General features: G+C 33.7%; 54 protein-coding genes (2 of these 54 running past the window's edge). 52 read left to right on the plus strand and 2 right to left on the minus strand.

Going from position 1 to position 57,671, the window contains the following annotated elements; translation table 11 throughout:
- From rpsD to RMR09_RS02780, 13 genes are all read left to right on the plus strand, one after another.
- Window positions 1–279: the end of a 30S ribosomal protein S4 gene (gene rpsD, locus RMR09_RS02720; protein WP_296686329.1), read on the plus strand. It extends 327 nt beyond the left edge of the window; 279 of the gene's 606 nt are visible here — the last part of the coding sequence; the start codon falls outside the window, past its left edge; it ends in the stop codon at window positions 277–279.
- Window positions 280–300: 21 nt separating this feature from the next.
- Entirely contained in the window at window positions 301–1,293 is a 993-nt protein-coding gene (locus RMR09_RS02725; RefSeq protein WP_310594287.1) for a DNA-directed RNA polymerase subunit alpha, read from the plus strand.
- A gap of 39 nt (window positions 1,294–1,332) precedes the next feature.
- On the plus strand, window positions 1,333–1,836 hold the full coding sequence (rplQ, locus tag RMR09_RS02730; RefSeq protein WP_310594288.1) for a 50S ribosomal protein L17: 504 nt from the start codon (window positions 1,333–1,335) through the stop codon (window positions 1,834–1,836).
- 155 nt (window positions 1,837–1,991) lie between these two features.
- The gene (carA, locus tag RMR09_RS02735) at window positions 1,992–3,092 is read left to right on the plus strand and encodes a glutamine-hydrolyzing carbamoyl-phosphate synthase small subunit (protein WP_310594289.1); all 1,101 of its coding nucleotides are present in this window, start codon (window positions 1,992–1,994) and stop codon (window positions 3,090–3,092) included.
- Window positions 3,093–3,332: 240 nt separating this feature from the next.
- The gene (gene eno / locus RMR09_RS02740; protein WP_229316097.1) at window positions 3,333–4,625 is read left to right on the plus strand and encodes a phosphopyruvate hydratase; all 1,293 of its coding nucleotides are present in this window, start codon (window positions 3,333–3,335) and stop codon (window positions 4,623–4,625) included.
- 157 nt (window positions 4,626–4,782) lie between these two features.
- Window positions 4,783–6,054 carry a citrate synthase gene (locus tag RMR09_RS02745; RefSeq protein ID WP_310594290.1) on the plus strand — a complete coding sequence of 424 codons (1,272 nt, stop codon included), beginning with the start codon at window positions 4,783–4,785 and terminating at the stop codon, window positions 6,052–6,054.
- 79 nt (window positions 6,055–6,133) lie between these two features.
- Entirely contained in the window at window positions 6,134–7,048 is a 915-nt protein-coding gene (locus RMR09_RS02750; RefSeq protein ID WP_310594291.1) for an arginine deiminase family protein, read from the plus strand.
- 78 nt (window positions 7,049–7,126) lie between these two features.
- Window positions 7,127–7,495 carry a four helix bundle protein gene (locus RMR09_RS02755; protein WP_310594292.1) on the plus strand — a complete coding sequence of 123 codons (369 nt, stop codon included), beginning with the start codon at window positions 7,127–7,129 and terminating at the stop codon, window positions 7,493–7,495.
- Window positions 7,496–7,640: 145 nt separating this feature from the next.
- Entirely contained in the window at window positions 7,641–8,582 is a 942-nt protein-coding gene (gene ctlX / locus RMR09_RS02760) for a citrulline utilization hydrolase CtlX (protein WP_310594293.1), read from the plus strand.
- A 60-nt stretch (window positions 8,583–8,642) separates the two neighbouring features.
- Entirely contained in the window at window positions 8,643–9,008 is a 366-nt protein-coding gene (locus tag RMR09_RS02765; protein ID WP_310594294.1) for a CoA-binding protein, read from the plus strand.
- Window positions 9,009–9,044: 36 nt separating this feature from the next.
- A complete protein-coding gene (gene recR, locus RMR09_RS02770; protein WP_310594295.1) occupies window positions 9,045–9,665 on the plus strand; it encodes a recombination mediator RecR in 621 nt (206 codons plus the stop codon).
- Between the two features lie 30 nt (window positions 9,666–9,695).
- The gene (locus RMR09_RS02775; protein ID WP_310594296.1) at window positions 9,696–11,087 is read left to right on the plus strand and encodes a UDP-glucose 6-dehydrogenase; all 1,392 of its coding nucleotides are present in this window, start codon (window positions 9,696–9,698) and stop codon (window positions 11,085–11,087) included.
- Window positions 11,088–11,167: 80 nt separating this feature from the next.
- Window positions 11,168–11,632, plus strand: coding sequence for a UpxY family transcription antiterminator (locus RMR09_RS02780; protein WP_310594297.1), 465 nt, complete (start codon window positions 11,168–11,170; stop codon window positions 11,630–11,632).
- A 292-nt stretch (window positions 11,633–11,924) separates the two neighbouring features.
- On the opposite strand, the gene RMR09_RS02785 is transcribed toward RMR09_RS02780, so the two are convergent.
- On the minus strand, window positions 11,925–12,308 hold the full coding sequence (locus RMR09_RS02785) for a DUF559 domain-containing protein (RefSeq protein ID WP_310594298.1): 384 nt from the start codon (window positions 12,306–12,308) through the stop codon (window positions 11,925–11,927).
- Between the two features lie 1,072 nt (window positions 12,309–13,380).
- On the opposite strand from RMR09_RS02785, the gene RMR09_RS02790 reads away from it, so the two are divergent.
- The 39 genes from RMR09_RS02790 to RMR09_RS02980 all read left to right on the plus strand — a co-directional run bounded on the left by RMR09_RS02790 (window position 13,381) and on the right by RMR09_RS02980 (window position 56,428).
- The gene (locus RMR09_RS02790) at window positions 13,381–13,812 is read left to right on the plus strand and encodes an adenylyltransferase/cytidyltransferase family protein (RefSeq protein ID WP_310594299.1); all 432 of its coding nucleotides are present in this window, start codon (window positions 13,381–13,383) and stop codon (window positions 13,810–13,812) included.
- Between the two features lie 148 nt (window positions 13,813–13,960).
- The gene (locus tag RMR09_RS02795; RefSeq protein WP_310594300.1) at window positions 13,961–14,962 is read left to right on the plus strand and encodes a mannose-1-phosphate guanylyltransferase; all 1,002 of its coding nucleotides are present in this window, start codon (window positions 13,961–13,963) and stop codon (window positions 14,960–14,962) included.
- Window positions 14,963–15,049: 87 nt separating this feature from the next.
- Window positions 15,050–17,491 (plus strand): SLBB domain-containing protein, encoded by a 2,442-nt coding sequence (locus RMR09_RS02800; RefSeq protein ID WP_310594301.1) that lies wholly within the window; start codon window positions 15,050–15,052, stop codon window positions 17,489–17,491.
- Window positions 17,492–18,179: 688 nt separating this feature from the next.
- The gene (locus RMR09_RS02805) at window positions 18,180–19,475 is read left to right on the plus strand and encodes a nucleotide sugar dehydrogenase (RefSeq protein WP_310594302.1); all 1,296 of its coding nucleotides are present in this window, start codon (window positions 18,180–18,182) and stop codon (window positions 19,473–19,475) included.
- Between the two features lie 330 nt (window positions 19,476–19,805).
- Window positions 19,806–20,204: an ORF6N domain-containing protein gene (locus RMR09_RS02810; protein ID WP_409070952.1), complete on the plus strand. Its 399-nt coding sequence runs from the start codon at window positions 19,806–19,808 to the stop codon at window positions 20,202–20,204.
- Between the two features lie 440 nt (window positions 20,205–20,644).
- Window positions 20,645–21,709 carry a Wzz/FepE/Etk N-terminal domain-containing protein gene (locus tag RMR09_RS02815; protein WP_310594303.1) on the plus strand — a complete coding sequence of 355 codons (1,065 nt, stop codon included), beginning with the start codon at window positions 20,645–20,647 and terminating at the stop codon, window positions 21,707–21,709.
- Between the two features lie 6 nt (window positions 21,710–21,715).
- Window positions 21,716–22,903: a UDP-N-acetylglucosamine 4,6-dehydratase gene (locus RMR09_RS02820; RefSeq protein WP_310594304.1), complete on the plus strand. Its 1,188-nt coding sequence runs from the start codon at window positions 21,716–21,718 to the stop codon at window positions 22,901–22,903.
- A gap of 2 nt (window positions 22,904–22,905) precedes the next feature.
- Window positions 22,906–24,048 carry a LegC family aminotransferase gene (locus RMR09_RS02825; RefSeq protein WP_310594305.1) on the plus strand — a complete coding sequence of 381 codons (1,143 nt, stop codon included), beginning with the start codon at window positions 22,906–22,908 and terminating at the stop codon, window positions 24,046–24,048.
- Complete coding sequence (locus tag RMR09_RS02830; RefSeq protein ID WP_310594306.1) at window positions 24,038–24,661, plus strand: acetyltransferase; 624 nt, start codon at window positions 24,038–24,040, stop codon at window positions 24,659–24,661. Before RMR09_RS02825 ends, RMR09_RS02830 begins: the two co-directional genes overlap by 11 nt.
- A gap of 2 nt (window positions 24,662–24,663) precedes the next feature.
- Entirely contained in the window at window positions 24,664–25,680 is a 1,017-nt protein-coding gene (neuB, locus tag RMR09_RS02835; RefSeq protein ID WP_310594307.1) for an N-acetylneuraminate synthase, read from the plus strand.
- Window positions 25,677–26,789, plus strand: coding sequence for a UDP-N-acetylglucosamine 2-epimerase (gene neuC, locus RMR09_RS02840; protein ID WP_310594308.1), 1,113 nt, complete (start codon window positions 25,677–25,679; stop codon window positions 26,787–26,789). Before neuB ends, neuC begins: the two co-directional genes overlap by 4 nt.
- Entirely contained in the window at window positions 26,776–27,825 is a 1,050-nt protein-coding gene (locus RMR09_RS02845) for a nucleotidyltransferase family protein (RefSeq protein WP_310594309.1), read from the plus strand. Before neuC ends, RMR09_RS02845 begins: the two co-directional genes overlap by 14 nt.
- Complete coding sequence (locus tag RMR09_RS02850) at window positions 27,822–28,508, plus strand: acylneuraminate cytidylyltransferase family protein (protein WP_310594310.1); 687 nt, start codon at window positions 27,822–27,824, stop codon at window positions 28,506–28,508. Before RMR09_RS02845 ends, RMR09_RS02850 begins: the two co-directional genes overlap by 4 nt.
- Entirely contained in the window at window positions 28,508–29,524 is a 1,017-nt protein-coding gene (locus RMR09_RS02855) for a Gfo/Idh/MocA family oxidoreductase (RefSeq protein ID WP_310594311.1), read from the plus strand. The genes RMR09_RS02850 and RMR09_RS02855 overlap by 1 nt, the downstream gene beginning before the upstream one ends.
- Window positions 29,524–30,270, plus strand: a complete 747-nt coding sequence (locus RMR09_RS02860; protein WP_310594312.1) for a cytidylyltransferase domain-containing protein — start codon at window positions 29,524–29,526, stop codon at window positions 30,268–30,270. Before RMR09_RS02855 ends, RMR09_RS02860 begins: the two co-directional genes overlap by 1 nt.
- Before the next feature lie 5 nt (window positions 30,271–30,275).
- A complete protein-coding gene (locus RMR09_RS02865; RefSeq protein ID WP_310594313.1) occupies window positions 30,276–31,625 on the plus strand; it encodes a glutamate-1-semialdehyde 2,1-aminomutase in 1,350 nt (449 codons plus the stop codon).
- The gene (locus RMR09_RS02870) at window positions 31,625–32,407 is read left to right on the plus strand and encodes a nitrilase-related carbon-nitrogen hydrolase (RefSeq protein ID WP_310594314.1); all 783 of its coding nucleotides are present in this window, start codon (window positions 31,625–31,627) and stop codon (window positions 32,405–32,407) included. Before RMR09_RS02865 ends, RMR09_RS02870 begins: the two co-directional genes overlap by 1 nt.
- 20 nt (window positions 32,408–32,427) lie before the next feature.
- A complete protein-coding gene (locus tag RMR09_RS02875; RefSeq protein ID WP_310594315.1) occupies window positions 32,428–33,165 on the plus strand; it encodes an oxidoreductase in 738 nt (245 codons plus the stop codon).
- A gap of 55 nt (window positions 33,166–33,220) precedes the next feature.
- Window positions 33,221–34,501 (plus strand): hypothetical protein, encoded by a 1,281-nt coding sequence (locus tag RMR09_RS02880; RefSeq protein WP_310594316.1) that lies wholly within the window; start codon window positions 33,221–33,223, stop codon window positions 34,499–34,501.
- The gene (locus tag RMR09_RS02885) at window positions 34,498–35,457 is read left to right on the plus strand and encodes a hypothetical protein (RefSeq protein ID WP_310594317.1); all 960 of its coding nucleotides are present in this window, start codon (window positions 34,498–34,500) and stop codon (window positions 35,455–35,457) included. The genes RMR09_RS02880 and RMR09_RS02885 overlap by 4 nt, the downstream gene beginning before the upstream one ends.
- A complete protein-coding gene (locus tag RMR09_RS02890) occupies window positions 35,444–36,688 on the plus strand; it encodes an O-antigen ligase family protein (protein ID WP_310594318.1) in 1,245 nt (414 codons plus the stop codon). The genes RMR09_RS02885 and RMR09_RS02890 overlap by 14 nt, the downstream gene beginning before the upstream one ends.
- Window positions 36,689–36,694: 6 nt before the next feature.
- On the plus strand, window positions 36,695–37,693 hold the full coding sequence (locus tag RMR09_RS02895; protein WP_310594319.1) for a glycosyltransferase: 999 nt from the start codon (window positions 36,695–36,697) through the stop codon (window positions 37,691–37,693).
- Window positions 37,690–38,562, plus strand: coding sequence for a glycosyltransferase (locus RMR09_RS02900; protein WP_310594320.1), 873 nt, complete (start codon window positions 37,690–37,692; stop codon window positions 38,560–38,562). The genes RMR09_RS02895 and RMR09_RS02900 overlap by 4 nt, the downstream gene beginning before the upstream one ends.
- A 54-nt stretch (window positions 38,563–38,616) precedes the next feature.
- On the plus strand, window positions 38,617–39,738 hold the full coding sequence (locus RMR09_RS02905) for an aminotransferase class I/II-fold pyridoxal phosphate-dependent enzyme (RefSeq protein ID WP_310594321.1): 1,122 nt from the start codon (window positions 38,617–38,619) through the stop codon (window positions 39,736–39,738).
- A 95-nt stretch (window positions 39,739–39,833) separates the two neighbouring features.
- Window positions 39,834–40,481 (plus strand): hypothetical protein, encoded by a 648-nt coding sequence (locus RMR09_RS02910; RefSeq protein WP_310594322.1) that lies wholly within the window; start codon window positions 39,834–39,836, stop codon window positions 40,479–40,481.
- Between the two features lie 20 nt (window positions 40,482–40,501).
- Window positions 40,502–41,680 carry a glycosyltransferase family 4 protein gene (locus tag RMR09_RS02915; RefSeq protein WP_310594323.1) on the plus strand — a complete coding sequence of 393 codons (1,179 nt, stop codon included), beginning with the start codon at window positions 40,502–40,504 and terminating at the stop codon, window positions 41,678–41,680.
- Window positions 41,677–42,555, plus strand: a complete 879-nt coding sequence (locus RMR09_RS02920; protein WP_310594324.1) for an NAD-dependent epimerase/dehydratase family protein — start codon at window positions 41,677–41,679, stop codon at window positions 42,553–42,555. Before RMR09_RS02915 ends, RMR09_RS02920 begins: the two co-directional genes overlap by 4 nt.
- 39 nt (window positions 42,556–42,594) lie before the next feature.
- Window positions 42,595–43,707 carry a GDP-mannose 4,6-dehydratase gene (gene gmd, locus RMR09_RS02925; RefSeq protein ID WP_310594325.1) on the plus strand — a complete coding sequence of 371 codons (1,113 nt, stop codon included), beginning with the start codon at window positions 42,595–42,597 and terminating at the stop codon, window positions 43,705–43,707.
- 9 nt (window positions 43,708–43,716) lie between these two features.
- Complete coding sequence (locus RMR09_RS02930) at window positions 43,717–44,652, plus strand: GDP-L-fucose synthase (RefSeq protein WP_310594326.1); 936 nt, start codon at window positions 43,717–43,719, stop codon at window positions 44,650–44,652.
- Window positions 44,640–45,143, plus strand: a complete 504-nt coding sequence (locus RMR09_RS02935) for a phosphoheptose isomerase (protein ID WP_310594327.1) — start codon at window positions 44,640–44,642, stop codon at window positions 45,141–45,143. The genes RMR09_RS02930 and RMR09_RS02935 overlap by 13 nt, the downstream gene beginning before the upstream one ends.
- Window positions 45,144–45,296: 153 nt before the next feature.
- Window positions 45,297–45,851 (plus strand): sugar transferase, encoded by a 555-nt coding sequence (locus RMR09_RS02940; protein WP_310594328.1) that lies wholly within the window; start codon window positions 45,297–45,299, stop codon window positions 45,849–45,851.
- A 126-nt stretch (window positions 45,852–45,977) separates the two neighbouring features.
- Window positions 45,978–46,526 carry a dTDP-4-dehydrorhamnose 3,5-epimerase gene (gene rfbC / locus RMR09_RS02945; protein WP_310594347.1) on the plus strand — a complete coding sequence of 183 codons (549 nt, stop codon included), beginning with the start codon at window positions 45,978–45,980 and terminating at the stop codon, window positions 46,524–46,526.
- A 1,241-nt stretch (window positions 46,527–47,767) separates the two neighbouring features.
- Window positions 47,768–48,637 (plus strand): dTDP-4-dehydrorhamnose reductase, encoded by an 870-nt coding sequence (rfbD, locus tag RMR09_RS02950; RefSeq protein ID WP_310594329.1) that lies wholly within the window; start codon window positions 47,768–47,770, stop codon window positions 48,635–48,637.
- Window positions 48,638–48,655: 18 nt separating this feature from the next.
- Window positions 48,656–49,705 carry a dTDP-glucose 4,6-dehydratase gene (gene rfbB, locus RMR09_RS02955; protein WP_310594330.1) on the plus strand — a complete coding sequence of 350 codons (1,050 nt, stop codon included), beginning with the start codon at window positions 48,656–48,658 and terminating at the stop codon, window positions 49,703–49,705.
- Between the two features lie 62 nt (window positions 49,706–49,767).
- On the plus strand, window positions 49,768–50,160 hold the full coding sequence (locus RMR09_RS02960) for a GxxExxY protein (protein WP_310594331.1): 393 nt from the start codon (window positions 49,768–49,770) through the stop codon (window positions 50,158–50,160).
- A gap of 60 nt (window positions 50,161–50,220) precedes the next feature.
- The gene (gene rfbA, locus RMR09_RS02965; RefSeq protein WP_310594332.1) at window positions 50,221–51,090 is read left to right on the plus strand and encodes a glucose-1-phosphate thymidylyltransferase RfbA; all 870 of its coding nucleotides are present in this window, start codon (window positions 50,221–50,223) and stop codon (window positions 51,088–51,090) included.
- 123 nt (window positions 51,091–51,213) lie between these two features.
- Entirely contained in the window at window positions 51,214–53,166 is a 1,953-nt protein-coding gene (locus RMR09_RS02970) for a nucleoside-diphosphate sugar epimerase/dehydratase (protein WP_310594333.1), read from the plus strand.
- A gap of 950 nt (window positions 53,167–54,116) precedes the next feature.
- Window positions 54,117–55,550: an MBOAT family O-acyltransferase gene (locus tag RMR09_RS02975; RefSeq protein ID WP_310594334.1), complete on the plus strand. Its 1,434-nt coding sequence runs from the start codon at window positions 54,117–54,119 to the stop codon at window positions 55,548–55,550.
- Window positions 55,550–56,428 carry a hypothetical protein gene (locus tag RMR09_RS02980; protein WP_310594335.1) on the plus strand — a complete coding sequence of 293 codons (879 nt, stop codon included), beginning with the start codon at window positions 55,550–55,552 and terminating at the stop codon, window positions 56,426–56,428. The genes RMR09_RS02975 and RMR09_RS02980 overlap by 1 nt, the downstream gene beginning before the upstream one ends.
- Window positions 56,429–56,995: 567 nt before the next feature.
- Here the strand turns inward: RMR09_RS02980 and RMR09_RS02985 are convergent.
- Window positions 56,996–57,671, minus strand: partial view of a DUF4105 domain-containing protein gene (locus RMR09_RS02985; RefSeq protein ID WP_310594336.1) — the 3' portion only. The gene runs 458 nt beyond the window's last position; 676 of the gene's 1,134 nt are visible here — the last part of the coding sequence; its start codon lies beyond the right edge, outside the window; its stop codon occupies window positions 56,996–56,998.

A 57,671-nucleotide genomic window follows, 5' to 3' on the forward strand; every position in this document is an offset into this window, starting at 1 on the left:
GGTGCTCGTCAAATCGTTTCTCACAGACACATCACTGTAAATGGTGAAGTAGTTAATATTCCTTCTTACCACCTTAAACCTGGTGATAAAGTTGCGGTTCGTGAAAAATCTAAATCAATAGAGGCTATCGAACGTTCTTTATCTAATTCAAGTCATGTTTATGAATGGATTACATGGAACAACGATCTTAAAGAAGGAACTTTTGTTTCTGTACCTGCAAGATTGCAAATTCCAGAAAACATTAAAGAACAATTAATCGTAGAGTTGTACAACAAATAATAATTGACTTAGTCGAAATTTATGGCAATATTTAATTTTCAGAAGCCCGATAAAGTTATCATGATCGATTCAACCGATTTTGAAGGTAAATTTGAATTTAGACCTTTAGAACCTGGTTACGGATTGACCGTTGGTAATGCACTTAGAAGAGTTTTGCTTTCAGCATTGGAAGGTTATGCAATTACATCTGTTCGTATAGAAGGTGTAGATCATGAGTTTTCTACTATTTCAGGAGTTGTTGAAGACGTTACCGAAATTATCCTTAATCTTAAACAAGTACGTTTCAAACGTCAAATAGAAGATGTAGATAATGAATCAGTTACTATTTCAGTTTCTGGTAAAGACCAATTAACAGCTGGTGATTTTCAAAAATTCATTTCAGGTTTCCAAGTTTTGAATCCAGAACTTGTTATCTGTAATTTAGATAGTAAAATCAAACTGAATTTCGATTTAACTATCGAAAAAGGTAGAGGATATGTTCCTGCTGAAGAGAACAAAAAACAAAATGCTGCAATTGGAACCATTTTTACAGACTCTATTTTTACTCCGGTAAAAAATGTAAAATATGCTATTGAAAACTTCCGTGTAGAGCAAAAAACAGATTATGAAAAATTAGTTTTTGAAATCAAAACTGATGGTTCAATCAATCCTAAAGATGCTCTTACTGAAGCTGCTAAAGTTTTAATTCACCATTTCATGTTGTTCTCAGACGAAAGAATCACTCTTGAGGCTGACGAAATTGCACAAACAGAATCATACGATGAGGAATCATTACACATGAGACAATTGCTTAAAACTAAGCTTGTTGATATGGATCTTTCTGTTAGAGCTTTAAACTGCTTGAAAGCGGCTGAAGTTGATACACTTGGTGATTTAGTATCGTTCAATAAAAATGACCTAATGAAATTCCGTAATTTCGGTAAAAAATCGTTGACTGAACTTGATGAGTTAGTAGCGGTTAAAAACTTGACCTTCGGAATGGACTTGGCAAAATACAAACTAGATAAAGAATAATCTAATCTCCCACTAGGGTAGGTTACATTTCATAAAGCAATGAGACACGGAAAAAAATTCAATCACTTAAGCAGACAGACTGCACATAGAAAATCTATGTTAGCTAATATGGCTTGTTCTCTAATTGAGCACAAACGTATTAACACTACTGTTGCTAAAGCAAAAGCGCTTAAACAATTCGTTGAGCCATTAATAACAAAATCAAAAGCTGATACGACTCACAATCGTCGTATTGTTTTTTCTTACCTACGTAGCAAATATGCAGTTACTGACTTGTTCAGAGATGTTGCGGCTAAAGTAGGTGATCGTCCAGGAGGATACACACGTATCATTAAAGTTGGAAATCGTTTAGGAGATAATGCTGATATGGCAATGATCGAATTAGTAGATTTTAACGAACTTTACAACGGAGGTAAAAAAGAAGTTAAAAAAGCAAAAAGCCGTCGTGGTGGAAAAGCTAAAAAAGCAGACGAAGTAGAAGCAACTCCTGTTGCAGAAGCTCCAGCTGCTGATGCTGAACCAACAACAGAAGCTGCTGAATAATTATGATTATAATCATTCAATAATAGAAAAGGATAAGCTAATTTTTAGTTTATCCTTTTTTTTTTGAAATTTTTATAACGCACTGAAAAAATCTTCAATCAATTTATTGCATTCGCTGCTTTTATGAATTAAATTTGCAGCATATTAAACTACAAATGAAATACACAACTAGACAAAGCGCCATTCTTTTACTAAGTGATGGGACTATTTTTCACGGAAAATCAATTGGAATTAGCGGAACTACTTTTGGAGAAGTATGTTTTAATACCGGAATGACAGGATATCAAGAAATCTTTACTGATCCTTCTTATTTTGGACAAATTATGGTAGCTACTAATGCTCATATTGGTAACTATGGTGTTAATGATAAAGAAATAGAATCTCAAGGCATTAAGATCTCTGGTTTGGTTTGTAAAAATTTCAGCTTTAATTATTCTCGTCCGGATGCTTCAGAGAGTTTGGAAGCGTATTTTACCAAACAAAATTTGATTTGTATTTCGGATGTAGATACACGTGCCTTAGTAAGTTATATTCGTGACCACGGTGCTATGAACTCGGTTATCTGTACTGATGGTACTCCAATTGAGGAATTAAAAGCTGCTTTGGCCCAAGTCCCAGATATGAAAGGATTAGAGTTGGCTTCTAAAGTGTCTACTAAAGCTCCTTATTTCTTTGGAGAGGAGAATGCTACCTATAAAATTGCTGCTTTGGATTTAGGTATTAAAACGAATATTCTTCGCAACTTTGCGAAAAGAGATTGTTACATCAAGGTGTTTCCTTATGATTCCTCTTATGCTGATTTAGCATCATTTAATCCAGATGGTTTTTTCTTGTCTAATGGGCCTGGGGATCCAGATCCTTTAACAAGTGCTATCGGTGTGGCTAAAGAAATTATAGCCAATAATCAACCTTTATTCGGAATTTGTTTAGGACATCAGGTGATTGCTTTGGCTAATGGTGTTTCTACTTATAAAATGTTTAACGGACACCGTGGTATCAACCATCCTGTTAAAAATGTGATTACGGGTAAAGGGGAAATTACTTCTCAAAATCACGGGTTTGCTGTAAATAAAGAAGAGTTGGAACAACATCCTGATTTAGAAATCACTCATTTACATTTGAATGATGAGACCGTTGCGGGAATGCGTATGAAAAATAAAAATTGTTTTTCAGTACAATACCACCCAGAAGCTAGTCCAGGACCACACGATTCTTCGTATTTGTTTGATCAATTTATTGACAACATGAAAAAATAATTACATCCTTTGAAGATGTTATTAGAGCGGAGTAGTAGTACTCCGCTTTTTTATTTAACATTTTGCCGTATTTGAGTGTTATTTCTTTTAAAACTTTGATAATCACAATTTGACTGTAATTATTACTTAAAAATTACAACGTTTTCGTTAATAAGATTGATTTTTTTTGTGTTTTGATTACGAAAGATGTAATATATTTGCGTTTAAATTATAGAGTTCAACATTATAAAATAAATGATTATGAGTATTATCGTTAAAATTCACGCAAGACAAATTTTTGATTCTAGAGGGAATCCTACTATTGAAGTTGATGTTATCACAGAAAACGGTGTTCTAGGAAGAGCAGCAGTTCCATCTGGAGCTTCTACTGGAGAACACGAAGCTGTTGAGTTACGTGACGGAGGAAAAGCGTTCTTAGGAAAAGGAGTTTTGAATGCAGTGAACAATGTAAATACTCTTATCGCTGATGAGTTAGTAGGTACTTCTGTTTTCGAACAAAATGTATTGGATCAAATGATGATTGATTTAGATGGTACGCCTAATAAATCAAAATTAGGAGCTAATGCTATTTTAGGAGTTTCTTTGGCTGCTGCTAAAGCTGCTGCTAATGAATTAGGTTTGCCATTATACAGATACGTAGGTGGTGTTTCAGCTAACACTTTGCCAGTACCTATGATGAACATCATCAACGGAGGTTCTCACTCAGATGCACCTATCGCATTCCAAGAGTTTATGATTTTCCCTGTAAAGGCGACTTCATTTTCTCATTCTATGCAAATGGGAACTGAAATTTTTCATAGCTTGAAAAAAGTATTACACGATAGAGGTCTTTCTACTGCTGTAGGTGACGAAGGTGGTTTTGCACCTAATTTAGCTGGTGGTACTGAAGATGCTTTGGATACAATCAAAAAAGCAGTTGAGAATGCAGGATATACTTTTGGAGACGAAATTATGATTGCTTTAGACTGTGCTGCTTCAGAGTTTTATGTAAACGGGAAATACGATTACACTAAATTTGAAGGTGAAACAGGAAAAATTAGAACTTCAGAAGAACAAGCTTCTTACTTAGCAGAATTAGCTGCTAAATATCCAATTATTTCTATCGAAGACGGTATGTATGAAAACGACTGGGATGGATGGAAATTATTGACCGAAAAAATTGGTGATAAAGTACAATTAGTTGGAGACGATTTGTTTGTAACTAATGTAGAGCGTTTGTCAACTGGTATTGAAAAAGGAATTGCTAATTCTATTTTAGTAAAAGTAAACCAAATTGGTACTTTGACAGAAACTATTGCTGCTGTAAACATGGCTAAAAATGCGGGTTATACTTCAGTGATGTCTCACCGTTCAGGAGAAACAGAAGATAATACTATTGCTGACTTAGCAGTAGCTTTGAACTGTGGTCAAATTAAAACAGGTTCGGCTTCACGTTCTGATCGTATGGCTAAATACAATCAGTTGATTCGTATTGAAGAAGAGCTTGGCAACACGGCTTATTTCCCTGGAAAAAATGCATTCAAGATAAAATAATTAAACATATCTTATTATTTTAAAGCCATTCACGCTTCGTGAATGGCTTTTTTTTTGAATTTTAACATTTTCACCTCAAATTTCGCTTTCAAATTAATATGAAATTCCCTAAATTTGAGGAATAATTATTTAATTAAGTTTATTTCCTTTTTATATTATGTCAAAAATAGCAACATTAGAAATCGATGGAAATCAATTTGAACTTCCCGTTATTGTAGGAAGTGAAAATGAAGGCGCTGTCGATATTAGTAAATTACGTGACGCTTCAGGTTTAATCACACTTGATCCAGGTTACAAAAATTCAGGTTCTTGCAAAAGTGAAATTACATTCCTTGACGGTGAGTTAGGTATTTTGCGTTACAGAGGATATTCTATCGAAGATTTGGCCGAAAAGTCGAATTTCTTAGAGGTTTCTTATTTGGTTATTTTTGGCGAATTGCCAACTACCGAGCAATTGCATCAGTTTGAAGAGGATATTAGAAAATATACTTTGGTGAACGAAGAAATGAAGAATATCATTGACGGTTTCCCAAAGACTGCGCATCCAATGGGTGTGTTGTCTGCTTTGACAAGTGCTTTGACTGCATTTAATCCAAAATCAGTTAATGTAGAGAACAGCAAAGAAATGTATGAGGCGGTATGTAAGACTATGGGTAAATTCTTAGTGATTGCTACTTGGACGTATAGAAAAAGTATGGGCTTCCCATTGAACTACTATGACAATACAAAAGGATATGTAGAAAACTTCATGCGTTTGATGTTTGAATTGCCTACAGGTCCTTACGCAGCCGATCCAGTTGTTATTAATGCTTTAGATAAATTATTTATACTTCATGCTGATCACGAGCAAAACTGTTCTACTTCTACAGTGCGTATGGTAGGTTCTTCTCATGCTGGTTTGTTTGCTTCTATTTCTGCTGGAGTTTCAGCGCTATGGGGTCCACTTCATGGTGGTGCAAATCAAGCGGTACTTGAAATGCTAGAAGAAATTTATAAAACAGGTGGTGATGCGGATAAATATTTGGCAAAAGCCAAAGACAAAAACGATCTATTCCGTTTGATGGGATTTGGACACCGTGTGTATAAAAACTTTGATCCGAGAGCTAAAATTATTAAAAAAGCAGCTGACGAAGTATTAGGTACCCTAGGCGTTGAAGATCCAATTTTAGCCATTGCTAAAAAATTGGAAGCTGCGGCTTTGGAAGACGAATACTTCAAATCAAGAAATTTATATCCTAATGTTGATTTCTATTCTGGAATCATTTACAGAGCGTTAGGAATTCCAACGGATATGTTTACCGTAATGTTTGCTATTGGAAGATTACCAGGTTGGATAGCACAATGGAAAGAAATGCGCGAAAATAAAGAGCCTATTGGAAGACCAAGACAAATATATATCGGTCATCCCTTGAGAGAATTTAAACGATAATTTCTACTTCAATAAATCTAAAGCTTCACTTTCCAGTGAAGCTTTTTTTGTTATCTTAGCTCACTTAAATCCCGAATTTATGTTACAATTACATGTACAAGACGAAACATCACGCTTACGGGCAGTGGTTTTAGGAACTGCTGTGAGCAATGGACCAACTCCCAAACCTGAAGAGGCATACGACCCTAAATCATTAGAGCATATCAAAGCAGGGACTTATCCCGTTGAACAAGATATGGTGCTTGAAATGGATGCTTTTGAGTCGGTGTTGAGAAAATATGATGTAACCGTTTTTCGTCCGCAATTGATTCCTAACTACAATCAGATTTTTACGCGTGACATTGGGTTTGTGATTGATGATGTATTTGTTAAGTCGAATATTTTGCCTGATAGAGAACGAGAATTGGATGCGATACAGTATATTATTGATCAAATCAATCCTAGCAAAGTGGTTCGTCCACCCTCAGCAGTACATATTGAAGGAGGTGATGTGATGTTGTGGAATAATTATATCTTCGTTGGTACCTATAAAGGAAGTGATTACAAAGATTATATCACTGCTAGAACGAATGTACAAGGAGTAGAGTACCTTAGAAAGTTGTTTCCAAATAAAATAGTAAAGGAATTCGATTTGGTTAAATCCAAAATAGAAGCCCGCGATAATGCACTGCATTTGGATTGTTGTTTTCAGCCTGTTGGCAAAGACAAGGGAATCATCTATAAAAGAGGTTTTCGGGAAGAAGCCGATTATCTGTTTTTAGTGGACTTGTTTGGAAAAGACAATCTCTTTCATATTAAACGCAAAGAAATGTATCATATGAATTCCAATGTGTTTTCTATTGCTCCTGATGTTGTGGTATCCGAACGAAAATTTCATAGATTGAATAATTGGCTTCGTAACAATGGATTTACCGTTGAAGAAATTCCGTATGCTGAAATAGCCAAACAAGAAGGCTTATTGCGATGCTCGACTTTGCCTTTGATTAGGGAGTGATCGGTTTTCTGTTGTTGGTTTTCTGTTATCAGTTATCGGTTGTGAGTTGACTGCTGTGTAATTTAGAATTGTATTAAAATGAAAAGTCATGAAGATTTAGACATATACAAGATTAGTTTAGTCCTATTTTATAAAATTCATAAAGCTTCATTGCAATTGCCAAAGTATGAGTTGTATGAATTGGGTAGCCAAATTAGACGATCTGCCGATTCGGTAAATTCAAATATAGTAGAAGGGTATGGAAGAAAGCGATATAAAGCCGATTTTATTAAATTTTTGGTTTATTCTCATTCTAGCTGTTTAGAAACCAAAGCACATTTATTGAAAATAAAACATATATACATTGGTTTACTCCCAGATGTAGATCAATTTATTGCCGACTATGATGTTTTAGGGGCAAAAATCTATACATTTATACAATATGTTGAATCCAACTGGAAAACGTGATTCCTACAGATAACTGAAAACAGAAACAATAGATAAAACTTTGTGCCTTTGCGACTTCGTGGCAAATTTGAGATTGCCTGACTGCCGCAGGCAGGCTTCACTACGTTCGCAAAGACAGACAACCAATAACCGAAAACAAAAAAATATGAACCAAACTACTAACGCTATTCTAATGATTCGCCCAGTGGCGTTTCGAATGAACGAACAAACTGCTGTTAATAATTATTATCAAAAAGTATTAGATGGATTGTTACCAGCAACGGTTAATGCTAAAGCACAGCAGGAATTTGATGCTTTTGTAGCTCAATTAAGAGCGGTAGGCGTGCAGGTGATTGTAGTGGATGATCGTCCCGAATTGGATACTCCTGATAGTATTTTTCCAAACAATTGGATTTCTTTTCATGAAAATGGTGATGTGGTGTTGTATCCCATGTTTGCTGAAAACAGACGTTTAGAGCGCCGAGAAGATATTTTAGATATCTTGGAAGAAGAGGGTTTTGAAATCAATGAAATTATGGACTATACTTCAGCTGAAGCGGAGGGTTTTTTCCTCGAAGGAACAGGAAGTATCGTTTTGGATAGAGAAAATGGGAAGGCGTATTGTGCTTTGTCTCCGCGTGCTGATGAAGAATTGTTTATTGAATTTTGTGAGGATTTTGAATATACTCCCGTTATTTTCGAGGCGTTTCAAACGGTTGAGGATGAACGTAAGTTAATTTATCATACTAATGTAATGATGTGTATTGGAGATACGTTCGCTGTAATTTGTGCTGATTGTATTGATGATAAAAAAGAGCGCAAAATGGTCTTAGATAGTTTGCGTGGCGATGAAAAAGAAATCATCTTGATTACTGAAGCGCAATTGAACAATTTTGCAGGCAATATGTTGGAAGTAGTAGGAGCTAATGAACGCAGGTATTTAGTTATGAGTGAGTCGGCTCGTCAAAGTTTGACTAAAAAGCAAATCGCCCAACTGGAAGAACATCTTACAATTTTGAGTGCTAATTTAGATACTATTGAAGCTTGTGGGGGTGGAAGTGCGCGATGTATGATGGCAGAAATTTTCTTACCCAAAGCTACGGTTTAGTTAGAATAATTTAATACAACCGTTTCTTTTTGATTACTTTTGTGTTCACAATTCAAATAGATGAAAAATAAAAAAACATTGGTGCTGGGAGCTACAACTAAACCAGAGCGTTACGCCTTTAAAGCGATTACGAATTTGGTTGCTAAAGGGCATTCGGTTTTAGCGATAGGGCAAAATGCAGGAGAAGTGGCTGGGATTAAAATTCAGACGAAAGCCTTGCCGATTAAAAGTATTGATACGGTTACTTTGTATCTGAATCCAGTGCGCCAAAGAGATTATTATAATTATATTATTGAGGCACATCCTAAGCGTGTCATCTTTAATCCGGGAACTGAAAATCCTGAATTTTACCAGTTATTAGCCTTGAACGATATCCAAGTAGAGGTAGCTTGTACCTTGGTGTTATTGGCTACCAATCAATATTAAGACGATACGTTTGTCCAATTCACTATTTTTGTATCCATGGAATTTTCTTCAAAGTTATTAGAAAAAGCAGTCAATGAGATGTCGCAATTGCCAGGAATTGGCAAACGTACGGCTTTGCGATTGGTTTTGCATTTGTTGAAACAACCTCAGGAGCAAACACAGTATTTGTCACAAGCTTTAGTTACTATGCGTGAGGAAATCAAACATTGCACTAGTTGTAATAATATTTCGGACAGTGCGATTTGCGAAATTTGTGCCAATGCGAGTCGGAACCATCAGCTTATTTGTGTAGTGGAAGATATTCGCGACGTGATGGCGATTGAGAACACCGGACAATTTAGAGGAATTTACCATGTGCTAGGAGGGAAGATTTCGCCTATTGATGGCGTAGGGCCGAGTCAGTTGCATATTAGTCCTTTGGTGGAAAAAGTGAAGCAAGGTGGTGTGAGTGAAATTATTTTTGCGTTAAGCTCTACTATGGAAGGCGACACAACCAATTTTTATATTTACAAACAAATTATGAACTATCCAGTGGAATTGTCTACTATCGCTAGAGGAATTTCAGTGGGTGATGAACTGGAATATGCGGATGAAGTAACTTTGGGGCGTAGTATTTTACAACGCGTTCCTTTTGAAAAATCCATTAAGAACAATTAAAATAAAGTTGAATTATTAATAATAGAATAGATGAAGATTACAAAAATTTGTTGCATTGGAGCAGGTTATGTGGGAGGACCCACTATGGCAGTGATTGCTCAAAAATGTCCGCATATTCAGGTTACTGTGGTGGACTTAAATGCCGAACGTATTGCCGCTTGGAATGACGAGAATGTGGATCATATTCCCATTTACGAACCGGGTTTGAGCGCAGTGGTTGGCGAGGCAAGAGGAAGAAATTTATTTTTTTCTACGGATGTGGAAAAAGCCATTGATGAGGCGCAATTGATTTTTATTTCGGTGAATACACCAACCAAAACCTACGGAAAAGGAAAAGGTATGGCGGCCGACTTGAAATACATTGAATTGTGTGCGCGTCAAATTGCTCAAGTTGCCAAAGACAACAAAATAGTAGTGGAGAAATCGACTTTGCCTGTGCGTACTGCCGAGGCGATTAAAAACATATTAGATCATACTGGAAATGGGGTGCAATTTCAAATTTTGTCCAATCCGGAGTTTTTAGCAGAAGGAACTGCAGTTCAAGATTTATTGCAACCAGATCGTATTTTAATTGGAGGCGATACTACTCCCGAAGGGCAAGAAGCGATTCAGTCCTTGGTGGAAGTGTATGCCAATTGGGTGCCAACCGACAAAATCTTAACGACTAATGTTTGGTCTTCGGAATTGTCGAAATTAACGGCGAATGCTTTTTTAGCTCAGCGCATTTCGTCTATCAATGCGATGTCGGAATTGTGTGAAAAGACTGGGGCTGATGTCAATGAAGTAGCACGTGCTATTGGAATGGATAGCCGTATTGGTTCTAAATTTTTGAAATCGTCGGTGGGTTTTGGAGGTTCTTGTTTTCAAAAAGACATTCTGAATTTGGTGTATATCGCTAAGTCGTACGGATTGAATGAAGTGGCTGATTATTGGGAACAAGTAATCATTATGAATGACCATCAAAAAAGACGTTTTTCAACTAAAATAGTACAGACTTTATACAATACCGTAGCGGCTAAAAAGATTGCTTTTTTAGGTTGGGCGTTTAAGAAAGATACGAATGACACTCGAGAATCGGCTGCGATCTACGTAGCAGATGATTTGATTAACGAACAAGCTCAGATTGCGGTCTATGATCCCAAAGTTTCGCCTACTAAAGTATTGGCAGATTTGGATTATCTGGAAACGCGTTCGCATGATGCGAATGTGGCTCAAGTACAATCGTATGCAAGTCCGTATGACGCTTGTCAAGGCGCTCACGCCATTGCAGTGCTCACCGAATGGGATGAGTTTACTACTTACGATTGGCAACAAATTTACAATGGAATGCAAAAACCAGCCTTCTTGTTTGATGGACGTAATTTGTTGAATCGTGCCGAGTTGGAAACCATTGGCTTTGTGTACCAAGGTATTGGAGCTTAATTTTTTTTGATTTTTAAATAATTACTAACCTTGGCGTCCCTGCCTGCGGCAGGCAGGCTAGCGTCTTTGCAGTAAAAAATATGAATTGGTACGTACTCTATACAAAGCCCAAATGGGAGAAAAAAGTAGCCGAGCAATTACAAGCTATCGGTATCGATTGCTATTGTCCTTTGGTTATTAAAGAGCGGCAGTGGACGGATCGTAAAAAGAAGGTAGAAGTGCCTTTATTTAATTCGTATGTTTTTGTTCATTTGGATGAGAAAGACCGTTCATTGGTTTTTGATTCACCAGGAGCTGTGCGCTATTTGTTTTGGTTACAAAAACCGGCTATTGTTCGCGAGGAAGAAATTGCCACCATCAAAAAATGGTTGAACGCTCCAGATGTAGCCGAAATTGAAGTGAGTTCTTACAAAGTAGGAGATACTATTGAAGTCGATTCAGGTCCATTTGTGAACCAACAAGCGATAGTGAAGGAAGTAACTGCTTCTCACTATGTTTTAGTCTTGGAGTCGATGGGTTGTGTATTGAAGATGAAGCATAAATAACTTTTGTCAGTTGTTGGTTGTTGGGAATTGTAATAAATTGGTTATCTCTAATTTACTACTTTTCTATTCCCCTCTTGAGAGGGGCTAGGGGTGTGTTTTTCCATTTAAAGTACTTTTTTTGATTTTGTATTTTGGACTAGTCACAATTTGTGACCAGTTTTTTCAAATAGTATTGTAGGGTAACGAACAGATTTGATAGATACTTTATTATTTTAGGTATGTTTGTTTATTCAGAACTATTCCTCTGTCGAGAGGGGTTAGGGGTGTGTCTTTCGTGCGGAACTACTTATCTTTAAGGTTTCTTTTCAAATTCTAGAATATAAAATTCAATTGCCCGAATTACATTTTCCATATCCCTCAAAACTTCAAAGTCACTGAAACGTAAAATAGTTATTCCTAATTCATTCATTCTTTTTTCTTTAACTATGTCTTTGTTGTATACTTCTAAAATTTCATGTGAGTAGCCATCTACTTCAATTCCTAACATTAGATCGTAACAGAAAAAATCTAAAATGTAATTGTCAATTGGTTTTTGTCTGTGAAAGTCGTAACCGTACATTTGTTTTCCTTTTAGTTTTAACCAAAGGTAGATTTCGGTTTCTGTAGATTCGTTACGGAGTTTTTTTGCTAATGCAGTTAGCTTTGGGTTGTAGGGGATGATTTTTCGTTTTGTCATTTGAGTTGGGATTTGGAATTATAAAGGTAATTTATTTTATACAATTACACACCCCTAGCCCCTCTCAAGAGGGGAATGGTTTAGAGTAAATAGATATTCTGCATATAGTGAGATTATATATCCAATATTATTATAGTTTATACAATTACACACCCCTAGCCCTTATTACTAGCTTTAAAATTGTTTTTTTGGAATTGTTGAATCTTTGATTTCAAGAGGGGAACGTCTATTAGCATTAACACTTTTTGTTTTATTTTCTAATTATTACATTCACAAATTGCTACATATTTAGTGAGACTTTGAGCCTTCTTTGTGCTTAATTATAACCCTATAAGTCATATAAGGAAATATAAGAAAGTCGCTTTGCTCCATTCAAGTTCAGATAAGTTAATTGAACCATTAAGAATTTAAGTTGCATTAAGAATATTCACTTTGTGAACCTCTGCGTCTTTCTTTGTGGACTTTGTGTTTAAATTTTTAACCATATAAGTCATTTAAGAAAAATATAAGAAGTTGCTCCGCTTTTTTCAAGAACAGATAAATTAGAATATACTAATCCCTAAAAACCGAGAACCAACAACTGATAACAGACAACCGAATACACATTTTCAAATCCTAAATCGCACTTCGTATATCGTATATTTCTAAACCCTATAAGTCATATAAGAAAACATAAGAAGTCGCTTCGCTCTTTGAAGAGCATTTAACTAGTATACCCTGAACATTTATAACTGAACACTGTTCACTATATCGAAAATCGTATATCGTATATCGTAAATCGTCCCTCGTCCCTCGTAAATCTAAAATTCCCTCTCACTAGATTTAGTGATATTGTAATTTATTTTTTGTTGGAATAGGTAGGAATTTGCTTGATTATTAGTATTTTATAAGCGTGTTAGGTATGTGGATAATTTATAATGTCCTGATGGGTTAAAAAAACGAGCCAATTTCAGCATATTTTTACTACTTTTGCGTTGCTTAAAATAGGTGTTTTTCAGTTCTAGTTATGGGACTGGGAAAGGCGAAGCCGTGGAATAAAGTAAGGAGTTTTAATTCAAATTATAGTGTAATTATGAGTGCCAAACAAAGAATAGGGATCACCTTTAGTGCTTTTGATTTACTTCATGCAGGTCATATTACCATGTTAGAAGAGGCTAAAAGGCAATGTGATTATTTAATTTGTGGATTACAAACGGATCCTACCATAGATCGTCCTGAAAAAAACCGTCCTGTGCAATCTGTGGTGGAGCGTTATATCCAGCTAAAGGGATGTAAGTTTGTAGATGAAATTGTTCCTTATGCTACAGAACAAGATTTAGAAGATATTTTACGTGCTTTCAAAATTGATGTGCGTATCATTGGTGACGAATACCAACATAAAAATTTTACTGGCAGAACCTATTGCGAGGAAAAAGGAATCGAATTGTGTTTTAATATTCGCGAACACCGTTTTTCCAGTAGTAGTTTGCGTCAAGAAGTAGCGGATAAACAGCCGAAGAAATAGTTATCGGTTGTCCGTCATTGCGAACGTAGTAAAGCAATCTCAAATGAATACGATTATAAATAGTTTGAGGTGTTATCGGTTGTCTGTTATCGGTTGTCGGTTGTCAGTTGTCTGTAAAAAGTGCGACTGAAACAATTACATTGAAATTATGAGTGCATCTATTATACATGTTATATTAACTGGTGGAGTAGGAAGTCGTTTGTGGCCGCTGTCTCGCAAAAGCCAACCCAAACAATATTTAGAATTGTTTGAAGGGAAGTCATTGTTTGAAATGACCGTGGCTCGTAATAGTCATTTGGTCAACCAAGTAATTGTAGTGGGTAATGTGGATAATTGTCATTTGAGTCGTAAGGTGTTGGGAAAAACACAAACTTCGTATGTTGACATTGTAGAAGCTACCCCTAGAAACACGGCTGCGGCGATTGCTTTTGCTGCCTTTGCAGCCGCTCCCGACGATATCCTAATTGTAACGCCTTCTGATCATATCATTGACGAAATGGAAGCCTACAATGGTGCTATTACGGCTGCTATTGCTAAAGCACAAGACGATTATATAGTCACTTTTGGGATTGTTCCAACGAAACCAGAAACGGGTTTTGGATATATTGAATACAAAGGAGATGATGTTCTCTCCTTTCGTGAAAAACCGAACAAGGCAACTGCTATTGATTTTATAACAAGAGACAATTTTTTGTGGAATAGCGGCATGTTTTGTTTTAAAGCTAGTGTGCTTTTGGATGAATTGAAAGCGTTTGAACCGGAAGTGTATGCCAAAGCCAATGCCGCTTGGGAAGCCAATCAAGAGGGGCAATTAGACTTGAATTTATCTATGGCTATTCCGTCTATTAGTATTGATTATGCGGTGATGGAACGTTCTAAAAAAATCAAAGTAGTCGCTTCGCAATTTGTGTGGTCTGACTTAGGTTCTTTTGAATCAGTTTATGATTATTTGGCTGCTCAAGGTCATCCCGTGGATGCTAATGGTAATATGGTGATTGGCACGGATGTTTTTTCGACTTTTATTGGGTTGAAAAACACCATTTTTGTGAGTACACCTGATGCCAATTTGATTTTGCAAAAAGAACAATCTCAGGATGTGAAGTACATCTACAATGAGCTGGAAAGACAAGGTTCGGACTTATTAAATTAGAGAGATTAATACAATAGATTTACGATATACGATTTACGATCCCGACGCTTAGGAACGATTTACGATTTATGAAATACTAATAAAAATATGAAAAAATTACTTTTTATCGCCTTTTTGTTTTTAGCCTTGACGCAAACGGCTACAGTAAAAGCTCAGGATTTATTGAAGGGGCAAAACTTAAGCACACTGAAAGTGGATAATTTATCCGATGCCGATTTGGTAAAATTACGTTCGCAATTGCAAAGTAATAGCATGACGATTGATCAAGCGGAACCGATGGCTTTGGCTAAGGGAATGCCCGCTAGCGAGTTTGCTAAATTGAAGGCGCGTCTGGGTACTCCTATGGCAGCCACTATTAAAAAAGGGAATGCGACTGAAAGCATAGAAAGTTTGGGTAGAACCCAAGAGCCTGTTGTCAATACGAAGACTAAAGACGAAGCCAATGCTTTGGTTTTTGGATCGGAATTGTTTGATACGCCTACCTTGAATTTTGAACCTAATTTGAAATTGGCTACTCCAGTGAATTATGTGTTAGGTCCTGGAGACGAATTGCAAATTAGTGTGTATGGTATTCAAGAATATAGTGATGCCGTACCAGTTTCAGTAGAGGGTAAAGTCAATATTCAATATGTAGGACAAATTGCAGTCTCTGGAATGACCATAGAGGCCGCTAGTGTAAAAATTAAAAATGCTATCGCTAAAGTATACAGTACCGTTCGTTCTGGACAATCTCAGGTGGGAATTAGCTTGAGTCGTATTCGCACCATAAAAGTAACCTTAATTGGTAGTCAACAACCTGGCAATTATTCGGTTTCTTCTTTGGCGACGGTGTACAATGCCTTGTTTTTAGGAGGCGGACCTGCTAAGAACGGAAGCTACCGAAACATTGAGTTGATTCGTAACAACAAAGTGTACCGCACGATTGATTTGTACCGTTTTTTGGTACAGGGCAATCAATCGGATAATATTGGATTGAAAGACAATGACGTCATTCGTATTCCGGCCTACACCCAACGTGTGACATTAGAAGGGCAGTTGAAACGTCCAGGAATTTTTGAGATGAAAAAAGGCGAAAGCTTCACTGACTTATTGTCTTTTGCTTCAGGATTCACAGATGTAGCCTATACAGCTTCGGTGAATGTGTTGCAAAAAACAGCCAAGGAATTCAAGGTGCGTGACATCAAAGCCACCGAATTTGCAAGCTACAAACCACAGGCAGGAGATGTGTTTACGGTGAATCGAATTTTGAACCGTTTTGAAAACCGCATTAGTATTCAAGGAGCGGTATTCCGTCCGAATACCTATTCGTATTATCCAGGGATGCGTATCACTGATTTGGTAGCCAAAGCGGATGGTTTGAAAGAAGATGCCTATCGTACTCGAGCTACCATAGTACGTGTGAAAGACGATTTGACCAAAGAAACCGTATCTGTTAATTTAGCGAAAGCACTATCAGGGGATGCACAAGCCAATATCAGTTTGGATAAAGAAGATGTGGTGACGGTTTATTCTATCTTGGATTTCAAAGAAGATTTCAAAGTGACTATCGATGGCGAAATCAAAAAACCAGGAGAATACGATTTTCACCCGGCGCTTACCTTGAATGATTTATTGGTACAGGCAGGAGGATTGATTGGTTCGGCTTCGAAGCGTGTGGAAGTAGCTCGAATGATTCAGTCGGAAGAGATAGATGCTACCAATTCGGCTAGAGCAGAATTATTCAATATTGAAATTACGCCTGAGAATAACGAACAAGCCCAAAATTTTGTATTGGCCCCTTACGATGTGGTGAACATACGCAAAATGGCGGTCTATGAAAAACCAGAAATGGTTACTTTGACAGGAGCGGTACATTATGGAGGTAAATATGTGTTGGCAGATAAGAAAGAAAAAATTTATACCCTAATTCAACGAGCAGGAGGATTAACGCCTTTGGCAAATGTGAAAGGAGTAAAAATTAAGCGTCCTATTTCTGTTAAGCAAATTGAAGATTTAGAAAATGTGAATGTGGATTTGACCAAAAATGTAGTTGATACTGGTGTAACCAAAAAAGATACGGTTAAAAATAAAGCAATTAAAAAATTAAAAACCGAATTGAAATATGCTACTATTCCGGTGGATTGGGATCGCATTGTGCGCAACCCAAAAAGCAGAACGAACATCACCTTACAACCTGGAGACGAAATTGAAGTAGCAGCTTTTTCAGAAAGTGTGAAGGTAACCGGGAATGTGTTATTGACCTCGGAGATTCCGTACAATTCAGGTAGAGGAATTAATTACTATCTGAATGCGGTAGGTGGCACTGATGCGAAAGCGTGGAGAAAAAGAGCTTATGTCATCTACCCTAACGGACAAGCAGCAGTAACCAGTTCGTTTTTGTTTTTCAAATCCTATCCTAAGGTAACACCTGGATCTCAAATCATTGTTCCTGAAAAACCAGAAACTAAGAAAATGAGTACTGGCGAATGGGTAAGTATCGGAAGTGTGATGACGAGCTTGGCGTTGTTGATTGTGACGGCGTTTAAGTAAGATATACGATTTGCGATTTACGAGGTACGATACTAGATATATGATTTATGAAGTACTGTAGAGGAACGCGGACAAGAAAAATTAGAGAAATTTATAAAATTTTAATTTAGTTTACTAATTTAGGATTCAGACATTTCGAGATGATTTATAAAATACTATAGAGGGAACGCGGATTTGATAAATTAAGGAAATTTTATTTAGTTAGATAATTTACAATTCTTAATTGTAAGAACGAATTACTCAGTTTTATTTAACCACAAAGCGCACAAAGTCCTTCGGCAAGCTCAGAATAAGAGCACGGAAGCTCACTAAAAAAAATATCAATTGAGCAATTTGAAAATGTCCAATACGGTTATATAAAATGGAATAGAAGTGTTCAGGAAGTACTACTTAAATGTTCTTAATTAGAGCGAAGCGACTTCCTTAAGTTTTCTTATATGACTTATATGGTTAATTAATTTTAGCTTCGCTCCGTTCGGCTTCGCCTCGGGTCGAAGTACGATATTAGATTTACATAGTGCAAATTTTAATATTCAACGTTCCGTATTGAATATTCAAAATTTTAACAAAGAACATTAGAACAACGAATGTTGAATAATGAAGTTTGACATAAATAAAGATTGCCTGCCTGCGGTAGGCAGGCTTCACTGCGTTCGCAATGACAGAAAACGGATAACCGACAACCAATATGCCTTATAGCTTACAACCCTTTATTGACAAAAAAAAATGCATTTCCGTGACCGGTTTGGGTTATGTGGGATTGCCTTTGGCATTGGAGTTGGCGAAGCATTTCAAAGTGATTGGTTTTGATATTAATCAAGAGCGCATTGCTTTGATGCAACAAGGGATTGATCCTTCTAAAGAATTGGACTCTGAGGCGTTTGTAGGTTGTGATATAACGTTTACATCAGATGTTGCCGATTTACAACAGGCGCATTTTCACATCATTGGTGTACCCACGGATATTGATTCTAATAAAGTGCCGAATTTAAATCCGTTATTAGGCGCTACAAAAAGTGTAGCATCGGCCTTGAAAAAAGGAGATGTAGTGGTGTATGAATCTACCGTTTATCCAGGATGTACAGAAGATGATTGTTTACCAATTTTAGAAGCTGTTTCAGGATTGCATGGCGGTGTTGATTTTAAATACGGCTATAGCCCAGAGCGCATTGTTCCTGGAGATAAGGTGAGAACCTTGACTACCATATTAAAAATTGTTTCGGGTAATGATGCTGAAGCCTTGGAATTGATTGCTGGGGTATACGGAAGTATCATCAAAGCAGGATTGCATCGTGCCGAATCCATCAAAGTAGCCGAAGCGGCTAAGGTGATTGAAAATACCCAACGCGATATTAATATTTCGTTAATGAACGAACTAGCGATTATCTTTGATAAAATGGGCATTGATACCCAAGCGGTGATCGCTGCTGCAGGAACCAAATGGAATTTTCATCAATACCAACCTGGTTTGGTGGGAGGTCATTGCATTAGTGTGGATCCGTTTTATTTGATGCACAAAGCCAAAATGATCGGTATTGAGCCACAGGTGATTGCGGCCGGTAGACGTGTGAATGATTTCATACCGTCTTTTATCGCTAAACGCATTGTACAATCCTTGATTGAACAAGATAAAAATCCAGGTAAATCTCGTGTTTTGGTCATGGGAATTACCTTCAAAGAAGAGGTGTCCGACATTCGCAATTCGAAAGTGGTCGATTTAATTAAAGAATTAGAAGACTATTCGATTACAGTGGATGTAATTGACCCTTTTGGAAGCCCAGCCGAATTAGCACACGAATACAATATTCATTTGAAAGCAGCACCCGAAGGCAAATACGATAGTATCGTTTTAGCAGTTGGACATCAAGCCTACAGAAATATGCAGCCATCAGATTTTGAAAGCTTGTCCAACGGACCGGTCTATCTTTTTGATATTAAAGGGGTTTTGAATAAAGATGATTATGCTAATTATTGGAGACTGTAAGATATACGATTTACGAAGTACGATTTATGATATTTGATTTTAGCTTCGCTCCGTTCGGCTTCGCCTCGGGTCGATTTAGGAAGGTACCAATTTGAAAATTTGAAAATGTATTAAGTAATCCTTCAATAACTGAATATAATCAAATAATACTGAATTAATATCCCCCATTATACAGTTTATGAATACTATAAATCCCAAATTGTGAAAACACATGCTTTTCAAACTAAAATTCATGAAATTCGAGGTGTAAAAGTCATGCTCGATTTTGATCTGGCCACACTATAAGAAGTTGAAACTAAAGTTTTAAATCAGGCAGTAAAAAGAAATATAATTCGATTTCCAGAAGATTTTATGTTTCAAATTACTTTACCCGAGTGGGATAGGAACTCGTCACAATTTGTGACCAGTTCCACAAAACATCGAGGTGCTACTTATTTACCTTATGCATTTACAGAACAAGGAATAGCGATGCTAAGTTCTGTATTGCGTTCTGAAAAAGCAGCACTAGTTAATATCGCTATTATGCGAACTTTTGTTGAAATACGTAAAACAATTGCTTTAGAAAGTTCATTATCACAGCAAATTATGGAATTAAAAAGTAATTTAGAAGAACGACTCAGCGAACATGATGTGCAATTGATGGAAATTTATACTGTTATGGAACAGTTTTTAGATGAAAAACAAGAACGGACGAATTGGGAAAACAGAAAGCGATTAGGGTATAAATAAAAAATTGATTTTAGCTTCGCTCCGTAAGGTTTCGCCTCGAGTCGATTTACGAAGTACGATATACGAGGTACGAAGTATAATATTCAACATTAGAATAACGAACAACGAATGTTGAACAACGAAGTTTGACATAATAAAGATTGCCTGCCTGCGGTAGCCAGGCTTCACTGTGTTCGCAATGACAGACAACCGATAACAAATAACAATAAATTAATATGCGTCCCGACGCTTCGGGAGCGGTGAATTAAAGATTGCTTCACTGCGTTCGCAATGACTAACCTTGGCGCTCTAGCGTCTCTGCCTGCGGTAAGCAGGTTTGTAACAGAAAGCTCACAAGCAGCAAAAAAAACATCAATTTTGAATGTTGAATAACAAATATTCAATTTTGAACTTTAACAAATAAAAACCTTGGCGCCCTAGCGTCTTAGCGGCAAAAATATATGGAAACACAAAACGACGAAATCACCCTTAAAGAACTACTCGAAAAAGCCAAAGAATGGTACTCGTATTTGTTATCGCAATGGAAAATCATTGTGTTAGCAGGAGTAATAGGTGCAGCTTTAGGATTGACTTATTCTATTTTTAAGAAACCAGTGTACACTGCTACTTTATCTTTTGCCTTAGAAGATGAGAAATCAGGTGGAAGTGGTTTAGGGGGTGCTTTAGGATTGGCAAGCTCATTAGGTTTTGATTTAGGTGGTAGTGGAGGAGGAGCCTTCTCAAGTGCTAACTTGACGGAACTATTCAAATCCCGAACTATGGTTGAAGAAACGTTGATGCAACCTGTAATGGCAGTAACGGATACGATTTCCTTAGCGGAACTATATATTCAAACCAAAGATTGGCGAGAAGAATGGCAGGAAAAACCGAAATTGAAAACCATACAATTCCCTCCCTTGACCAAACGGAAGTACTTTACTCGTGAACACGATAGTATTATGGGTGTCATATATGAAGATTTGTCAAAAACTAGTTTGACCGTAGCCCAAAAAGACAAAAAAATAGCCATCATTAGTATTGATGTAAAATCAGAGAATGAGGCCTTTGCCAAAACTTTCTCTGAAACCTTAGCCAAGAATGTGTCCGATTTTTATGTAAATACCAAAAGCAAAAAAGCGCGCATGAATATGGCCATATTGCAACATCAAACCGATTCCATTCGTGCGGAATTGAACGGTGCGATTACTGGGGTTGCAGTAGCCAATGACAATACCTTTATGTTGAATCCCGCTCTAAACGTCAATCGTACGCCATCTGCTAAACGCCAAGTCGACGTACAAGCCAATACGGCTATCTTAACTGAATTAGTCAAACAAACCGAACTAGCGAAGGTAACCCTACGTAAAGAAACCCCTTTAATTCAAGTAATCGACAGACCTATTTTACCCTTGCCGAAAGAACGATTAGGAAAAGCCAAGGGGCTTTTAACGGGAGGAATTTTATCTGGTTTTTTGATAGTTATGGCTTTGATAGTAAGAAGACTAATTAAAACAATAGTTGAATAAATAAGAATGAATATTTTAAAATTAATTGGAAGAGCCTCTGAAATTTTTAATAAGGATATATCTGATAATGAGCAAGATCTCAAAAGAATTGTTTCTGAGTCTTCTTTCTTGGTAATTGGAGGTGCTGGATCAATTGGACAAGCTGTTACCAAAGAAATTTTTAAACGAAACCCACTCAAACTTCATGTTGTAGACATCAGTGAAAACAATATGGTGGAATTGGTTCGTGATTTGAGAAGTTCATTTGGTTATATTAATGGTGATTTTCAGACTTTTGCGTTAGATATTGGTTCGGTTGAATACGATGCGTTTATTGACTCAGACGGAAAATATGATTATGTATTAAATCTTTCAGCTTTAAAACATGTTCGTTCAGAAAAAGATCCATTTACATTGATGCGAATGATTGATGTAAATGTTTTTAATACAGAGAAAACGGTTTTACAAGCTATTGAAAAAGGCACTAAAAAATATTTTTGCGTTTCTACAGATAAAGCAGCCAATCCTGTCAATATGATGGGAGCTTCAAAAAGAATTATGGAGATGTATCTGATGAGTCTAAGCCGTAATATCAACATTTCAACAGCACGTTTTGCCAATGTAGCTTTTTCTGATGGATCATTATTGCATGGTTTTAACCAACGGATTCAAAAACAGCAACCTATTGTGGCGCCAAATGATATTAAACGCTATTTTGTAACACCAAAAGAATCAGGTGAGTTGTGTTTAATGTCGTGCATATTTGGTAAAAATAGAGATGTATTTTTTCCTAAGTTAAATCAAGATTTACATTTAATTACTTTCGCAGATATAGCAGTAAAATATTTAGCAGAATTAGGATACGAACCTTATTTGTGTAAAACAGAGGAGGAAGCAAGAGACTTGATGGCTTCTTTACCTCAGCAAAAAAAATGGCCTTGTTTATTCACAAGCAGTGATACAACGGGAGAAAAAGATTTTGAAGAATTTTTTACTGATTCAGAAGTATTGGATATGCATAGTTTTGAAAATTTTGGAATTATTAAAAACGAAGGAAATTTTTCAAATGAAAAAATAGATTTTTTTACTACTTCAATTAAAGAAATGAAACAAGCTAAAAAATGGAATAAGGAACAATTAGTTGATTTGTTCTTTAAAATGATTCCTGATTTTGGTCACAAAGAAACTGGGAAATATTTGGATTCAAAAATGTAATTATGCAGCATATTAAAGATACTATTACATTTATTCAAGATATTTATAAAACAAATGAGTTTATTCCTTTACACGCGCCTACATTTAATGGTAATGAAAAGAAGTATTTGCTCGAAACTATAGATTCTACTTTTGTTTCTTCGGTGGGATCTTATGTTGACCAATTTGAAGAAATGATGACTGCAATTACCAAAACAAAAAAATCGGTTGCGGTAGTCAACGGAACTGCTGGAATACAAGTTGCGTTACGATTAGTTGGTGTGAGTGCTGGTGACGAGGTTATTACACAAGCGCTAACATTTGTAGCCACAGCTAATGCAATAGCATACAATAGAGCATCTCCCATTTTTTTAGATGTTGATTTAGATACGATGGGTTTGTCTCCAGAAGCAGTTTCCCAATTTTTAGAAGAATTTGGTGATTTACGCGAAGAAGGCTGTTTTAATAAAAAAACCGGAAAAAAAATCAGTGCATGTTTGCCCATGCATACGTTTGGATTTCCTGTTCATTTGGACGAACTAAAAACAATATGTGATGCTTGGAAAATTCCAATTGTAGAAGATGCTGCGGAATCATTAGGCAGTGAATACAAAAACAAACCTACAGGAAGCATTGGTGAGCTGGGCGTTTTTTCCTTCAATGGAAACAAAATTGTTACTTGTGGCGGTGGAGGTGCAATTGTTACCAATAATGAAAATTTAGGGGTCAAAGGAAAGTATTTAACAACTACAGCAAAAGTACCACATGCATATGAATTTTACCACGACGAATTAGGATATAATTTTAGAATGCCTAATTTGAATGCAGCACTGGCTTGCGCCCAATTGGAACAACTAAATTCATTTCTTATTGACAAAAGAGCATTAGCTGAAGATTACAAATCTTTTTTTGCAACATCAGGAATAAAATTTAGAAATGAATCTCCTCATACCAAAGCCAATTATTGGTTGATGTGCGTGGAATTAGAAAATTTAAAAGAAAGAGATTTGTTTTTGTCAGAAACAAATAATGCAAAAGTAATGACAAGACCGATTTGGCAATTGATGTACCGTTTACCGATGTACCAACATTGCCAAAGAGATGAACAATTAAATGCACAGTTTCTTGAAGAACGCATCGTAAATATACCAAGTAGTGTTAGATAAAAAAACAATTTTAATTGGTTACTCTGGACATGGATTTGTCGTTGCAGATACTGCAATTGAAAATCAATTAGAATTAATTGGATATACTGATATGGAAATAGTTCAAAACAATCCTTTTGGGTTGGACTACCTTGGAAATGAAAGAGAAATTGATTTTTTCGATAATTATAAAGGGGTGAAATTTGTAATAGGAATTGGAGATAATACAATTCGTGAAAAAATATACAACCTTATAGTTGAAAATAAAAGAGAAATTAATACTTTAATATGTAAATCAGCCTTCATTTCAAAAACCGCAAGTATTGGAATTGGCACTTTTGTCAATAAAAATGTTTCTATTAATGCTTTTGCTAAAATTGGAAATAATGTCATTTTAAATACAGCTTGCGTTATCGAGCATGATTGTACAATTGGAGATAGTGCGCATATTGCCCCAGGGGCCGTACTAGCTGGTAATGTAAATATTGGAGACCGTACATTTATTGGAGCAAATGCAGTTGTAAAACAAGGAGTAGTTATTGGCAAAGACGTTGTTGTTGGTGCAGGTTCTGTAGTAATTAATGACATACCTGATGGAAAAAAAATTATTGGAAATCCTAGTCGATTTATTTAATAATGGAAAAAGTTATAATCATAGCCGAAGCGGGTGTAAATCATAATGGCGATATTAATTTAGCGAAACAGCTGATTGATGTAGCTGTGGATGCAGGTGTTGATTATGTGAAATTTCAAACATTTAAGTCAGAAAGCTTGGTTTCAAAATCGGCTAAAAAGGCAGCTTATCAAATAGAAAACACGAAAGACGCAACCGAAAATCAGTTGCAAATGTTGAAGAAACTAGAATTATCCCATCAACAACATATCGAGCTCATTTCGTATTGTAAGCAAAAAAATATTTCCTTTTTTTCCACTGCTTTTGATTTGGAATCATTAGACTATTTAAAAACCTTAGGTCTGTCAATGGTGAAAATACCATCTGGCGAAATCACTAATTTACCTTATTTAAGAAAGGCTGCTACTTTATTTTCTGAAGTAATCATATCTTCGGGAATGTCAACTATAAAAGATATAAATAACGCATTAAATGTGTTTATTGCTGAAGGTATCCCAAAAAATAAAATTTCAATATTACATTGTAATACGGAATACCCTACTCCAATGAAAGATGTTAATTTGCATGCGATGTTAACCATTCAGAAAGAATTTGAAGTGACTATTGGCTATTCAGATCACACCCTTGGAATTGAGGTGCCAATTGCTGCAGTTGCTCTTGGTGCAAAAGTCATAGAGAAACATTATACATTAGACAGAAACTTACCAGGTCCAGATCAATTAGCTTCGTTAGAGCCTAATGAATTGAAAGCAATGGTACAAGCAATACGAAATATTGAGTTAGCTATTTCTGGAAATGGAATTAAGGAACCGAGTGAATCAGAAATGAAGAATATTCAGATTGCTCGAAAAAGCATTGTGGCCAAAACAACTATTTTAAAAGGAGAAGTTTTTTCAGAAATGAATATTACAACAAAAAGACCTGGAAATGGAATTTCTCCTATGCTTTGGGATGAGGTTGTTGGACAGGTTGCGAATAAAGATTTTAATGAAGATGACTTAATTGATTTAGATAAATGAAAATAGGTATCTTAACTAGTTCAAGAGCAGATTTTGGTATTTATTTACCTCTACTAAAAAAGTTAAAGGATGATGTCTTTTTCAACTTGGAAATCATAGCATTTGGAACTCATTTATCAAAAAGTCATGGATATACCTTAACTGAAATTGAAAATAAGGGTTTTAATTGTATCCATACTATTTCATCTTTAATTGCAAATGATGACGAGCAAGCAATAGCTACTTCCTATGCATTAACTGCATTAAAATTTGCAGATTTTTGGCAACACAATAAATTTGATTTAGTTTTCTGTCTGGGAGACCGTTTTGAAATGAGTGCAGCAGTACAATCGGGTATTCCTTTTAATGTGAAATTTGCACATTTACATGGCGGAGAAACAACACTCGGTGCAATTGATAACATATATAGACATCAAATCACTTTGGCATCAAATTTACATTTTACAGCAGGTGACCTATTTTCAGATCGTGTAATCGAGTTAATAGGACATAATAAAAATGTTTATACTGTTGGTTCTTTAAGTTTAAATGAAATAGAAAATTTTCAACCCATTAATAAAACGGAATTTTACAAAAAATTTAATATACCAAATGAGGATTTTGCTTTAGTTACGTTTCATCCTGAAACAGTAAATACAGAAATGAATCAAATATTTGCAAGTGAAATGAGAAAAGCTCTTTCTCAGGTTGCTACAAAATTGTTTTTAGTGATTACAATGCCCAATGCTGATACTATGGGATCCGTTTTTAGAATGGAAATTGAGCAATTAAAAAATGAGTTTTCAACACAAGTTATTTGTATCGAAAATTTTGGAAAAGAAAACTATTTTAGTGCCATGTATTATGCTAAAGTATTAATTGGAAATACATCGAGTGGAATCATCGAGGCCGCCTCATTTGGTAAATATGTTGTCAATGTAGGTGACAGACAAAAAGGACGTATGCAAAGTAACAATGTCATTAACGCGCCTTTTGGTAAACAAGAAATAATAGAAGCGGTTGATAAAACCCTAGTTAACCTAAATTATACTGGAATAAATAATTATTACAATCAGAATTCAGCAGATTTAATTATTAGACATATTAAACAATTCCATGAGGTCATATAGAGAACATTTAATTTTAAGCGGTAGTTCGGTTAAACAAGCACTTGGGGTACTCAATGAATTGTCTCAAGATGCAATATTATTCGTTATTGATGGTAGCGAAAAGTTGATAGGTTCATTAACAGATGGTGATGTACGACGTGGTTTATTGAATGATTTTACTTTAGAAAGTAAAATAGATGAGATAATACAACCAAATCCAAGATTTATTAGAAAAGGGGAATATAATATTCAAAAAATAATTGAATACCGAGAAGAAGATTACAGGGTAATCCCTGTTCTAGATGATAGTAATGTTGTAGTTAATATAATTAATTTTAGACACATCAAGTCCTATTTGCCAATTGATGCTGTAATTATGGCCGGTGGTCGTGGACAACGCTTACAGCCTTTAACAGACACTACACCGAAACCATTATTAAATGTAGGTGATAAACCCATTATGGAACACAATCTTGACAGGTTGGCGATGTATGGCATTGATGATTTTTGGGTTTCAGTTAAATACCTAGGTGATCAAATAAAAAAATATTTTGGCAATGGAAAACATAAGAATATTAGTATAGAATATGTTTGGGAAAACGAACCTTTAGGTACAATAGGGGCAGTAGCTCAGATTAATAATTTCAAACACGATTATGTTTTAGTAACAAATTCGGATCTGTTGACAAATATTGATTATGAACAATTTTTTTTAGAATTTATTAAGCACGATGCAGATTTGGCTGTGTTGACTATTCCTTATCAGGTAGCCATACCTTATGCAGTACTAGAAACTGAAAAAGGAGAAGTGAAAAGTTTCAAAGAAAAGCCTACCTATACTTATTATTCAAACGGTGGTATTTATTTAATGAAAAGAGAAATGTTAGCATATATTCCGAAAAATAACTTTTTTAACGCTACGGATTTAATGCAAGAATTGATTCAAATAAATAAAAAAATTATTTCGTATCCATTTTCAGGCTATTGGTTGGATGTGGGAAAACACGAAGACTTTGAAAAAGCACAAACAGATATTAATAACATTAAATTTAAATGAGAATTTTATATCTCATACCTGCTAGAAAAGGGTCAAAAGGATTACCAGGTAAAAATACCAAGAAACTTGGCGGCAAACCCTTAATTGAGTATACGATTGATTTTGCATTAAATAATATAACGGTAGATGATGAATTGTGTATATCAACTGATGATCTAGAAGTGATTCATATTGCCAAATCTAAAGGTATACCCATTCCATTTATTCGACCTGAGGAGTTGGCAACTGATAACGCATCTAGTCATGATGTAATTATTCATGCAATAAATCATTATGAAAAGTTAAATCAGAATTTTGATGCAGTATTACTATTGCAGCCGACATCACCTTTTAGAATTCAAGATGATTTAGTTCAGTTGAAAAATGCGTTTCAAAATTATACTGATATGGTTGTTAGTGTTAAAATCGCGAAGGATAACCCTTACTATACACTTTTTGAAGAAAATAATAATGGATTTCTTGTTAAATGTAAAGTTGAAAATTTTGACAGTAGACAGGAATGTCCTAAATCGTATTTGATTAATGGCTCAATGTATTTAATTAACATTGAGTCAATTAAAAATTCAAAAATTGTAGATTTCAAAAGAATAAAAAAAATAGTAATGAGTGATCATTTAAGTATAGATATAGACACAGCTTTTGATTTTGATTTTGCAGAGTATTTACTAAAAAAAAATAAATAATGAAAGATTTTATATTAGTTATTGGATTAGGTTCAATGGGCAAAAGAAGAGTTAGAAATTTGCAAGCATTAGGAATTACTAAAATTGTAGGTTTTGATAATAGAAATGACCGTAGAGAAGATGCGAAAAATAAATATCTAATAGATATTGTAGGTAATTTTGATGAAGCTATTGCAAATTATAAATTTGATGCAATTATAATATCATTACCACCTGGAATTCATCATATTTACATGAAAAAGGCAATAGAATTAGGAATTCCTGCTTTTATTGAAGCTAGTGTAGTAGATACTGATTTTGATCAAATGATACAACAAACCAAAGAAAAAAATGTTTTTTTAGCACCTTCATGTACTTTGTTTTTTCACCCAGCAATAAAAAAAATTGCTGAAATTTTGAAAAATAATGAACTTGGTAAGATATCAAATTTTTTATATCATTCTGGACAATATCTTCCTGATTGGCATACTTATGAGGATGTAAGTGAATATTATGTTTCGAACAAAGAGACAGGAGGTGGTCGAGAGATTGTTCCTTTTGAGTTAACATGGATTACTTTAGTATTAGGATTTCCTCAGAGAGTAGTAGGTTTATACAAAAACACAATTCAAATTAAAGGAGCCGATGATATAGATGATACTTATAATTTATTAATGGATTACGGTAAGTCAATATTTAATTTATCAGTTGATGTAGTTTCACGATATGCAACTCGAAGGTTGGTAATCAATGGAGATCAAAAACAATTATACTGGAATTGGGATGACAACATGATTAAAATTTATGATCCAGAGTCAAATTACTGGCAAGAAATAAAATACGAGACAATTTCGGCTCAAAATGGTTATAACAAAAACATAACTGAACAAATGTATATAGATGAAATGTCTACATTTTTAAAAGCAGCTAAAAAAGAAGGTACTTTTCCAAATACTTTAGAACATGATCATCAAGTTTTAAAGGTTTTATATGCTGTTGAAAGTTCGGATAATAATAATGTTATTGAGATAATGTAATGATTGGAGTTTTTATTACTGCGAGATTAGGCTCAACTAGATTGATCGAGAAGCACTTGATACAAGTAAATGGGAAACCTTTTATTAAATGGCTTGTGGAACGTTTTTTAAATGTATTCAAAGAAAATATTGAAAAAAATGAGCTAAAAATATTTATTACGACTTCTGTAAAATCTGAAAACAAAAAATTTGAACTAATTCTTGATACTAATGTGGTAGAAGTTTTTTATGGTTCTGATGAAAACATCCCTTTACGTCATTTAGAATGTGCAATTGAAAATAATATTGATTATATAATTTCTATAGATGGGGATGATATTTTAAGTTCTACAGAAGCTACTAAGTTAGTTATACAAAAACTATTGAACGGTTCTAAAATGGTTCAAACTTCCGGGTTGCCTTTGGGAATGAATGTGACTGGTTATAGTAAAGATTTTTTAAAACAATCATTATTAGGAATTGAAAATGCTAAACTTGAGACAGGTTGGGGTAAGATTTTCGATAATAATGAGATTGATACGATTCAATTAAGAAAAGTTACTAATATTGATAAAATAAGAATGACTTTGGATTATGAACCAGATGCAGATTTTTTTAAAACAGTAATTTCAAAAATAGATGTGAAAAATGTATCGGATGATTATTTAATTGAAAGTATTATAAAAAATAATTGGAATGAAATTAATATACATTTAGATGATATTTATTGGTCAAATTTTTATAAACAAAAACTAGAAGAAAATTGATTGAAATGAGAGAGACTTATTCACACAAGCTACATAAGTTAATACCAGGTGGAGCACATACTTATTCAAGAGGAGATGATCAATTTCCTTATAACGCTCCTTCAATTTTAGAAAAGGGTGAAGGAGCCTATGTTTTCGATCCACAAGGGAATAAGTATTTAGATTATGGCATGGGATTACGCTCTGTAAATATTGGTTATGGGAATAAAGAAATTGCCGATGCCTGTTATGATGAAATTGTAAAAGGAAATAATTTAACAAGAGCATCCTTAACAGAATTAAAGGCAGCAGAGTTATTAGTGGATTTAATACCTTCTGTTGAAATGGTTAAATTTGCTAAGCATGGATCTACAGTAACTACTGCTGCTGTGAAGTTAGCTAGAGCATATACCAACAGAAAATATATTGCAGTTCCTTATGAACAACCATTTTTTTCATTTGATGATTGGTTTATTGGTTCTACTGTGCTAACTAAAGGCACCTTAGAAGAAACAAGTAATTTCACTTTGAAGTTTCATTATAATGATATTAATTCTTTAAATGAATTGTTTGATCAATACAAAGGACAAATTGCAGGGGTTATTTTAGAAGCTGCAACCACCTTAAAACCTTGTGATAATTCATGTAATACTGATATGATTTGCAGTGATTGCCCTAATAATAAAAACAATTTTCTTCAACAAGTTCAAAATAGTTGTAAGAATAATGAAGCTGTATTTATTTTGGATGAAATGATTACAGGTTTTAGATGGGATTTACAAGGAGCACAAACTTTTTTTAATATTCAACCTGATTTATGCACATTTGGAAAAGCAATGGCAAACGGGCAAGCTGTTGCGGCACTTGGTGGTAAATCAGAAATTATGAAATTGGGAGGTATATTGGAAGAGGGTACAGAACGTGTATTTTTAACATCTACTACCCATGGAGCTGAGATGAGTGCACTAGGGGCATTTATGAAGACTATTGAAATAATGAAAAGAGAGAATGTGGTAAATCATTATTGGAATTATGGTAAAAAATTAATTTCAGGAATGAATCAAATTGCAATTGATTTAGATATTCAAGAATTTTTTTGCGTTGAAGGTTATCCATGTTCCCCAAATTATATTACAAAGGATAAAGAAGGTGCTATTTCATTAGCATTTAGAACTTTGTTTGCACAATCAATGCTAGATAAAAATGTATTAATGCCATATATAGCGGTATCATACGCACATCAAGAGGAAGAATTAAAGGTTACATTAGATGCTGTAGAATATGCTTTAGGAATATACAAATTGGCATTAGAAAATGGTTATGAAAATTATTTAAAATCGAATATTATTAAGCCAGTTTTTAGAAAGTATAATTAATGAAAATCGCAACTGTTTCGTTTAACTCTGTTTGGGAAAATAAAAAAGCTAATTTGATACACTTAGAAAGAATTGTCAAATCATTAAAATATAAAGCGGACTTTGTTGTTTTTCCAGAAATGACATTAACTGGTTTTTCAGTATCTAATTTGGATTTTGCGGAAGATTTTACAAATTCTGATTCAATTAGAATAATCAAAAATATAGCTAAAGAAAATCAAATTAATATTGTATTTGGAATGATGATTTCTAAAGGAGTTAATAGATATAACAGCTGTATTGCAGTAAATAGAAACGGAGAAATAGATGGTAATTATGAAAAAATGCATCTTTTCTCATATAGTGGAGAAGATAAATTAATCTCTTGTGGTAATGAAGTTAAAAGTATTCCCTGGAGAGGCGGATGGGGGTTAAGTATCTGTTTTGACCTAAGATTTCCAGAACTTTATCAGAAATTATCGAAAGAGAATTTAATTTTGGTCAATATAGCTAATTGGCCAAAATCAAGAGTTAGTCATTGGAGAACGTTGCTTAATGCTAGAGCTATTGAAAATCAAAGTTTCATGATTGGGGTAAATCGAATAGGAACAGATGGGAATGAATTAGCATATGAAGAAAGTTCTTGTATTTTTTCACCTACCGGTGATAAAATAGAACCTGTTGAAATTGCAGATGAAATTCAATTATTTGATTTGAATTTAGATGAAGCAATAGAATGGCGAAAAAAATTTCCAATTGAAAACGACAGAAGAAACAATATTTATAAAAAATTTTATAATTAAAATATTAATAATACTTAAGAATGTTTTCAATAAAAAATAAAGTAATTGTTATTACTGGAGGGAATGGGTTATTAGGAAAGCAGATGGTTTCTACATTACGAGATCAAGGAGCTGTCGTTATAGCAGCTGATATTTATTTTGAAGAAAAAAATGAAGATGATTTTATATTAGATATTACGGATGAAAATTCAGTAAAAAATGGAGTTGAAGCTATATTTAATAAATACAAAAGATTAGACGGCTGGGTCAATAATGCTTATCCTAGAACTTCTGATTGGGGTAACAAATTTGAAAACATACCTCTTGATTCATGGCGCAAGAATGTTGATATGCATTTGAACGGATATTTTTTATGTTGTCAGGTGGTTTTAGAACAAATGAGAGAGCAGGGGTTTGGATCCCTTATTAATATGTCATCCATTTACGGTTTGGTTGGACCTGATTTTACAGTTTATGAAGGAACTGAAATGACAATGCCAGCTGCTTATGCAGCTATTAAAGGAGGATTAAATAACCTTACCCGCTATTTAGCATCTTATTACGGATCCAGTCAAATTCGTGTAAATACAGTATCGCCAGGAGGTATTTATGATAATCAAGAGGATTCATTTGTAAATAATTATAATAAAAAAGTTCCATTGAAACGGATGGGAAGTCCGAAAGACATTGTTTCGGCAGTTTTTTATTTACTTACTGATGAAGCAAGTTATGTTACAGGTCATAATTTGGTTGTTGATGGCGGTTGGAGTATTATATAAGTAAAAAGAGTTGGGTTAGTTTCCACTTAATATTCCGATTAATTCATAAATTTTAATGAAAAATAATTTAATTAAAATAATTACTTATATTTTTGGAGGTTTTTTTAGTCAATTTTCATTTTTAATTTTTTGGTTTTTTGTAAAAAAAAGAGTCAGCTTAAATGAAATTGGTAAATACCAATTGTGGTTATTTATAATTGATCTACTTGTAATAATTTCTATGCTTGGTATAGATAGTGGTTATGCAAAGTTGTTTTATAATAGTAAAAATAAGGCCCTCGATATATTGTCACTCAAACTAATTAATAGTGCTGCTTTTATATCTGTTTTTTTATTTGGGATTATTTATTTGTTAAATATTATTACAATTCCAGTTGTAAATATTTTTGGTTTATTTATTATATTATTTAGTGTTTTTGTTCAAGTAAATTTTAATTTTTTAATGAATAAACTAGTAGTTATTGGCAGATCAAAAGATTATGTATTGTTTCAAATAAGTCGCTCTCTTTTGATTGTTTTAATTTCAATAATATTAGTTATATTTTTTGAGCAGAGCAGTATTGCCTTGTTTTTAGGACAATTAATTGGACTAGCTCTATTGTTATTATTTTTGGAACGCTCTACAAAAATTGAATTTAATAACACCAAAAGTTATATTGTTGACTCAAAAGAAATTTTACAATATACTCTTCCATTAATGTTAAGTGGAATTATAGGTGTTATTACAGTTTATAGTTCACGATTAATTCTCAGTACTACAGTAACAATTGACCAAGTAGGAGCACTTGGTGTCTATATGGGTTTTTCTTCTCCAATAATTGCAGTAATTGCAGTTATTAATAAATTTTATTATCCTTTTTCAATAAAAAAGTTGTCAAATGACGAGGGTATGAGTAAGCTATATCCCTATTTTTTGTATATCGTTTTAGGTTACATTTTTGTGTTTTATTTAGGTGTTTTGGTTTACTATTTATTTTTACGAGATATCATATTTACAGATAAATTAATAGATAATAGTTTTGTTTTTTTACATATTGCATCCTCAAGTATAATAATTGTATTGTATACTCTTTATTCCCCAATTTTTATTTTTAAAAACAGCAATAAATTATTAATTGTGAATGTAATATCATTAATTATAGGGTCTTTAATTCAATATTTTTTGTTATTGCATTACGGTTTTAAAGTGGTAGGAATTGGAAAAATTTTCATGGATATATTAATTTTAATATTCTCGATGTTATTTTTTAAAAACGAGCATAATTTTAATCGTTACGACTTTATGTTGTTGTTAATTGTACTAATAGCAATTGTACCAATTTTATTTCTTAGATGATGAAAAAAATATTAATAGTTGAAACTGTAGATCGTTTAATGCCTATGTTCATTAAGCTGACAAATGAGTATTTCGGTAGTTGTAATATATATGTTTTACATATTTCAAAAAATTCATTTGAAATAGAAGAATACAATTCGAAATTGATAATTTCAAAAGGCAAATTAAGTCTCCTTTCTGATGAACTATTCAAAATAGGCATTGAATTTGTATGTCTTGATAATTATATTTCTTTTAATAACCTACGTGTAGTAAAAAACATTAAAAATTTTAAAAAAATAATAATTAGTATAGGGTTGTATATAAATCCTGACAAAATTGCATATGCTTTCATAAGATTTGGTTCCACAAATTCATTTTTTGTGAGTTTAGAATCTATTTTTTTTAAAATTAAATATAATATATTTTTACTCAAATTACTATGTTTAGATTCAGCTGAAGATTTTTTTTATAGAGATGCAACTGTTCTTTTTTGGAATCGATTTTCAGAAAATAACTTTAAAAGAGATTATCCAAAGGTGAAAACAGATAATATTTTTCTTTTTGAAAAAGCTAAAGAAAAGTTAAATAACAATTACATTAGTAAAGATGTATTTCGAGTAATATTTACTCCCTCTATATTAGGATCTCAAAATACAAAGAAAACCATAGCTGAATTTACGTATTGGGCTAACCTTGCAAAAGTTATATCATTTGCAAATCCAGAATTTCATTTTGCTATATCAATTCATCCAACTTATAGTAATAAATTACATTTATTTGAGGGTTTAAATAAAAAATTAAAGGTGTTTGATGAAATTTTTTGTGGTTTTAATGTGGAGAATAATAATTATCATTTGTTGATTACGGATATGTCAACTCTTTTTTGGATTGCTCCTCTTTATGGCTTGAGATCTGAAATAGTTGAAAATTTTTTTTTAGACAAAAAAATAATTGGGTATAATGGAATTTATTGAAAAATTATTATTATTTCTATTCATATTAGCCTTGCCTATTCGTCTTTGGGGCATAGAACATGGGTTTTATATTTATGCAATTGATGTTTTTTCTATTCTACTAACAGTTTATTATTACTTTTTTAGATTAACAAACAATAAGTTTAATAGTATTCAAATCTTATTGATATTACATTCATTTTGGATCATTATTATTTCTTTTTTATCTGTAATTATTTATAAGTCAGAATTATCACAAGTTATTAAAGGAGTATTACAATTATTATTATATGATGTGTTTCTAATTTTTTTTGTACAAAAAATGCAAAACCATGCATACAGAAATTTTATATCTAAATTAACTATTGGAACAGGAATAGTAATTGTCCCGTTAAGTTTAATTAATTTTTATACAAACTCTTTTTTTGGTATAGATTTTATCTTTGATTTTGTTAAGTTAATATCTATTGGAAATTTAGAACTCGATGATAATTATTTAAAATTAACTTTTTGGATAAGAAATTCCTCTTTTGCTGGAGAACCTAATTTTTTAGGAATGTATTTTGTTTTCCTTCTTCAAATAATTTTAGTTACCATAAGGAGTTTTTTTTTGAAGCAAATAACTGCAATTGTGTTATTAATTGCAATATTATCTACTTTTAGTAGAGCTGCGATAATTTGTGGTCTAATTGTTTATTTATTCTGGACTCTTTACTATTTTAGAAGAACATCGTTATATGGTAAGATTACTATTTGGATAGTTATTTTAAGTTCTTTTTCTTATTTTTATTTTGGTCAATTAAAAACAACTGATGAGATAGAAAATGCTATTTTATCTATAAATAGTAGGAGTTTTTCTTCCGATAATCAAAGGCTTAATATTTTTAATCAGTCTTTAAATATTTTTTCTGGACATCCATTAGGTGTTGGGCCATCTAACTATTCTGTTTTTGCCAATCGTTTGTATGGGGAGTCAGGCGAACCAAACCCACATAATAGTTATCTTACAATATTAGTTGAAGAAGGTTTACCTGGAATCATATTGATGATGTTGTTACTTATGGATTTAATAATAAAGTTATTTAAGTATACTAATATATATTATGTTATTGGGTTTACTGTTTTTTTATTAGCTATGTTGATTAATGATTTCTATAAAATTTTAGGGTATAAATTTTTTATGTTTTTTTCATTTTTCATTTTTATGAATAATATAAGAGAAATTAATAATTCGAATTCTGTAAAAATATAATCTAAAATGAAAGAAATTAAATGGTTAACGATTTGTATTACAAGTTATAATCGTCCAGAATATTTAAATAAATTATTAGATACGATTTGGAAATTTCCATTTTCTATTAAAGTCATTATTGCAGATGATAAGAGCAGTAGATTAATAGAAATTAATGAAATTATTGATTATTGGAGCCCGAAATTTGACAATAACCTTACATTCTATTCCAATGAGTTTAATTTAGGTGAAGTAGAAAACAAAAATAAGATGTTTTCAATTGTTGAAACTGAATATTTATTATTGATCGGAGATGATGATTTAATAAAGCAAGATGCTTTTGTAAGTGAGCTTGAGTGGTTTGAACAACAACAAAATTTACTTGAAATATATTTGTATGGTTACGATGTAATAAACAATGATGGTAAAGTAAAAAAGAAAAGAAAATCGATTCAAAATATTTATTCCACTAAATTTAATTCAGTTATAAATAAATATTTTATGAATTTTGTGACTTTTCCGTTTTATTATTGTCATCCCGCATTTTATATTATAAAGACAGATTTGGCTAAAGAAATAATATTAGATAGTAGTATTGGTATCGGTGAAGATTATGATTTTTTAATTCGTTTAGTGAATAATCTAGATAGAGTTAATTCATGGGTAATAAGAAACAAAATATTATTTCAATGGAGAAAACATACTGGAAAAGCTGAAAATCAATCGGCTAATATATTTAATCGGTTTTCAACTAAATTTAATATTTGGCAGAAATATAAAAATCTAAATGGTAATATAAAAATTAAGCTTCGTTTTTTCCCTTTTTTAGTATTGCCAATGTATTTTGACAACTATTCATCAAAATTAAATAAACAACAGTTAAATTTTGTTAGTGAACACAATCAGATTTTAAAAAGTAAATTCATCAAATATTCCTTTTTACGTTTTTGGCCTTTCAAAATCATATATAATTTGTTTAAAATAATTGAATATGCCAAAGTACAAATTTTAATTTTTCTCTCATGATTTTCATTATAGTTCCTGTTTATAAAAGATTTAATACTTCAATCAAGTTTTTTAATAGCTTAAAAGCATCTGATAACTATAAAGTTATTGTAGTTGATGATGGATGTGAAGACAATTATAAGGAATTTGCAGATAGTAGGTCAAATTATGATTACGTACTAGGTAGTGGCAGTTTGTATTGGGGAGGAGCTATAAATCTCGGGATAACTTATGTTAAGGCCAAGTATGATTTAAATCAAAATGATTTTATCATTTTGGCTAATGATGATGTGGTATTAAGAGAAGAATCTTTAGACGCTTTAATAGAAAGCAGTAAATTGGGTTATGATATAATACACCCTCTAGTTATTAATAGTAATGGTTTTTGTGTTAGTTCTGGAAGCAAAGTAGTAAGTGAACTTTTATTTATTACAAAACACCCATTTAGGAATATACATATTACTAAAGTTGATAAAGATCAATATGTTAAAATAGATATTTTAACTGGGAGATTTTTGATGGTTCGGGCTAATGTTTTTTTGAATTTTGGAGGAATAAGGACTGAGTATTTCCAACATTATGGAGGTGATTCAGATTTAGGATTAAGGTTAAGGAATATAATTGATTGTTATCTTGATACAAATAGTGTTGTTGAGTTAGATACTACTACAACTGGAGATAATGTGGGTACAGACATTACTTTTATGAAGTTTATAAAATCATTATTTTCTATTCGGAGCTCAAATAATTTGAGAGTTAGAGTATTATTAAATGTACTTAATTTTAATATTTTTATTGCTTTTGTAAATGTAATATTACTCCTGCCAACAATTTCATTTCAAAATTTATACTATTTTATAAAAAATAGATATAGATATTCGAGATCTTGAATATTATATAAATTAACTTTTAAAAAATTAATAGAATTTAAACATTTTAAAAATATGATAAATTTATTTGAACCAAATATAGGAACACAATCATCAGAAAGTTTAAGTCAAGTTTTTACTTCAAAATGGCTTGGGAGGGGAGATTTTGTAAATTCATTCGAAGAAAAACTCACAAAATTCATGAAAATAGATAGTAATTTTCATACTATTTCCTCATGTAGTGATGCTATAATTGGTAGTTTTGAGTTGTTTGACTTTAAGATTGACGATGAAATAATAATGCCTACAAATTCTTTTCCAGTAATTTCTAGCGGTGCTATATTAAAAGGGCTTAAACCAGTAATAGTAGATATTGACCCTTCTACAGGGAATATTGATTTTGAATCTTGTAGAAAAGCATTAAGTACTAGGACTAAAGCTATTTATATAACACATTATGGAGGTATACCTGTTGATATTAAAAAATTAAAAGAATATATAGGGAATGACATAATCATACTTGAGGATTCAGCATGTGCTTTGGGCACTTTTGTGGATAATCAAAGTGTAGGCTCTAATGGAGATTTTTCTTGTTGGTCGTTTGACGCTATGAAATTATTAGTTTGTGGTGAAGGAGGAGCATTTCATATAAAAGATAGTGAGCGTTTCGAACGAGCTTGTGAGTTTTTCTATTTAGGCCTGCCAAAAAATAAAAAAAGTGGTATGGATTCTGCCAAGGATAATGCTAACTGGTGGGAATATGATTTAAAGCGAATCGGAATTAGATCTATTTTTACGAATATAAATGCAGCAATTGGTCTACCAGAATTGGAAAGGCTAAATTTTTATTTAGAACGAAAATCTGAAATAGCTTCTAAGTATGATAATAATTTAAGAGCTGAATTAATTACTCATAGAAACGATTTATTAAAAGATAATGTAACATATTCAAATTATTTTTATACCATTAAAACAGATAAAAGAGATGAACTTGCTAAGTATTTATTAGAAAAAAAAATATATACTAGCCTAAGATATAGTCCTTTACATAAAATGAATTTATTCCAAAAATATGCGGTTGGTGATTTTTTCGGAGCCGATGATTTTTATTCTAGAAGCTTAAACATTCCAATTCACCAATTCTTAAAAGATGGTGATGCTGAGTATATTATTGATAGTATAAACTCTTTCTATTAATGTTTTTCGAGAATTTATAAACTCAATTAAACTTTCTAATAATTTGCCATATTAAATCAAATCTTGATTTTTTTTCTTTTAAATATCTTTAAATTATGATTTTTTTCTTTTCAACATTTAATAAACTTGGAATAACCGATGAAGACTTGAAATTGCATCAAGAAGAATATTTGAAAGCATTCAATTCATGGAAGTCAATATCTTCAAATTCATATTATTTTGTTGATAATTCGATTACTAAAATTTCAGATATTTCAAATAAAAATTTATTGGATGTATGTTGGGATATTCATGATTTTGGGATTGTTATACCGCATATTATTTTATCTAAAGAATATATATCAGATACAATAACCGGTACTTTTGAATTATTTAAATTAACAATAAAATTAATTCTTAATAACAAAATTAAATTTGAGGATGATTATGTTTTTTTCGTTATTGGTAGAAGAGAATTGAGTGGTTCTAACACTATAATCAATATTGATTTTTCGAATAAACAATTTGATTATATTTTTTTAAATGATCCTAATGACAATTATTCTATTTCAGATAATTTATTTATTTGCAAATCTGAATTATTGATGGTAATTAATAATTTTTTATTGATTAATCCTGAAATCGATAATTATCAAAAATTACTGCAGAGATTATATAATGATTCAAAGCTTAGTTCGAAAATAATTTCAAATGTTGGATTATCCTATTACGATCATACAAGTAATAAAAATCTTTTGTATTAAATTTTAAAAAAAATAATTAAATGAAATTATTAATTGTATATCAATATTTTGGTGGTAAAAATACAATGTGGAGTTCTAGAATATATGAAATGGCTCAATATTGGAAAAATCAAGGTGCAGAAATTACAGTAATTACTGCTCCATATTCAAAAAGTGATTTAGGTATACAAAATAAGTTTATTAGTAGGCATAATTATGATGGCTTAAATATCATAGTTATAAATTCACAAGATAACAACAGTTATAGTTTTATAAAAAGAGTATATAATCAATTTATTTTTTCAATAGTATCCATTTATTATTCACTTACATTAAATTATGATATAATTCTTACTAGTTCTGGGCCTATTTTTGTTTCTTTTTCAGGTTTGTTTTCTAAGTTTTTTAGAAAAAAATCTTTTGTATTCGAATTGAGAGACAAATGGCCAGATGGAGCAATTGAATTAGGTCATATAACAAATAGAATCTTAATTTGGGTTTTAAAAAAATTTGAAATATATATATATATAAAATCAGATTTATTAGTAGCTGCTTCAATAGGTATGAAAAATGAAATATTTAGAGAGGGTTTCGAAGGAAATGTTTTTGTAGCTCCTAATTCGTGTGATAAATCATTTTTTAATGATAATCATAAGTTAAATTATAATAGTAGTTCTAAGATATTTATTTATTTTGGATCTTTAGGTGTAATGGATGATGTACAATATTTGGTAGAAGCATTTGAATTGGCTAACATTGATGGTGCTCAATTTTTAATATTTGGTGATGGTGTTGAAAGAATTAAAATTGAATCATATATTTCTAATCGAAAAATTACAAATATAAAGGTGATGGGTATATTACCCAAACAAGAAGTTTTTAAATGGTTACAATTATCGTATGCTTCTTTAATTGCTTATAAAAACTTACCTTCTCTTCAAAATTCTTCTCCAAATAAGTTATTTGATAGTTTAGCTTTTGGAATTCCTGTATTGCATAATACATGGGGATGGATAAAAGACTTATTTGATAGCAATAAAATTGGGTTGTCAGCAAATCCCAATAGTGTTTTAGATATGGCTAATTTAATTAAGTACATATTTAATAATCCAGATCAAAGAGAAATTTTCTCAAAAAATGCATTAAATGTTTCTAATGAAATGTTTGAAAGATCAAAAATTGCTGAAGATTATTTCCAAGAAATGAAAAATCTATTATGAAAATTTTAGTTACAGGTACTACTGGTTTTTTGGGAAACTTTATTACTTTTTATAATTCAACGCATGAGATTTTTAGTTTAAATCGCAATTCAGGTAATTTTATATGTGATTTAGAAATTTCTATTCCAAATATCAATTCTAGATTTGATCTAGTCATTCACAATGCAGGAAAAGCACATTCTATACCCAAAAGTGAAGCTGATAAGCTTACTTTTTTTAATGTTAATGCATGTGGAACGAAGAATTTATTAAAAGGTCTTGAAAATAATATACCAAAGTATTTTGTTTTTATAAGTAGTGTTGCTGTATACGGAAAGGATTATGGATTAAATTTCAACGAAAAAGTGCAACCAAGTGCTAAAGACCCATATGGTTTAAGTAAGATACAAGCTGAAGAATTAGTTTTAAACTGGTGTAAAAAAAAAAAAGTAGTTTGTACTATTCTGAGATTACCTTTGTTAGTGGGTAAAAATCCACCTGGTAATTTAGGTAGTATGCTGAAAGCTATAAAAAAAGGCTATTATTTTAATATTGATGGAGGAAAAGCACAAAAGAGTATGGTACTTGCCGAAGATGTGGCTCGATTTATCCCGATAATAGCTCCAATTGGAGGGATATATAATTTAACTGATGGAGAGCATCCAAGTTTTAAAGATTTAAGTTTAGCAATATCTACACGAAAAATACTGAATTTGCCACTGTTTGTTGCTAAAATTATTGCGAAAATTGGAAATTTATTTGGAAGTAAAGCACCTTTAAATTCAATTAAAATTAATAAAATAACTTCTGATTTAACTTTTGATGATTCAAAAGCAAGGGAATTTGGTTGGAATCCTCAATCCGTATTGGAATATTTAAAACATGAAGATTTGTAATTAATAGCAAATTAATAAAAATACATTAACATACTACATATGAAAGTAGCCCTAATTACAGGAATTACAGGTCAAGATGGTTCGTACTTGGCTGAATTATTATTAGAAAAAGGATATGTCGTTCATGGTGTAAAAAGAAGGGCTTCTTCATTCAATACGCAACGAATAGACCATATTTATCAGGATTTACACGAAACTCATGTGAATTTTAAATTGCATTATGGAGATTTGACAGATTCCACCAATATCATCAGAATTATTCAGGAGGTGCAACCGGATGAAATCTATAATCTAGGTGCAATGAGTCATGTAAAAGTGTCTTTTGATTCTCCAGAATATGTGGCTAATGTAGATGGTATTGGGACCTTACGTATTTTAGAGGCAGTTCGTATTTTAGGTTTAGAGAAGAAAACACGTATTTATCAGGCCTCCACTTCAGAATTGTATGGTGGTTTAGCTGAAAATAAAAATGAAAAAGGACTATATGATGAACACTCTCCTTTTTACCCTCGTTCTCCTTATGGAGCCGCTAAAATTTATGGATTTTGGATCACTAAAAACTATAGAGAGGCTTATAATATGTTTGCTTGTAACGGGATTTTGTTCAATCACGAATCCCCACGAAGGGGAGAAACTTTTGTAACCCGTAAAATCACCATGGCTACAGCCGCTATTGCTTTAGGACAACAAGACTGTTTGTATTTAGGGAATTTAGATGCACAACGTGATTGGGGACATGCTAAAGATTATGTAGAAGCCATGTGGCGAATCTTGCAACAGGGTGTTCCTGAGGATTATGTGATTGCTATGGGAGAAACTACTTATGTTCGTGATTTTGTGAGAATGGCATTTAGAGAATTAGGGATTGAAATTGAATTTATAGGTCAAGGAGTTGATGAAAAAGGGTATGTAAAAGCATGTAACAATCTTGATTATCAAATTGAAATTGGCAAACAAGTCATTGCGGTAGATCCGCAGTATTTCCGACCTACCGAAGTAGATTTGTTAATTGGCGACCCAACGAAATCTAAAACACAATTAGGCTGGGTACCGCAATATGATTTAGCAGGTTTAGTTAGTGAGATGGTAACTTCAGATGTCGAACGTGTGAAAAGAGATATGATGTTACAACAAAATGGCTTTAGAGCCTAAATAAATTTTATGGAAAAATCATCCAAAATATACATAGCAGGACACCGAGGAATGGTAGGTTCTTCAATTTTAAGAGCTTTGCAAGCAAAAGGCTATAGTAATTTTATTCTAAAGACTTCGGCGGAGTTGGATTTAAGAAATCAACAGGCTGTTGCTAATTTTTTTGCTGTTGAAAAACCGGATTATGTTTTTTTAGCTGCCGCCAAAGTAGGAGGAATTGTGGCTAATAATACCTACAGAGCTGATTTTATTTATGAAAACATGATGATCCAGTCGAATGTAATTCATCAAGCGTATCTAAATGGCGTTAAAAAACTACTGTTTTTAGGTTCGTCGTGCATTTATCCTAAATTAGCGCCTCAACCTTTAAAAGAAGAGTATCTATTAACGGGATTATTAGAACCTACGAATGAACCCTATGCTATTGCTAAAATTGCTGGAATAAAAATGTGTGATGCCTATAGAGTACAATATGGTTGTAATTTTATTTCTGTTATGCCAACCAATTTGTACGGTCCTAATGATAATTATGATTTGAATAATTCTCATGTTTTACCGGCATTATTGCGAAAATTCATTACTGCTAAAAATGAGGGAGCAATATCGGTTACTATTTGGGGTACTGGTAGTCCTTTGCGTGAGTTTTTGCATGCAGATGATTTAGCTGCAGCTTGCTTGTTCTTGATGGATAATTACAATGAGTCTGGATTAGTGAATATTGGAGTAGGAGAAGATATTTCGATCCTAGATTTAGCTAAAATGGTGAGACAAATAGTTGGATTTAGTGGTGAAATTATTACTGATAGTACTAAACCTGACGGAACACCTCGTAAGTTGATGGATGTTTCTAAATTGACTAATTTAGGTTGGAAAGCAACTATTAGTTTAGAAGAAGGAATTAAAAAAGTATATGAAGAAATAAAAGATCGTAATTGGTCGGAATAAATAATTTATTTATGATTTTTGAAACCATACAAAAAGAACTAGAAGCGCATTCCTTTGTAATCGTTTCAAAAGATCACAGCCGCCCTTGGGGTGGTTTTTTCGTTATTATTGAGCATCAAGCACAGCAATTTGCCAATCAGTATTTTGAGGGCTTGAATGTGTCTAGTTTGAAAATATCAGGGCAATTAAGCCCAAAAATTTTGGTAGTGGCGCCAGGCAAGCGTTTGTCTTGGCAATACCATTATCGTAGAGCCGAGATATGGCGCGTGATTAAAGGTCAGGTAGGTGTTAAAAGAAGTAAAGATGACACTGAAGGTGAGTTGGAGATTTTAAATGTTGGAGACACGATTACTTTGCAACAAGGCGAACGCCACCGTTTAATAGGCTTAGACGATTATGCCGTGATAGCTGAGATTTGGCAACATACAGACGCCGATCATCCTTCTGATGAAGACGATATTGTCCGGGTGCAGGATGATTTTGGAAGATAATTCTAAGTACGATTTACAATATTAGATATACGATTTAAAGGTTCGATATAGCAAGTATTCAGTGTTCAGTGCTAAGTTTTCAGAGTATACTAAATTATAGGTTATTGAACATCTTATAAACTCATAAACTTTCAACAATATAAACATTAAAATATGATTCGATTTTTTGATTTTATTTTTTCTTTGATTGGGCTGGTACTATTAAGTCCGATGCTTTTGATATTACTTATTGTAGGGTATTTTGATACGGGTTCTCCTGTTTTCTGTCAGGAGCGTGTGGGAAAGAACAAGCAGCCGTTTAATTTGTATAAGTTGCGTTCCATGCATGTGGATACGAAGTCGGTAGCCACGCATTTAGCGAATTATAGTGCGGTAACGAAATACGGGGCTTTTTTGCGCAAATCCAAATTAGATGAATTGCCCCAATTGTGGAATGTACTGCTAGGCGATATGAGTTTAGTGGGACCACGACCTAACTTATTCAATCAAATTGAGTTAATTCAAGAACGTGATAATCGAGGTGTGTACAATGTTGTGCCTGGAATAACGGGTTGGTCACAAATTAACAAAATTGACATGTCCACGCCACAACTTCTAGCCGAGACGGATGCTACAATGACTTCCAATTTGACCGTTGTTTTGTATTTTAAATACATCATCATGACGGTATTTGGCAAAGGTGGTGGGGATAGAATGATTCGAAGTTAGATTTACGAAGTACGATATACGATATACAAAGTTAGATTTATAATAATTAGAGATTGCGTCACTACGTTCGCAATGACTGACGGATATCAACCAACAACTGAAACCGATAACAGACAACAAATAAAAATGACAATAGAAAATACACCCATACAAGATTTACTCATTATCAACCCCACCGTATTTGAAGATGCGCGAGGGTATTTTTTTGAGGCCTATAATCAAAATACTTTAGCAGCACAAGGAATTAACATCCACTTTGTGCAAGACAACCAATCGTTTTCTAAACGAGGTACTTTAAGAGGCTTGCATTATCAAAATCCACCATACGCACAGACCAAGTTGGTTCGTGTGCTGCAAGGAGAAATCATCGATGTGGCGGTAGATATTAGAAAAGACTCGCCTACGTATGGTCAGCATTTTGCAATTCAGTTATCCGCCAAGAACAAAAAACAATTGTTGATTCCGCATGGTTTTGCCCATGGTTTTTCGGTCATCAGTGAAACGGCAGTAGTGCTGTACAAATGTGATCAGTTTTACAACAAAGCCAGTGAAGGCGGGATTCGTTTTGATGATCCTAGTTTGAACATTGACTGGGGTATGGACTTGAAAGATGCGATTGTATCGGATAAGGATTTGGTTTTGCCAGGTATAGAGGGTTGTAATAGTGAATTTTAGATTTACGATATTCGATTTACGATATTCGATTTACGAAGTGCGATTTGAAAATGTAGCAATATGAAAATGTAGCAATTGGGATTTAGTGAAAAGTGATTAGTAATTAGTTAAATCTGCATAATAATCTTAATGCAACTTAATTTCTTAATGGTTCAACTAACTCATTTGAACTTGAATTGAGCGAAGCGACTTTCTTATATTTCCTAATATTGTTTAATTTTTTTTAACCACAAAGTTCGCAAAGTCCTTCGACAAGCTCAGGATAACAGCACGGAGGCTCACAAAGTGAATAATCTTAATGTAGCTTAACTTCTTAATGGTTTGACTTAATTATCTGGATTTGAATTGAGCGAAGCGACTTTCTTATATTTCCTTATATGATTTATATGGTTTTTAAATATACGATTTTCGATTTACGATGTACGATTTGATAATGTAGCAATTTGGAAATTTGAAAATGTAACAATTCGTCTATTTAGCGCTAGACGTTCCCCTCTTGAAATCGAAGATTCAACGATTCCAAAAAAAAATATTAAAGAGAGTTATAGGGGCTAGGGGTGTGGGTACGATTTACGATATTAGATTTACGATTTACGAAGTGCGAGGTACGATTTGATAATGTGCTAATTTGAAAATGTAACAATTAGGATTTAGTGAAAAGTGATTAGTAATTAGTTAAATCTGCATAATAATCTTAATGCAACTTAACTTCTTAATGGTTCAACTAACTCATTTGAACTTGAATTGAGCGAAGCGACTTTCTTATATTTCCTTATATGGTTTAATTTTTTTTAACCACAAAGTTAGCAAAGTCCTTCGCCAAGCTCAGGATAGCAGCACAGAGGTTCACAAAGTGAATAATCTTAATGCAACTTAACTTCTTAATGGTTCAACTTACTTATCTAAACTTGAATTAACCGAAGCAACTTTCTTATATTTCCTTATACGATTTATATGGTTAAATAATTTACGATTTACGAGGTACGATATTAGATTTACGATTTGAAAATGTGCTAATTTGTAAATTTGAAAATGTATCAATTCGTCTATCTAGCGCTAGACGTTCCCCTCTTAAGAGGGGCTAGGGGTGTGTTATTTGATTTACGATATTCGATCCCGACGCTTCGGGACGATTTGATAAAAGAGATTGCTTCACTGCGTTCACAATGACAGACAACCGAAAACGGACAACTGACAACCAAAAAAACCTTAGCGCCCTTGCGACTTAGCGGCAAAAAAAAATGAAAAAAATACTAGTAACAGGTGCCAATGGCCAATTAGGTTCTGAATTGAGGGAATTGTCAGTTCACTATTCGCAATTCGAATGGGTGTTTGCGGATCGCTCGGTTTTGGATTTGAGTGATTTGGAATCTATATCCAATACGTTGAATGTTATTCAACCACATATCATTATCAATTGCGCGGCCTACACCGCTGTCGATAAAGCCGAAGCAGAAACCGAATTAGCCGATGTATTGAACCACCAAGCGGTGGCTGTTATGGCGCAGTGGAGTGCCAGTCATGCTTGTCGATTGATACATATTTCCACCGATTATGTGTTTGATGGGAATTCGAGTACAGCTTTGGATGAAGAAGCACCGACTGCCCCAATTAATGTGTATGGGCAAACCAAGTTATCGGGGGAACAAGCCTGTTTAAGAGAAAATACTGAAGCGATTATCATTCGAACGTCTTGGGTGTATTCTCGTTTTGGGAATAATTTTGTTAAAACAATGTCACGCTTGATGCAGGAACGCGATCAATTGAGTGTGGTGAACGACCAAATAGGCAGTCCGACCTACGCAGCTGATTTGGCACAAGCCATAATGACTATCATAACACATACTCACTGGCAATCGGGTATTTATCACTTTTCGAACGAAGGAAAAATCAGCTGGTACGAATTTGCGTTAGCGATTCAAGAAATCGGAGGTTTTGATTGTTTGGTGAATGGTATTCCGTCATCCGATTATCCTACACCAGCAAAGCGACCTCATTATTCCTTATTGGATAAATCGAAAATTGCAACTACTTTTGGAGTGGTGGTGCCAGGGTATCGGGAGAGTTTAAAAACATGTATAGAGTTAATTCGTATTAATTCGTGTAATTAGAGCAATTTATAAAAAGAAATGAAAAAAATACTCATCACCGGCGGTGCCGGATTTATTGGGTCTCATGTGGTGAGACGATTTGTGAATCAGTATCCTAATTATCATATTTTTAATTTGGATGCGCTGACTTATGCAGGGAATTTAGAGAATATTGCCGATATCGAAAAAGCGCCTAATTATACCTTTGTGAAAGGGGATATTGTAGATGCTCCTTTTATTGATGCTTTGTTTGCTGAATATCAATTTGATGGGGTGTTGCATTTGGCAGCCGAATCGCATGTAGATCGTTCGATTACGGATCCTTTGGCGTTTGTAAAGACGAATGTGATTGGTACCATGAATTTACTGAATGCGGCTAAAACGATTTGGAAAGACAAGATGGAAGGCAAACGTTTTTACCATATTAGTACCGATGAGGTCTACGGTAGTTTGGGTGCCGAAGGTTTGTTTACCGAAACTACGGCTTACGACCCGAATTCGCCTTATTCGGCTTCGAAAGCGAGTTCAGACCATTTTGTACGTGCCTATGGTGAAACCTATGGCTTGCCGTATGTGTTGACCAATTGTTCTAACAATTACGGGCCGTTTCATTTTCCTGAGAAACTGATTCCGCTTTTCATTAACAATATTATTCATAACAAGCCGTTACCAGTCTATGGTGATGGGAAATATACCCGCGATTGGTTGTTTGTAGAAGATCACGCGGTGGCTATTGATTTGGTTTTTCACAAAGGTGTGAATCACGATACTTACAATATTGGTGGATTTAATGAATGGCAAAATATTGAGTTGGTTCAGTTGTTGTGCCAAATCATGGACGAGAAATTAGGTCGACCAGCAGGTACTTCAGCTCAGTTGATTACCTATGTGAAAGACCGTCCAGGACACGATTTGCGTTATGCTATTGATGCCACTAAAATCAACAAAGAGTTGGGTTGGAAACCATCCGTTACTTTTGAAGAAGGATTGGAGCGCACGGTGAATTGGTATTTGGACAATCAAAAATGGTTGGATAATGTGACTTCTGGGGCGTATGCGAGTTATTATGAAAAGCAATACGCGAATTAAAAGACGAATGATCACGAATTGATGCGAATTAATCGAATTAACACGAATTAAACGAATTGATAATGGATGCCCCCTCCAAAATATTATATAAAGACGAAAGCTACGCTATTGTTGGAGCTTGTATGAAAGTACACCGAGCATTAGGTCCTGGATTTCTGGAAGCTGTATATGAAGAGGTTTTAGAAAAAGAGTTTGTCAGTCAAAACATTCCTTATAAAAGACAAGTGCAATTGGATTTGTATTATGAAGGGGTACAATTGAAAAAGCACTATAGAGCCGATTTTGTTTGCTATGATAGTATTGTTGTTGAATTGAAAGCAGTAGCTCATATACCTTCGGTATTTTATGCACAACTGCAGAATTATTTAAAATGCACGAATATGGAATTGGGACTATTGATTAATTTTGGCACTCCCTCCTTAACCTATAAAAGAATAGTAAACTCAAAAATTTAGATTAATTCGCGCAATTCGATATATTAGCGTAATTCGCGAAAATTCGTAAAATTAGAACCTATGAAAGGAATTATACTCGCCGGAGGATCCGGTACCCGATTGCATCCCTTGACCTTGGCGATGAGCAAGCAGATGATGCCTGTGTATGATAAGCCAATGATTTACTATCCGTTATCGACTTTGATGATGGCAGGTATTAACGAAATTTTGATTATTTCGACGCCTCATGATTTGCCTAATTTTAAAAAATTATTGGGTGATGGGTCTAGTATTGGTTGTCAATTTAGTTATGCCGAACAAGCCGTACCGAATGGATTAGCGCAGGCTTTTGTGATTGGGGCTGATTTTATTGGAAACGATTCGGTGGCCTTAGTTTTAGGAGATAATATCTTCTTTGGAGCGAATATGCAAGAGTTATTGCGTTCCAATACACAACCCGATGGAGGAGTAGTTTTCGCGTATCATGTTTCGGATCCAGAACGTTATGGTGTAGTGGAATTTGATGCTGATTTGAAGGCGCTTTCTATCGAAGAAAAACCGTTGGCACCAAAATCGAATTATGCTGTACCGGGTTTGTATTTTTATGACAATTCAGTAGTAGGGATAGCGAAGAATATTCAACCTTCTGCCCGAGGGGAATATGAGATTACCGATGTGAATAAGGAATACTTAAAACAGGGTAAATTGAAAGTGGGTATTTTGAGTCGAGGTACTGCTTGGCTGGATACAGGAACCTTTGCTAGTTTGATGCAAGCGGGACAATTTGTTCAGGTATTGGAAGAACGTCAGGGCTTAAAAGTGGGATGTATAGAGGAAATTGCTTGGCGCCAAGGTTTTATAACGGCCGACCAATTGAGAGCCTTAGCAGAACCTTTGTGCAAGTCAGGGTATGGGGAGTATCTTTTAGGATTGTTGAAACATAAATTGTAAGATTTTGTCGAAACAAATCTACTCGTATTTGTTTTTTATTCCATAAATTTATTTACTTTTGAGTTGAACCAAAGTGAAATTTTGGACAATACAATTTACAACTTAGTCATTTGAATACCAATTATGTCTGCAAAAGAAACTAATTCTACATCTTATTTTTCAAGAGAAAATCTGCGATTCAGTATTAGTAGTTTGAATTATTTGCCTCGATGGATTGTTCTTGCTATCGATATGGGAGTCCTTGTGGCTGCTTGTTTGTTTAGTTTTTTACTATTTAGAGGAACAGGGTTGACTTTTATTATTACGCCCTATTGGAAAGAGTTTATCGTCTTCTTTTTGACAATGAATGTTTTTTCGTTTTGGTTGTTTAGAACCTATTCTGGGATTATTCGCCATTCCTCTTATATCGATGCGGTTAAGTTGTTGTTTTCGCAAGTTTCTATATTAGTGTTTTTCTTGCTGTTCAATCTATTATATGAATTGAATTTTCAAGAAAAAGCATTTTTAAATACCGCTTTGTTTATTAATACTGTATTTGCTTTTTGCGGATTGTTTTTATATCGTATTGTTGTTAAGCGCGCGTTTGAATTGTATTTTTCAGATAATTCCAAAAATAAATTAGTTCGAACCATTATTTATGGGACTGATGCCAATGCTATTTCGGTTGCCAATGCATTGAATTTTGCAACTCCAGCTCGTTTTAAAGTAATTGGTTTTGTGGATCATCACAATCAAAACGGTTCTAAACGTTTGTTGGATTTGCCTATTTTGGCACAGAAAAAAAAATTACCTGCTTTGATGCGTTCCATAGGTGCTGAAGGCGTTATTATAGCAGATAAAAGCTTGACGAAAGAAGAACAAATTCATATTGTAGATCAGTGTTTGGAATTTAATTATAAAGCATTCACGGTTCCGCCGATTACTAATTGGGAGAATCAAAAAGAGATTTCTCAAAAAATTAAAAACATACAGATTGAAGACTTATTAGAGCGCAAACCGATTGTTTTGGATGATAAATCAATCTCTAAACAATTGAAAGATAAAACAGTTTTGATTACGGGTGCTGCGGGATCTATTGGTAGTGAAATTGTGCGTCAGGTTTTGACATTCAATCCTAAAGTTGTTTTGATGTTGGATCAGGCCGAAACGCCTTTGCATCAATTGACATTGGAAATCCAACAATTAGAAACTGACACGGTAATTTATAGTTTGATTGCCGATGTGCGAAGTAAAAAAGCAATGGAATCTGTTTTTGCGACCTATCGACCTCAGGTAGTCTATCATGCTGCGGCGTACAAACACGTTCCATTGATGGAGGAAAATCCTGCACAAGCTATTGTGACGAATGTGAAGGGAACTAAAAATGTAGCCGATTTATCTTGTAAATATGGAGCGGCTAAGTTTGTGATGGTGTCAACCGATAAGGCAGTGAATCCATCGAATGTGATGGGTGCAAGTAAACGTATCGCCGAAAAATATGTGCAATCGTTACAATGGAAACATAAAAAAGAGGAAACAGGGGTGGTGACCAAATTCATTACGACTCGTTTTGGAAATGTATTAGGATCCAATGGTTCGGTTGTGCCTTTGTTTACGAAACAAATTGCTGCAGGAGGTCCTGTAACCATTACACACAAGGATATTATTCGGTATTTTATGACGATTCCTGAGGCTTGCCAATTGGTTTTGGAAGCAGGTGCCATGGGTAATGGAGGCGAAATTTATATTTTTGACATGGGTAAACCTGTTAAGATTTATGATTTAGCACGCAAAATGATTAAGTTGGCTGGATTTACACCTGATGTCGATATTAAAATTGATGTGGTTGGGCTTCGCCCGGGAGAGAAATTGTATGAGGAATTGCTGAATGATTCGGCTAAGACTATTCCAACGCATCATGAGAAGATTATGATTGCTCAGGAGATGGAAGAAGAATTTGAAGACTTGCATCAAGATATTATTGAATTGATTACGGGTTCAGATGTTTTTGATAATGAAGCTATCGTTAGCCAAATGAAGAAAATTGTCCCTGAGTTCAAGAGTATGAATTCTACTTTTGCGGTTTTAGATAAGTAAGAAGTAATCGTTTACGATTTTAATAGTAATCCCTGGAGAGTTATTCTTTGGGGATTTTTTTTTGGTTATCAGTTGTCAGTTATCGGTTATCAGTTATTGGTTGTCGGTTGTTTGTTGTCGGTTATTGGTTGTATGTCATTGCGAACGAAGTGAAGCCTGCCTACCGCAGGCAGGCAATCTCTTGAATCAAACTTCGTTGTTCTTTGTTTCAAGTTTTATATTGATCACTTTTTTTAAACCATATAAGTCATATAAGGAATTATAAGAAAGTCACTTCGCTCAATTCAAGTCCAGATAAGTAAGTTGAACCATTAAGAAATTAAGTTGCATTAAGAATATTCACTTTGTGAACCTCTGTGATGCCCTCCTGAGTTTAGCGAAGGTGTTTGTGGTCTTTGTGGTTAAATATATTTAAACCATATAAGTCATATAAGGAAATATAAGAAAGTCGATTCGCTCAATTTAAGAACATTCAAGTAAGTTGAACCATTAAGAAATTAAGTTGCATTAAGATTATTCACTTTGTGAACCTCTGTGATATCTCCTCCTGAGCTTTGCGAAGGTATTTGTGGTCTTTGTGGTTAAATATATTTGAACCATATAAGTCATATAAGGAAATATAAGAAAGTTGCTTCGCTCAATTTAAGAACATTTAAGTTAGTAGAACCATTAAGAAATTAAGGCACATTAAGATTATTTACTTTGTGAACCTCTGTTGTGATGCCCTCCTGAGCTTTCCGAAGGTATTTGTGGTCTTTGGGTTAAATATATTTGAACCATATAAGGTCCTATAAGGAAATATAAGAAAGTCGCTTTGCTCTATTCGGCTTTGCTTCAGGTCGTAAATCATATATCTTAACTCGTATATCGTACCCCGTAAATCGTATATTATTAGTTTGTAAAAAGAATATATCTTAATTTCGCGTCTTTTAATTTCGATACCCACATTTATGTTTTTTAACTCGTTATCCTTTGCGGTTTTTTTACCCCTAGTTTTTGTGCTGTATTGGTTTGTTTTTAATAAAACCAAAAGCAGTCAGAATGCGGTATTAATTGTGGCGAGTTATTATTTTTATTCCTGTTGGGATTGGCGCTTTTTATTCTTGTTGGTTTTTTCTACTTTCTTGGATTATTATACGGGTCTCCAAATTGAAAAAGGCAAAACCGAATGGGGAAGAAAGTTTTGGTTTTGGTTGAGTATCAGTGTTAATTTAGGTTTTCTAGGCGTTTTTAAATACTATAATTTTTTCGCTAGCTCTCTTTCAGAAGCTTTGAATTCAATAGGCTGGTCGACAAGTCCGTTACTCTTGAACGTCGTATTACCTGTCGGGATTTCATTTTACACCTTTCATGGTTTGTCCTATGTGATTGATATCTATTTGAAACGCATTAAAGCCGAAACCAATTTTGTTGATTATTCTCTTTTTGTGAGTTACTTTCCGCTTTTAGTGGCCGGGCCTATTGAGCGTGCCACTCATTTGTTGCCACAGGTAAAAGTCAAACGTCATTTTGATTTTGAAAAAGCGAGGGAAGGAGTCTATCAATTTTTATGGGGATTGGTCAAAAAAGTAGTTATTGCCGATACTTGTGCTACCTATGCGAATGCTATTTTTGATTATTATCCCAATATGAATTCGTTATCTTTGATTTTGGGAGCTATTTATTTTGCCTTCCAGATTTATGGTGATTTTTCAGGATATTCGGATATGGTGTTAGGAATGTCGAAGTTGTTTGGAATCGATTTGTTACGTAATTTTAATTATCCTTATTTTTCGAGAGATATAGCCGAGTTTTGGCGTCGTTGGCACATTTCGCTTTCGTCATGGTTTCGGGATTATTTGTATATCCCGTTAGGCGGGAGTAGTGGCGGTTTAGGAATGAAAATTCGCAATACGTTTATTATTTTCTTGGTGAGTGGTTTTTGGCATGGTGCCAATTGGACGTTCATCGTTTGGGGATTAATCAATGCGGTGTACTTTTTGCCTTTATTGTTGCTCAAACGAAATCGCAACAATATGGAAACAGTAGTTTTAACTCACGATTGGCATTCGGTGCGTATTGTGGGAAGTATTCTAAGTACGTTTTTGTTGAGTTGTTTGGCTTGGATTTTCTTTAGAGCCAATTCGATTGAACAGGCGTTGCGTTATATTCAGCGTATTTTTACGGATCAGCATTTTACTTCTCAATTTTTGAAAAATGAACGCTACAATTATGAGTTGCTGTTTTTGATTGTTGCTTTTGTTGTGGTGGAGTGGAATTCGCGTACCCAAGTGGAACCTATTTCAGGAAAATATAGCGGTTTAAAACTAGTATTGTGCTTGGCCGCTATTTTGGCTTTGGGAACTTATTCGGATTATAAAGAATTTATTTATTTTCAATTCTAATGCAAAGATTTATACGTTTAATAGCCTTCGTACTCGTAACGGTTCTGCTTTTAGCAGTAGTTTTGGATTGGGTGTATACTACGATTTTTAAGCAATCTTCTACAAGAGGAAAAATTGAATATGTGTATCACGCTAGTCCGCAACAATATGATGTGGTTTTCTTAGGTTCGTCCAGAGCCAATAACCATTTTGTAGCGCCTCTATTTGAAGCAAAAGGAATCAAGACGTTCAACTACGGTATGAGTGCTTCGCATTTATTTGAAGCTTCGTTGTTATTGAAATTGATGGTGGAACGTCATTTTGTAATTAAGAATTTGATTCTAGAAACCGATTTGAATTTGGCTAACGAAAAACGAGACGCCGGGATTTCAGCGCAATTTTTGCCGTATCTTCATGATTCCAAAATTATCAAAGAGCACTTTGCTCAGGAGCATGATTTTTGGGAATTGTATTACATTCCGTTTTATCGTTATGTGGCTTTTGAAACTAAAATTGGTTTTCGTGAAATGAATCGAAGTTGGCGTGGTGTTCCTACTAATTATTTGGAAAATTTAGGGTATCATCCTTTGAGTGGTAAGAAGAAAGGAAACATGAAGAATGATATTCGTGCTTTGAATCCGTTGGATAATAAATACTACAAAGAAATCAAAGCCATTTGTAAGGCGCATCATATTCGATTAATTTCCTTAATGACTCCGATGTGTTCCAATGTGAAGGGCATGGATTATTTTGATAAAGTAAAATCCAAGTATCCTGAGATTTACAATTATGAGAATGCCGTTGAAGGCGATCAGTATTTCTCTTCTTGCGGGCATTTGAACGATGAAGGTGCTAGAAAGTTTACTAGAATTATTATGAAGGATTTCTTTGGGAAGTAGGGACGGTTTTCAGTTATCTGTTGTCTGTTATCTGTTACCTGTTGTTGGTTGTCTGTTGTCGGTTCTTTGTTCAAAATTCGTAGTTCTAATGTTCTAATGTTCAATATTCGATATAGATTTTTATAATGAAGTATGTATAAAACTTCGTAAATCGCATATCGTACCTCTTACCTCGTACCTCGTACCTCGTAAATCGTTAAACCATATAAGCCATATAAGGAATTATAAGAAGTCGCTTCGCTCTATGGAAGGGGCATATAAGTTATTGAACCATTAAGAAATTAAGTTACATTAAGATTATTCACTTTGTGAATCTACTTGATGTCTCCTGAGTTTGGCGAAGGGCTTTGCGGTCTTTGTGGTTAAAAAACTTTAAACCATAATAAGTCATATAAGAAAATATAAGAAGTCGCTTTGCTCTATTGAAGAGTATATAAGTTATTGAACCATATAAGTCATATAAGAAATTATAAGAAAGTCGCTTCGCTCTATGGAAGAACAGGTAAGTTATTGAACCATTAAGTAATTAAGATTCATTAAGATGTACTTATTTTCAAATTGATACATTTATAAATTTAATGATTCTTTTTTTCTCCAAAAACGTCTTATTAATAGAATTCCACTGGTAATGATCAAAGGGGCTACTATCCAAAGGTGGGCTTTGTTAAGTAGTAGTAGGGTGTAGCTTCCTAGTGCGATTAAGTTAAATACTAGCGTGTATTTTATCCACTTTGTATTGTTGGCTTTTGCGAAATATAACAAGACTAAAAGCGTTGGGTTGAATAGTAAGATGTTGTAGTTATTGGCTAATTCTAAGTGGGTTGAATAGATTCCTAATAGCACGAATGCCACTCCTAGAACTGCCATGATGGTAAGGTAAATTTTGTCCATGCTCTTTTTGTTGAGCCCTACAATAAGCACTAAAAAGAGGATGTAAGTGTAAGGATTGTTCCACCAAGAGTTGGCTGGTTCCGGTTGGAATTCGAGTAGGGTTTTGTTCTGGCGTACTATTGGTTGATGGTTTAGTTGTATTTGATCCAAACTTTTTTTCAGTTCAAAGGGTAAGAATATAACAGTACCTAACTGGTCTGTTTTGGTTCCAAAAATAATACTAGTGCCTAGTTGTTCGTAGAAATGGTTATTGAAATAGGGAAATAAAATAGTTCGGTAGGTTTTATCGGTATCGCCTTTTTTGACAATGAGATGTTGGTTTAAGGAGCGGTTGATTACCTCTGCCGCCATA

Origin of the sequence: Flavobacterium sp. (assembly GCF_031537875.1) — a bacterium.
In the GTDB taxonomy this organism is placed as follows: Bacteria; Bacteroidota; Bacteroidia; order Flavobacteriales; family Flavobacteriaceae; genus Flavobacterium.

What these genes read in the sequence shown, in the direction of transcription:
- RMR09_RS02875 (WP_310594315.1), top strand. Translation starts at nt 32,428, where the DNA reads ATGTTTTCAATAAAAAATAAAGTAATTGTTATTACTGGAGGGAATGGG.
- RMR09_RS02885 (WP_310594317.1), top strand. Translation starts at nt 34,498, where the DNA reads ATGATGAAAAAAATATTAATAGTTGAAACTGTAGATCGTTTAATGCCT.
- RMR09_RS02805 (WP_310594302.1), top strand. Translation starts at nt 18,180, where the DNA reads ATGCCTTATAGCTTACAACCCTTTATTGACAAAAAAAAATGCATTTCC.
- RMR09_RS02825 (WP_310594305.1), top strand. Translation starts at nt 22,906, where the DNA reads ATGCAGCATATTAAAGATACTATTACATTTATTCAAGATATTTATAAA.
- rfbD (WP_310594329.1), top strand. Translation starts at nt 47,768, where the DNA reads ATGAAAAAAATACTAGTAACAGGTGCCAATGGCCAATTAGGTTCTGAA.
- rfbA (WP_310594332.1), top strand. Translation starts at nt 50,221, where the DNA reads ATGAAAGGAATTATACTCGCCGGAGGATCCGGTACCCGATTGCATCCC.
- rfbC (WP_310594347.1), top strand. Translation starts at nt 45,978, where the DNA reads ATGACAATAGAAAATACACCCATACAAGATTTACTCATTATCAACCCC.
- RMR09_RS02780 (WP_310594297.1), top strand. Translation starts at nt 11,168, where the DNA reads ATGAATTGGTACGTACTCTATACAAAGCCCAAATGGGAGAAAAAAGTA.
- RMR09_RS02785 (WP_310594298.1), bottom strand. Translation starts at nt 12,308, where the DNA reads ATGACAAAACGAAAAATCATCCCCTACAACCCAAAGCTAACTGCATTA.
- carA (WP_310594289.1), top strand. Translation starts at nt 1,992, where the DNA reads ATGAAATACACAACTAGACAAAGCGCCATTCTTTTACTAAGTGATGGG.
- RMR09_RS02850 (WP_310594310.1), top strand. Translation starts at nt 27,822, where the DNA reads ATGAGAATTTTATATCTCATACCTGCTAGAAAAGGGTCAAAAGGATTA.
- RMR09_RS02890 (WP_310594318.1), top strand. Translation starts at nt 35,444, where the DNA reads ATGGAATTTATTGAAAAATTATTATTATTTCTATTCATATTAGCCTTG.
- RMR09_RS02775 (WP_310594296.1), top strand. Translation starts at nt 9,696, where the DNA reads ATGAAGATTACAAAAATTTGTTGCATTGGAGCAGGTTATGTGGGAGGA.
- neuC (WP_310594308.1), top strand. Translation starts at nt 25,677, where the DNA reads ATGAAAATAGGTATCTTAACTAGTTCAAGAGCAGATTTTGGTATTTAT.
- RMR09_RS02845 (WP_310594309.1), top strand. Translation starts at nt 26,776, where the DNA reads ATGAGGTCATATAGAGAACATTTAATTTTAAGCGGTAGTTCGGTTAAA.
- RMR09_RS02855 (WP_310594311.1), top strand. Translation starts at nt 28,508, where the DNA reads ATGAAAGATTTTATATTAGTTATTGGATTAGGTTCAATGGGCAAAAGA.
- RMR09_RS02820 (WP_310594304.1), top strand. Translation starts at nt 21,716, where the DNA reads ATGAATATTTTAAAATTAATTGGAAGAGCCTCTGAAATTTTTAATAAG.
- RMR09_RS02725 (WP_310594287.1), top strand. Translation starts at nt 301, where the DNA reads ATGGCAATATTTAATTTTCAGAAGCCCGATAAAGTTATCATGATCGAT.
- rplQ (WP_310594288.1), top strand. Translation starts at nt 1,333, where the DNA reads ATGAGACACGGAAAAAAATTCAATCACTTAAGCAGACAGACTGCACAT.
- RMR09_RS02745 (WP_310594290.1), top strand. Translation starts at nt 4,783, where the DNA reads ATGTCAAAAATAGCAACATTAGAAATCGATGGAAATCAATTTGAACTT.
- RMR09_RS02800 (WP_310594301.1), top strand. Translation starts at nt 15,050, where the DNA reads ATGAAAAAATTACTTTTTATCGCCTTTTTGTTTTTAGCCTTGACGCAA.
- RMR09_RS02960 (WP_310594331.1), top strand. Translation starts at nt 49,768, where the DNA reads ATGGATGCCCCCTCCAAAATATTATATAAAGACGAAAGCTACGCTATT.
- RMR09_RS02870 (WP_310594314.1), top strand. Translation starts at nt 31,625, where the DNA reads ATGAAAATCGCAACTGTTTCGTTTAACTCTGTTTGGGAAAATAAAAAA.
- RMR09_RS02790 (WP_310594299.1), top strand. Translation starts at nt 13,381, where the DNA reads ATGAGTGCCAAACAAAGAATAGGGATCACCTTTAGTGCTTTTGATTTA.
- RMR09_RS02970 (WP_310594333.1), top strand. Translation starts at nt 51,214, where the DNA reads ATGTCTGCAAAAGAAACTAATTCTACATCTTATTTTTCAAGAGAAAAT.
- rfbB (WP_310594330.1), top strand. Translation starts at nt 48,656, where the DNA reads ATGAAAAAAATACTCATCACCGGCGGTGCCGGATTTATTGGGTCTCAT.
- RMR09_RS02920 (WP_310594324.1), top strand. Translation starts at nt 41,677, where the DNA reads ATGAAAATTTTAGTTACAGGTACTACTGGTTTTTTGGGAAACTTTATT.
- RMR09_RS02750 (WP_310594291.1), top strand. Translation starts at nt 6,134, where the DNA reads ATGTTACAATTACATGTACAAGACGAAACATCACGCTTACGGGCAGTG.
- gmd (WP_310594325.1), top strand. Translation starts at nt 42,595, where the DNA reads ATGAAAGTAGCCCTAATTACAGGAATTACAGGTCAAGATGGTTCGTAC.
- RMR09_RS02795 (WP_310594300.1), top strand. Translation starts at nt 13,961, where the DNA reads ATGAGTGCATCTATTATACATGTTATATTAACTGGTGGAGTAGGAAGT.
- RMR09_RS02910 (WP_310594322.1), top strand. Translation starts at nt 39,834, where the DNA reads ATGATTTTTTTCTTTTCAACATTTAATAAACTTGGAATAACCGATGAA.
- ctlX (WP_310594293.1), top strand. Translation starts at nt 7,641, where the DNA reads ATGAACCAAACTACTAACGCTATTCTAATGATTCGCCCAGTGGCGTTT.
- RMR09_RS02915 (WP_310594323.1), top strand. Translation starts at nt 40,502, where the DNA reads ATGAAATTATTAATTGTATATCAATATTTTGGTGGTAAAAATACAATG.
- RMR09_RS02930 (WP_310594326.1), top strand. Translation starts at nt 43,717, where the DNA reads ATGGAAAAATCATCCAAAATATACATAGCAGGACACCGAGGAATGGTA.
- RMR09_RS02975 (WP_310594334.1), top strand. Translation starts at nt 54,117, where the DNA reads ATGTTTTTTAACTCGTTATCCTTTGCGGTTTTTTTACCCCTAGTTTTT.
- RMR09_RS02860 (WP_310594312.1), top strand. Translation starts at nt 29,524, where the DNA reads ATGATTGGAGTTTTTATTACTGCGAGATTAGGCTCAACTAGATTGATC.
- eno (WP_229316097.1), top strand. Translation starts at nt 3,333, where the DNA reads ATGAGTATTATCGTTAAAATTCACGCAAGACAAATTTTTGATTCTAGA.
- RMR09_RS02755 (WP_310594292.1), top strand. Translation starts at nt 7,127, where the DNA reads ATGAAAAGTCATGAAGATTTAGACATATACAAGATTAGTTTAGTCCTA.
- neuB (WP_310594307.1), top strand. Translation starts at nt 24,664, where the DNA reads ATGGAAAAAGTTATAATCATAGCCGAAGCGGGTGTAAATCATAATGGC.
- RMR09_RS02980 (WP_310594335.1), top strand. Translation starts at nt 55,550, where the DNA reads ATGCAAAGATTTATACGTTTAATAGCCTTCGTACTCGTAACGGTTCTG.
- recR (WP_310594295.1), top strand. Translation starts at nt 9,045, where the DNA reads ATGGAATTTTCTTCAAAGTTATTAGAAAAAGCAGTCAATGAGATGTCG.
- RMR09_RS02940 (WP_310594328.1), top strand. Translation starts at nt 45,297, where the DNA reads ATGATTCGATTTTTTGATTTTATTTTTTCTTTGATTGGGCTGGTACTA.
- RMR09_RS02900 (WP_310594320.1), top strand. Translation starts at nt 37,690, where the DNA reads ATGATTTTCATTATAGTTCCTGTTTATAAAAGATTTAATACTTCAATC.
- RMR09_RS02815 (WP_310594303.1), top strand. Translation starts at nt 20,645, where the DNA reads ATGGAAACACAAAACGACGAAATCACCCTTAAAGAACTACTCGAAAAA.
- RMR09_RS02905 (WP_310594321.1), top strand. Translation starts at nt 38,617, where the DNA reads ATGATAAATTTATTTGAACCAAATATAGGAACACAATCATCAGAAAGT.
- RMR09_RS02765 (WP_310594294.1), top strand. Translation starts at nt 8,643, where the DNA reads ATGAAAAATAAAAAAACATTGGTGCTGGGAGCTACAACTAAACCAGAG.
- RMR09_RS02880 (WP_310594316.1), top strand. Translation starts at nt 33,221, where the DNA reads ATGAAAAATAATTTAATTAAAATAATTACTTATATTTTTGGAGGTTTT.
- RMR09_RS02895 (WP_310594319.1), top strand. Translation starts at nt 36,695, where the DNA reads ATGAAAGAAATTAAATGGTTAACGATTTGTATTACAAGTTATAATCGT.
- RMR09_RS02865 (WP_310594313.1), top strand. Translation starts at nt 30,276, where the DNA reads ATGAGAGAGACTTATTCACACAAGCTACATAAGTTAATACCAGGTGGA.